This window comes from Pseudomonas sp. AC463 (genome assembly GCF_979253585.1).
The window spans coordinates 57672-111596 of sequence record NZ_CEEDDZ010000001.1 but is presented as its reverse complement, the minus strand read 5'-3'; the positions used below and the strand labels follow the sequence as shown (position 1 = coordinate 111596).

General features: G+C 62.0%; 59 protein-coding genes and 2 tRNA genes (2 of these 61 running past the window's edge). 23 read left to right on the top strand and 38 right to left on the bottom strand.

Annotated features, from left to right (window positions below; translation table 11 throughout):
- Positions 1-69, bottom strand: the beginning of a protein-coding gene (locus AC0IYH_RS00575) for a hypothetical protein (RefSeq protein ID WP_101270681.1). Its footprint begins 285 nt before the window's first position; the window shows 69 of its 354 coding nt (coding positions 1-69); the start codon lies at positions 67-69; the stop codon falls past the left edge of the window.
- A 151-nt stretch (positions 70-220) separates the two neighbouring features.
- On the opposite strand from AC0IYH_RS00575, the gene AC0IYH_RS00570 reads away from it, so the two are divergent.
- Entirely contained in the window at positions 221-436 is a 216-nt protein-coding gene (locus tag AC0IYH_RS00570; protein ID WP_116627886.1) for a hypothetical protein, read from the top strand.
- Positions 437-588: 152 nt separating this feature from the next.
- On the opposite strand, the gene AC0IYH_RS00565 is transcribed toward AC0IYH_RS00570, so the two are convergent.
- The 3 genes from AC0IYH_RS00565 to AC0IYH_RS00555 all read right to left on the bottom strand — a co-directional run bounded on the left by AC0IYH_RS00565 (position 589) and on the right by AC0IYH_RS00555 (position 1879).
- Positions 589-900 carry an AzlD domain-containing protein gene (locus AC0IYH_RS00565; protein ID WP_116627885.1) on the bottom strand — a complete coding sequence of 104 codons (312 nt, stop codon included), beginning with the start codon at positions 898-900 and terminating at the stop codon, positions 589-591.
- Positions 897-1592 (bottom strand): AzlC family ABC transporter permease, encoded by a 696-nt coding sequence (locus AC0IYH_RS00560; protein ID WP_101270687.1) that lies wholly within the window; start codon positions 1590-1592, stop codon positions 897-899. Before AC0IYH_RS00560 ends, AC0IYH_RS00565 begins: the two co-directional genes overlap by 4 nt.
- Positions 1593-1663: 71 nt before the next feature.
- The gene (locus AC0IYH_RS00555; RefSeq protein ID WP_025856028.1) at positions 1664-1879 is read right to left on the bottom strand and encodes a hypothetical protein; all 216 of its coding nucleotides are present in this window, start codon (positions 1877-1879) and stop codon (positions 1664-1666) included.
- A 138-nt stretch (positions 1880-2017) separates the two neighbouring features.
- Between AC0IYH_RS00555 and AC0IYH_RS00550 the strand changes: the two genes are divergently transcribed.
- From AC0IYH_RS00550 to AC0IYH_RS00530, 5 genes are all read left to right on the top strand, one after another.
- Entirely contained in the window at positions 2018-3301 is a 1284-nt protein-coding gene (locus AC0IYH_RS00550; RefSeq protein WP_471832673.1) for an arsenic transporter, read from the top strand.
- A 37-nt stretch (positions 3302-3338) separates the two neighbouring features.
- Positions 3339-4130, top strand: a complete 792-nt coding sequence (locus tag AC0IYH_RS00545; protein WP_471832672.1) for an AraC family transcriptional regulator — start codon at positions 3339-3341, stop codon at positions 4128-4130.
- Between the two features lie 74 nt (positions 4131-4204).
- Positions 4205-4816: a LysE family transporter gene (locus AC0IYH_RS00540; protein WP_471832671.1), complete on the top strand. Its 612-nt coding sequence runs from the start codon at positions 4205-4207 to the stop codon at positions 4814-4816.
- Positions 4817-4943: 127 nt separating this feature from the next.
- Positions 4944-5471: a DinB family protein gene (locus tag AC0IYH_RS00535; RefSeq protein WP_122772295.1), complete on the top strand. Its 528-nt coding sequence runs from the start codon at positions 4944-4946 to the stop codon at positions 5469-5471.
- Positions 5472-5596: 125 nt separating this feature from the next.
- Entirely contained in the window at positions 5597-5878 is a 282-nt protein-coding gene (locus AC0IYH_RS00530; RefSeq protein WP_122772100.1) for a hypothetical protein, read from the top strand.
- 4 nt (positions 5879-5882) lie between these two features.
- Here AC0IYH_RS00530 and AC0IYH_RS00525 read toward each other — a convergent pair whose 3' ends face one another.
- The 8 genes from AC0IYH_RS00525 to deoR form a co-directional block, all read right to left on the bottom strand.
- Positions 5883-6548, bottom strand: coding sequence for an HAD-IA family hydrolase (locus AC0IYH_RS00525; RefSeq protein WP_471832670.1), 666 nt, complete (start codon positions 6546-6548; stop codon positions 5883-5885).
- A 12-nt stretch (positions 6549-6560) separates the two neighbouring features.
- Complete coding sequence (locus AC0IYH_RS00520; RefSeq protein WP_471832669.1) at positions 6561-7589, bottom strand: ABC transporter permease; 1029 nt, start codon at positions 7587-7589, stop codon at positions 6561-6563.
- 4 nt (positions 7590-7593) lie between these two features.
- Positions 7594-9081 carry a sugar ABC transporter ATP-binding protein gene (locus tag AC0IYH_RS00515; protein WP_471832668.1) on the bottom strand — a complete coding sequence of 496 codons (1488 nt, stop codon included), beginning with the start codon at positions 9079-9081 and terminating at the stop codon, positions 7594-7596.
- On the bottom strand, positions 9074-10048 hold the full coding sequence (locus tag AC0IYH_RS00510) for a sugar-binding domain-containing protein (protein ID WP_122772097.1): 975 nt from the start codon (positions 10046-10048) through the stop codon (positions 9074-9076). The genes AC0IYH_RS00515 and AC0IYH_RS00510 overlap by 8 nt, the downstream gene beginning before the upstream one ends.
- Positions 10045-11565, bottom strand: coding sequence for an FGGY-family carbohydrate kinase (locus AC0IYH_RS00505; RefSeq protein WP_116627876.1), 1521 nt, complete (start codon positions 11563-11565; stop codon positions 10045-10047). The genes AC0IYH_RS00510 and AC0IYH_RS00505 overlap by 4 nt, the downstream gene beginning before the upstream one ends.
- Positions 11566-11665: 100 nt before the next feature.
- A complete protein-coding gene (locus tag AC0IYH_RS00500; protein WP_471832667.1) occupies positions 11666-12682 on the bottom strand; it encodes a galactitol-1-phosphate 5-dehydrogenase in 1017 nt (338 codons plus the stop codon).
- 42 nt (positions 12683-12724) lie between these two features.
- Complete coding sequence (locus AC0IYH_RS00495) at positions 12725-13699, bottom strand: substrate-binding domain-containing protein (RefSeq protein ID WP_116627874.1); 975 nt, start codon at positions 13697-13699, stop codon at positions 12725-12727.
- 154 nt (positions 13700-13853) lie between these two features.
- The gene (gene deoR / locus AC0IYH_RS00490) at positions 13854-14612 is read right to left on the bottom strand and encodes a DNA-binding transcriptional repressor DeoR (protein WP_471832666.1); all 759 of its coding nucleotides are present in this window, start codon (positions 14610-14612) and stop codon (positions 13854-13856) included.
- Positions 14613-14746: 134 nt separating this feature from the next.
- On the opposite strand from deoR, the gene deoC reads away from it, so the two are divergent.
- The gene (gene deoC, locus AC0IYH_RS00485) at positions 14747-15418 is read left to right on the top strand and encodes a deoxyribose-phosphate aldolase (protein ID WP_471832665.1); all 672 of its coding nucleotides are present in this window, start codon (positions 14747-14749) and stop codon (positions 15416-15418) included.
- 13 nt (positions 15419-15431) lie between these two features.
- Here the strand turns inward: deoC and AC0IYH_RS00480 are convergent, their stop codons facing one another.
- Together AC0IYH_RS00480 and AC0IYH_RS00475 are read right to left on the bottom strand one after the other, a co-directional pair.
- Positions 15432-15629: a hypothetical protein gene (locus AC0IYH_RS00480; protein ID WP_116627871.1), complete on the bottom strand. Its 198-nt coding sequence runs from the start codon at positions 15627-15629 to the stop codon at positions 15432-15434.
- A 192-nt stretch (positions 15630-15821) separates the two neighbouring features.
- Positions 15822-15908: transfer RNA gene (locus tag AC0IYH_RS00475), tRNA-Leu, on the bottom strand.
- A 225-nt stretch (positions 15909-16133) separates the two neighbouring features.
- Between AC0IYH_RS00475 and AC0IYH_RS00470 the strand changes: the two genes are divergently transcribed.
- Complete coding sequence (locus AC0IYH_RS00470) at positions 16134-16598, top strand: hypothetical protein (protein ID WP_471832664.1); 465 nt, start codon at positions 16134-16136, stop codon at positions 16596-16598.
- Positions 16599-16678: 80 nt separating this feature from the next.
- On the opposite strand, the gene AC0IYH_RS00465 is transcribed toward AC0IYH_RS00470, so the two are convergent.
- Complete coding sequence (locus AC0IYH_RS00465; RefSeq protein WP_471832663.1) at positions 16679-17059, bottom strand: hypothetical protein; 381 nt, start codon at positions 17057-17059, stop codon at positions 16679-16681.
- Between the two features lie 30 nt (positions 17060-17089).
- Between AC0IYH_RS00465 and AC0IYH_RS00460 the strand changes: the two genes are divergently transcribed.
- A complete protein-coding gene (locus AC0IYH_RS00460) occupies positions 17090-17569 on the top strand; it encodes a hypothetical protein (protein ID WP_241092252.1) in 480 nt (159 codons plus the stop codon).
- 25 nt (positions 17570-17594) lie between these two features.
- Here AC0IYH_RS00460 and gbdR read toward each other — a convergent pair whose 3' ends face one another.
- From gbdR to pstS, 8 genes are all read right to left on the bottom strand, one after another.
- Positions 17595-18671 carry a choline metabolism transcriptional regulator GbdR gene (gene gbdR, locus AC0IYH_RS00455; RefSeq protein ID WP_471832662.1) on the bottom strand — a complete coding sequence of 359 codons (1077 nt, stop codon included), beginning with the start codon at positions 18669-18671 and terminating at the stop codon, positions 17595-17597.
- Complete coding sequence (gene gabP / locus AC0IYH_RS00450) at positions 18668-20077, bottom strand: GABA permease (RefSeq protein ID WP_471832661.1); 1410 nt, start codon at positions 20075-20077, stop codon at positions 18668-18670. Before gabP ends, gbdR begins: the two co-directional genes overlap by 4 nt.
- Positions 20078-20254: 177 nt before the next feature.
- Positions 20255-20869, bottom strand: a complete 615-nt coding sequence (locus AC0IYH_RS00445; protein WP_471832844.1) for a hypothetical protein — start codon at positions 20867-20869, stop codon at positions 20255-20257.
- Entirely contained in the window at positions 20869-21567 is a 699-nt protein-coding gene (locus tag AC0IYH_RS00440) for a hypothetical protein (RefSeq protein ID WP_116627865.1), read from the bottom strand. Before AC0IYH_RS00440 ends, AC0IYH_RS00445 begins: the two co-directional genes overlap by 1 nt.
- A 29-nt stretch (positions 21568-21596) precedes the next feature.
- Positions 21597-22358, bottom strand: coding sequence for a phosphate ABC transporter ATP-binding protein PstB (pstB, locus tag AC0IYH_RS00435; RefSeq protein WP_010562760.1), 762 nt, complete (start codon positions 22356-22358; stop codon positions 21597-21599).
- 76 nt (positions 22359-22434) lie between these two features.
- Positions 22435-23328, bottom strand: coding sequence for a phosphate ABC transporter permease PstA (pstA, locus tag AC0IYH_RS00430; protein ID WP_116627864.1), 894 nt, complete (start codon positions 23326-23328; stop codon positions 22435-22437).
- Positions 23328-24293, bottom strand: coding sequence for a phosphate ABC transporter permease subunit PstC (gene pstC / locus AC0IYH_RS00425; protein ID WP_471832660.1), 966 nt, complete (start codon positions 24291-24293; stop codon positions 23328-23330). The genes pstA and pstC overlap by 1 nt, the downstream gene beginning before the upstream one ends.
- A 74-nt stretch (positions 24294-24367) precedes the next feature.
- Positions 24368-25399 (bottom strand): phosphate ABC transporter substrate-binding protein PstS, encoded by a 1032-nt coding sequence (gene pstS / locus AC0IYH_RS00420; protein WP_116627862.1) that lies wholly within the window; start codon positions 25397-25399, stop codon positions 24368-24370.
- A 186-nt stretch (positions 25400-25585) separates the two neighbouring features.
- Here pstS and ppk2 point away from each other — a divergent pair, with 186 nt between their 5' ends.
- Positions 25586-26503, top strand: a complete 918-nt coding sequence (gene ppk2, locus AC0IYH_RS00415) for a polyphosphate kinase 2 (RefSeq protein ID WP_471832659.1) — start codon at positions 25586-25588, stop codon at positions 26501-26503.
- A gap of 47 nt (positions 26504-26550) precedes the next feature.
- Complete coding sequence (locus tag AC0IYH_RS00410; RefSeq protein ID WP_122772088.1) at positions 26551-27156, top strand: cysteine hydrolase family protein; 606 nt, start codon at positions 26551-26553, stop codon at positions 27154-27156.
- Positions 27157-27193: 37 nt separating this feature from the next.
- On the opposite strand, the gene AC0IYH_RS00405 is transcribed toward AC0IYH_RS00410, so the two are convergent.
- The 3 genes from AC0IYH_RS00405 to AC0IYH_RS00395 form a co-directional block, all read right to left on the bottom strand.
- Complete coding sequence (locus AC0IYH_RS00405) at positions 27194-27586, bottom strand: tautomerase family protein (RefSeq protein WP_122772087.1); 393 nt, start codon at positions 27584-27586, stop codon at positions 27194-27196.
- A gap of 149 nt (positions 27587-27735) precedes the next feature.
- Positions 27736-29799 (bottom strand): maltose alpha-D-glucosyltransferase, encoded by a 2064-nt coding sequence (treS, locus tag AC0IYH_RS00400; protein WP_471832658.1) that lies wholly within the window; start codon positions 29797-29799, stop codon positions 27736-27738.
- Between the two features lie 114 nt (positions 29800-29913).
- Positions 29914-30699: a PAS domain-containing protein gene (locus AC0IYH_RS00395; protein ID WP_471832657.1), complete on the bottom strand. Its 786-nt coding sequence runs from the start codon at positions 30697-30699 to the stop codon at positions 29914-29916.
- A 187-nt stretch (positions 30700-30886) separates the two neighbouring features.
- Here AC0IYH_RS00395 and AC0IYH_RS00390 point away from each other — a divergent pair, with 187 nt between their 5' ends.
- From AC0IYH_RS00390 to AC0IYH_RS00370, 5 genes are read left to right on the top strand one after another with little or no spacing between them, the layout of a single operon-like run.
- Positions 30887-32512 carry an APC family permease gene (locus AC0IYH_RS00390; protein WP_471832656.1) on the top strand — a complete coding sequence of 542 codons (1626 nt, stop codon included), beginning with the start codon at positions 30887-30889 and terminating at the stop codon, positions 32510-32512.
- Between the two features lie 11 nt (positions 32513-32523).
- Positions 32524-33450, top strand: a complete 927-nt coding sequence (locus AC0IYH_RS00385) for a 4-hydroxyproline epimerase (RefSeq protein WP_116627854.1) — start codon at positions 32524-32526, stop codon at positions 33448-33450.
- Positions 33451-33484: 34 nt separating this feature from the next.
- Positions 33485-34432 (top strand): dihydrodipicolinate synthase family protein, encoded by a 948-nt coding sequence (locus AC0IYH_RS00380; protein WP_116627853.1) that lies wholly within the window; start codon positions 33485-33487, stop codon positions 34430-34432.
- 58 nt (positions 34433-34490) lie between these two features.
- Complete coding sequence (locus AC0IYH_RS00375) at positions 34491-36062, top strand: aldehyde dehydrogenase (NADP(+)) (RefSeq protein WP_471832655.1); 1572 nt, start codon at positions 34491-34493, stop codon at positions 36060-36062.
- A gap of 3 nt (positions 36063-36065) precedes the next feature.
- Positions 36066-37319: an NAD(P)/FAD-dependent oxidoreductase gene (locus tag AC0IYH_RS00370; protein ID WP_471832654.1), complete on the top strand. Its 1254-nt coding sequence runs from the start codon at positions 36066-36068 to the stop codon at positions 37317-37319.
- Positions 37320-37328: 9 nt separating this feature from the next.
- Here AC0IYH_RS00370 and AC0IYH_RS00365 read toward each other — a convergent pair whose 3' ends face one another.
- Together AC0IYH_RS00365 and AC0IYH_RS00360 are read right to left on the bottom strand one after the other, a co-directional pair.
- The gene (locus AC0IYH_RS00365; protein ID WP_177411960.1) at positions 37329-38309 is read right to left on the bottom strand and encodes a GlxA family transcriptional regulator; all 981 of its coding nucleotides are present in this window, start codon (positions 38307-38309) and stop codon (positions 37329-37331) included.
- A 341-nt stretch (positions 38310-38650) separates the two neighbouring features.
- A complete protein-coding gene (locus AC0IYH_RS00360) occupies positions 38651-39259 on the bottom strand; it encodes a LysE family translocator (protein WP_471832653.1) in 609 nt (202 codons plus the stop codon).
- 323 nt (positions 39260-39582) lie between these two features.
- On the opposite strand from AC0IYH_RS00360, the gene AC0IYH_RS00355 reads away from it, so the two are divergent.
- Genes AC0IYH_RS00355 through AC0IYH_RS00345 form a run of 3 tightly spaced genes read left to right on the top strand, consistent with a single transcriptional unit; the run spans position 39583 to position 42427 of the window.
- Positions 39583-40722, top strand: coding sequence for a merozoite surface protein 3b (locus AC0IYH_RS00355; RefSeq protein ID WP_471832652.1), 1140 nt, complete (start codon positions 39583-39585; stop codon positions 40720-40722).
- Positions 40722-41087 (top strand): DUF6384 family protein, encoded by a 366-nt coding sequence (locus AC0IYH_RS00350; protein ID WP_241092251.1) that lies wholly within the window; start codon positions 40722-40724, stop codon positions 41085-41087. Before AC0IYH_RS00355 ends, AC0IYH_RS00350 begins: the two co-directional genes overlap by 1 nt.
- On the top strand, positions 41084-42427 hold the full coding sequence (locus AC0IYH_RS00345) for a hypothetical protein (RefSeq protein WP_471832651.1): 1344 nt from the start codon (positions 41084-41086) through the stop codon (positions 42425-42427). Before AC0IYH_RS00350 ends, AC0IYH_RS00345 begins: the two co-directional genes overlap by 4 nt.
- A 60-nt stretch (positions 42428-42487) precedes the next feature.
- On the opposite strand, the gene AC0IYH_RS00340 is transcribed toward AC0IYH_RS00345, so the two are convergent.
- A complete protein-coding gene (locus tag AC0IYH_RS00340; RefSeq protein WP_471832650.1) occupies positions 42488-42649 on the bottom strand; it encodes a hypothetical protein in 162 nt (53 codons plus the stop codon).
- A 143-nt stretch (positions 42650-42792) separates the two neighbouring features.
- Here AC0IYH_RS00340 and AC0IYH_RS00335 point away from each other — a divergent pair, with 143 nt between their 5' ends.
- Positions 42793-43065, top strand: coding sequence for a hypothetical protein (locus AC0IYH_RS00335; protein WP_471832649.1), 273 nt, complete (start codon positions 42793-42795; stop codon positions 43063-43065).
- A gap of 171 nt (positions 43066-43236) precedes the next feature.
- Here AC0IYH_RS00335 and AC0IYH_RS00330 read toward each other — a convergent pair.
- Both AC0IYH_RS00330 and pvdQ read right to left on the bottom strand, forming a co-directional pair.
- Positions 43237-43310, bottom strand: a tRNA-Cys gene (locus AC0IYH_RS00330).
- 221 nt (positions 43311-43531) lie between these two features.
- Entirely contained in the window at positions 43532-45820 is a 2289-nt protein-coding gene (pvdQ, locus tag AC0IYH_RS00325) for a bifunctional acylase PvdQ (protein WP_471832648.1), read from the bottom strand.
- Positions 45821-46056: 236 nt separating this feature from the next.
- On the opposite strand from pvdQ, the gene AC0IYH_RS00320 reads away from it, so the two are divergent.
- Positions 46057-46437: a fe2+ zn2+ uptake regulation protein gene (locus AC0IYH_RS00320; RefSeq protein ID WP_116627842.1), complete on the top strand. Its 381-nt coding sequence runs from the start codon at positions 46057-46059 to the stop codon at positions 46435-46437.
- A gap of 2 nt (positions 46438-46439) precedes the next feature.
- Here AC0IYH_RS00320 and AC0IYH_RS00315 read toward each other — a convergent pair whose 3' ends face one another.
- The 6 genes from AC0IYH_RS00315 to AC0IYH_RS00290 form a co-directional block, all read right to left on the bottom strand.
- On the bottom strand, positions 46440-46628 hold the full coding sequence (locus AC0IYH_RS00315) for a hypothetical protein (RefSeq protein WP_016978057.1): 189 nt from the start codon (positions 46626-46628) through the stop codon (positions 46440-46442).
- A gap of 86 nt (positions 46629-46714) precedes the next feature.
- Positions 46715-47476, bottom strand: coding sequence for an ABC transporter permease (locus AC0IYH_RS00310; protein WP_471832647.1), 762 nt, complete (start codon positions 47474-47476; stop codon positions 46715-46717).
- Positions 47473-48672, bottom strand: a complete 1200-nt coding sequence (locus tag AC0IYH_RS00305; protein ID WP_116627840.1) for an ABC transporter substrate-binding protein — start codon at positions 48670-48672, stop codon at positions 47473-47475. The genes AC0IYH_RS00310 and AC0IYH_RS00305 overlap by 4 nt, the downstream gene beginning before the upstream one ends.
- The gene (locus AC0IYH_RS00300; protein WP_471832646.1) at positions 48659-49462 is read right to left on the bottom strand and encodes an ABC transporter ATP-binding protein; all 804 of its coding nucleotides are present in this window, start codon (positions 49460-49462) and stop codon (positions 48659-48661) included. Before AC0IYH_RS00300 ends, AC0IYH_RS00305 begins: the two co-directional genes overlap by 14 nt.
- Positions 49459-50520 (bottom strand): acyl-CoA dehydrogenase family protein, encoded by a 1062-nt coding sequence (locus AC0IYH_RS00295; RefSeq protein WP_471832645.1) that lies wholly within the window; start codon positions 50518-50520, stop codon positions 49459-49461. The genes AC0IYH_RS00300 and AC0IYH_RS00295 overlap by 4 nt, the downstream gene beginning before the upstream one ends.
- Before the next feature lie 40 nt (positions 50521-50560).
- Complete coding sequence (locus AC0IYH_RS00290) at positions 50561-51121, bottom strand: carboxymuconolactone decarboxylase family protein (RefSeq protein WP_471832644.1); 561 nt, start codon at positions 51119-51121, stop codon at positions 50561-50563.
- A gap of 102 nt (positions 51122-51223) precedes the next feature.
- On the opposite strand from AC0IYH_RS00290, the gene AC0IYH_RS00285 reads away from it, so the two are divergent.
- Entirely contained in the window at positions 51224-52129 is a 906-nt protein-coding gene (locus AC0IYH_RS00285) for an AraC family transcriptional regulator (protein ID WP_116627836.1), read from the top strand.
- Here the strand turns inward: AC0IYH_RS00285 and AC0IYH_RS00280 are convergent.
- Positions 52126-53037 (bottom strand): LysR family transcriptional regulator, encoded by a 912-nt coding sequence (locus tag AC0IYH_RS00280; protein WP_471832643.1) that lies wholly within the window; start codon positions 53035-53037, stop codon positions 52126-52128. The genes AC0IYH_RS00285 and AC0IYH_RS00280 overlap by 4 nt on opposite strands.
- Before the next feature lie 116 nt (positions 53038-53153).
- Between AC0IYH_RS00280 and AC0IYH_RS00275 the strand changes: the two genes are divergently transcribed.
- A protein-coding gene (locus tag AC0IYH_RS00275; RefSeq protein WP_116627834.1) for an aldo/keto reductase crosses the window boundary here: on the top strand, positions 53154-53925 show its 5' portion. It continues 224 nt past the right edge of the window; only the first 772 of its 996 coding nucleotides appear in the window; its start codon is at positions 53154-53156; the stop codon falls past the right edge of the window.

The window sequence follows — 53925 nt, the reverse complement described above, 5'->3', positions numbered from 1 at the left end:
CTTCATCTTCGAGCCCGCGCAGCCGGCCAGTGCAACCAGTACCAATGTGCCCAATACAACCTTGCGCATCTCATCGCCTCCATGGAAAAAACGCGACTCTATCATTAGCCGGCGCCTGCCAGGGTGGTTTAGCGGGTAGCGCATGCGGGATCATGGCTTTATGATGCCACCGTTGATCTCACTGAGGAGCTCAATGGGATATTCTCTACAAGGAAGCGTCATGAAAGATTTCGTCATCAGCGTAAACAACTCCGTGCTCTACATCGCCCTGGCCTTCGTCTGGCTGATTGGCCTGGTATCGATGTTCAGCGCGAGTTTTCTGTCGGGCCTGGCGGTTCTGATTGGCGGCACGTTGACCTGGTGCATCATCTCCGGCTTCTGGTTCGTCCAGTCCGCCACCTACGAAGAGCTGCGCAAGCTCAACGCCAAGGGCTGATGCAACGGCGGCCCCAATCGGGGCCGCTTTGCTATAGGGCGCATGAATTTAGTTTCACTGTGAAGGGAGCCCGCGCCGCCTATAGTCGGCAGGCTCATTTTTTAGAAGTCTCCCTTCTGCCCGCCCTCCCGCGGGCTTTTTTTGGCCTGTCGTTACAGCCACCAGCGGAACAGATAAAACAGGCCCATGCTCAACAGCACGGTGATCAGCACATTGCGCGTCCAGAACATCAACCCCACCGCACAGATGCCGGCCAGCAAGTACGGATTGGCCGGGCTCAGGTTGAGCTGGTGGTCGGCGAGAAAAATGATCGGCCCGCAAATCGCCGTGAGCATGCCCGGCACCGCAAACCCGAGGAACTCCCGCGCGCCACGGTTGAGCCGCACCGGCAGGCGCGGTTCGATAAACAGGTAACGGTTGAGAAAGACCACCAGGCCCATGGCCACAATCATCAAGTAAATCATCGCTGCCCGACTCCCAGTCGTTTGCACACAAAGCCCGCGCTCATGCCCAGCACGCCGGACACCACCACCGCCGACTCCCAATGCAGAAAGCTCAACCACACCGAAAACAACAGTGACACCGCCACGCAGACCACCGTCGGCACATCGCGTACCACGGGGGTAATCAACGCGATAAACGTCGCGGCAATCGAGAACTCCAGGCCCAGTTGATCCAGGCCGGGGATGCTTTTACCCAACACAATCCCCGCCAGTGTGAAGAGGTTCCAGGCGATATAGAACGTCAGCCCGACGCCCAGGGCATACCAACGGTTAAAGGTCTCGCGGTCGTAATGACTGACCAGGGCGAAGAATTCATCCGTCAGCAGGAAGCCCAGGCTCATGCGCCAGCGGGTCTTGAGCGGCGAAACAATCGGGCGCAAATGCATGCCATACAGCAGATGCTGCGAGGTCAGCAGCAAGGTGGTCAGCACGATGGAAATCAGGCTGGCGCCGCTTTTGACCATGCCGATGGCGACCAATTGAGCGGCGCCGGCAAACACGATGGCGGACAACCCTTGGGCCTGCAATGGCGTGAATTGCGCATCGATGGCCATCGAACCGGCCAACAGGCCCCAGGGCGCGCAGGCCAGGGACAGGGGAATGACGGCGATGGCGCCGCGAGCAAAGGCGTAATGGGGTAAGGCGGTAGGCATGGAGACGGCTCATCGACAGACAGTCGACAAGCATGCCAGCGCAACCGGGGCTTTGTCTTGAACGATCTTGCTCAGGCCAGGCGGACCGAGACCTGCTCTACCGAGTCGCGCGCTTCGCGCAGTTCGTGGGCGTCCTGGTTGAGCCGGTGAATGGTGTTGAGCAGGCGCTGGCGCAGCACTTCGTCGCCGAGTTTTTCCACGGCGCGCATCAGGTCGAACGCGGCGGTTTCGTTATTTTCCGCGACGGAATCCAGGGTCTTGCGCAGGTTGCGAGTGGCACGGGTCACGCGGTTTCTTCCTTTATCACTAATGGTCGGGCACTTTAGGACACTAGTGTTTCATTTTAATTTCAGGTACTTATCCGGGAATTAGTAGGACTTGTCGCAAGTCAATCCTTACACCGCTTTCCTTGCCTGGGGTCTCGAATGCTAGTTGCCATTGGTATCTTTCTCGTTACGATCGTTTTGGTTATCTGGCAACCCAAAGGATTGGGCGTCGGCTGGAGCGCAACACTGGGCGCGATCCTCGCACTGGCCTGCGGCGTGATCAGCCTGGCGGATATCCCGGTGGTGTGGCACATCATCTGGAACGCCACCGGCACCTTTGTCGCGCTGATCATCATCAGCCTGCTGCTGGACGAAGCCGGGTTCTTCGCCTGGACCGCGCTGCACGTGGCGCGCTGGGGCCGTGGGCGCGGCCGGCGTTTGTTTGCCTATATGGTGCTGCTCGGCGCGTTGGTCTCGGCGCTGTTTGCCAATGACGGCGCGGCGTTGATCCTCACGCCGATCGTGATGTCGATGCTGTTGGCGCTGCGTTTCTCACCGGCAGCCACCCTGGCCTTCGTGATGGGCGCCGGGTTTATCGCCGACACCGCAAGCCTGCCGCTGGTGGTGTCGAACCTGGTGAATATCGTCTCGGCGGACTATTTCAAAATCGGCTTCAACGAATACGCCGCCGTGATGGTGCCGGTGAACTTCGTCAGCGTGGCCGCCACCCTGGCCGTGCTGCTGTGGTTCTTCCGTCGCGATATCCCGCTAACCTACGACCCGGCTGACCTGGCGGACCCCGCCAGCGCCATCCACGACCGCGCCACTTTCCGCGCCGGTTGGTGGGTGCTGGGTATCCTGCTGGTCGGCTGCTTCGCCCTCGAACCGCTGGGCATTCCCATCAGTGCCATCTCCGCGGTGTGCGCCGTGCTCCTGCTGGTGATCGCCGCCAAGGGCCACAAAATCTCCACGCGCAAGGTGCTGAAGGAAGCGCCGTGGCAGATCGTGGTTTTTTCCCTCGGCATGTACCTGGTGGTCTACGGCCTGCGTAACGCCGGCCTCACCACCTACCTGGCGACCTGGCTCGATACCTTTGCGCATTACGGCGTGTGGGGCGCCGCCATGGGCACCGGGGTGCTGACCGCGTTGCTGTCGTCGGCCATGAACAACCTGCCCACCGTGCTGATCGGCGCGCTGTCCATCGAATCCAGCCATGCCGTTGGCGTGGTCAAGGACGCGATGATCTACGCCAACGTGATCGGCAGCGACCTGGGCCCCAAAATCACCCCCATCGGCAGCCTGGCCACCTTGCTGTGGCTGCATATCCTCGCGCGCAAAGGCATCACCATCACCTGGGGCTACTACTTCAAGGTCGGGATTGTACTGACCTTGCCGGTGCTGCTGATCACCCTCGCCGCCCTCGCCCTGCGCTTGAGTATTTAGTTATGCTCGGCGCTCCCCTTTATCGCGAGCCGATTCGATGAGCGCCACGCAACACGCCTGGCTGGGCCACTACGAACTCAGCAGCACCACCTGCACCGGCCTGACCTTCGCCCGCCACAGCCATGACGAATGCGTGATTGGCGTAAACCTGGTGGGCGAGGAGAACGTCTGGCTGGACCGCCGCGAATTCGTGGCCGGGCCGGGCTCCATCACCTTGTACAACCCCGGGCAGATCCAGGGCGGTGGCGCGGCGGATGGCGCGCCGTGGCAGTTTGTGAGCCTGTACATCACCGCAGAGCAACTGGCCGCCGACCTGGGGCTGACCCACCTGGAGTTCGACCGTTCGCTGTGCGTTGCGCCGGACCTGGCCTGGCGCCTGGCGGCCACCGTACGCAGCACCTTGGGCGGCGATGCGCTGGTCCAAGGCATCCACGCAGATGCTTTAGTGCTGTTGCTGGGCGAGGTCGCCAGCCTCAGCGGCGTGCGCATGCCCGGCAGCGCGGCAACCGGCAAAAGCCTGATCGGACGCGCCCAGGAACTGCTCGCCGAGCACCTGCAGCAGTCGCTGCCCCTGGAGCATCTTGGCGATGAGCTGGGGTTGTCCAAATTTCACCTGCTGCGCACTTTCCAGAAAGAAACCGGACTCAGCCCCCGGCAATGGGCCATGCAATTGCGCACCCGGCGGGCCAAGGGCCTGTTGCGCAAGGGCGTGGCAGCCAGCGACGTCGCCCACGACCTGGGGTTTGCTGATCAGAGCCATCTCAACCGGCATTTTCGCGCTGCCTATGGCATCACACCGGGGCGTTATCAGAGCGTGTTGAAACGCTGAACAGCGCAATCTGGTTCAAGACAGCCCGTCTGCGCGCCCTCACACTGCCCGCCATCTCCTGAAGGAACGCGGGCATGCTGACGATTTTTTTCTACGCGCTGATATTCGGTTTTGTATTTTGCCTCTCCCCCGGCGCCGTGCTCGCCGAGACCCTGCGCCGTGGCCTGCTCCACGGTTTCACCCCGGCCCTGCTCGTACAGGTCGGCTCGCTGGTGGGCGATGCCGTGTGGGCGGTGATCGGCCTCACCGGCATTGCCCTGTTGATCCAGCATGACGCGGTGCGCGTGCCGCTGACCATCGTCTGCGCGGTGTACCTGGCCTGGTTGGGCGTGCGCAGCCTGATCGACGCCTGGCAGTTGCCGCAAGCAGACAACGCCCCGGCCGGCTCCGGGCAGAGCGCACTGGCGGTGGGTGCGGCGATCTCCCTGGCCAACCCGAAAAACATTGTGTACTGGGGCGCGTTGGGCAGTGCGCTGTCCGGCATCGTCGGCGCCACGCCCAGCCAGGGGCAGACGCTGATGTTTTTTGCGGGCTTTATGCTGGCATCGGTGTTGTCGTGCTTTTTGATTGCGGGCCTGGTCAACCTGCTGCGCCAGAATGCGTCACCGTTGTGGCAACGCGTCAGTTATGGCGCCTGCGGTGTGGTCTTGCTCTATCTGGCTATCCTGGCCGCGCGCGGAATATAAAGCATGGTGTTTCCCTCCCGGCAGCAAGGTAGGCGTTCATCAACCATAGCCCGCCACTGCCGGAACACCATGACCGCCGGGCGGGCACGCCTTATGATGGCGCGACCACGCCAAAGAGATGAAACACGTGAACCGTATCGACCAGCTCGCCCTGATGGCGAGCTACAACCAGTGGATGAATCGCAAGGTCTATGACGCGGCCGGCAAGCTGAGTCACGCCGAACTGGTCGAAGACCGCCGCGCATTTTTCGGTTCGATCCTCGGCACGCTGAATCACCTGGCCCTGGGCGATACGGTCTGGCTCAAACGCTTCGCCCTGCACCCGGCGGGTTTTACGGCGCTGGAACCGTTAAGCGCGATCACCACGCCGCAGGATTTGAAACAGTTGGCCTTCAACAACCTGCACGAACTCGCCACCCGGCGCGCCTGGCTCGACCAACTGATTGTCGACTGGAGCCATTCCCTGCAGGAACCCGACCTGGACCATCGCCTGCCTTACCACAACATGCGCGGCATGGCCGCCGACAAAAACTTCTACAGCCTGCTCATCCATTTTTTCAACCACCAGACCCACCACCGCGGCCAAGTCACCACCCTGCTGACCCAAGCCGGGCAGGACGTGGGCGACACCGACCTGCTGGCACTGATTGACTGAGGCACCGAACGTCGCTGTCACGTTGGGGTCGTAATTTCAGGTGCCGGGCTTTTTTTGCCGCCCGCCCTCCCCGCGCGCATTGTGGGTTTACCGATGCGCGTACCCCCTAAGAAGGAGACGCTTACATGGTCATTCACTTCAAGGTCGCCGGGCATCTTGCCTGTGGCCACCACGGCACCAACCTGACGTCCAGCACCGAGCTGAACCGCGTCAAATGCCGTACCTGCCGTAATACCGATGCCTACAAGGAAGCGCGCCGCACCCAGCGCAACGCCGCGCGCCGCGCCTCCCGCAAAGCCAAGACCCACACCGGCAGCGACTGGCGCAGCGCCTGGACCCAACGCCTCACCGACCTGCCTGGCTTGCAGCGCCTGCCACGCGGGTTCAGTGGCCAGCCGTTCGTTTAAGGGATTAAGGCAAGCCCCACTGCCGGGGTTCAAACGCTTCAAGGCTGCGTAAACGGCGGTCTGCATGCAGGAACTTCTCATTCGGCATCGCCGGATCGGGAATCGCCACCGCATACATGCCCGCCGCTTTCGCCGCGGTCACGCCAAAGGGCGAGTCCTCGAACACCAGGCAGTCCGCCGGGTCGACGCCCAACCGCTGCGCAGCCACCAGGAAAATATCCGGTGCCGGCTTGGCCGCGCCCACTTGCGGATCATCCGCCGTCACAATCGCGTCAAACAGCTCGAACCACGGGTGCCGGCTGATCTTCAAGTCGAAGTAGTGCCGTGACGAACTGGTGCCTACCGCAATCGGCACGCCCTTGGCCGACAAGTCCCTTACCAGCGCCTCGGCCCCAGCCATGGCAGCGGCGTGGGGAAAACGCTCGTTCATCAGCGGCGTGCGCTGCTCCAGGAAAGCCTCCGGGCTGATCGGCAATTGCAGCGACTGCACGATGTAACTCGCCAGGTCGTAAGCCCCCAGCCCAATGGTGTTCTGCTTGAACTGCCAGTCAAACGTACGGCCACCGTAGCGGTCGGAAATCAGCTGGGTGACCTGGGTGTAGATGCCCTCGGTGTCGAGCAGCAGGCCGTCCATGTCGAAGATCACGGCTTTGATTCGGGGTGCAGTCATGGGTCGAAATCCTCAGGTACGGCCAGCGTAATGGTCGATCAGGCGGTTGAGCAGGATAGCCAGCACAATGATCACGCCGGTGATCGCCATCTGATAGAACGAACCCAAGCCCAACAAATTGAAGATATTGCGCAGCACCTGCAGCAGCATCACCGCCACCGCCGTGCCCACCACGCTGCCACGCCCGCCGAACAGGCTGGTGCCGCCCAGCACCACGGCGGCGATGGCGTCCAGCTCCAGGCCTTGGGCGGCAGTGGGTTGGCCTACATGCAGGCGTGAGGTCATCAACAAGCCGGCAAACGCCGCCAGCCCGCCGCAGATGGCAAACACCGCGATGGTCACCGCGCGTACCGGCACCCCGGACAGCCGCGCCGCTTCAAGATTGCCGCCGGTGGCGAGCACATATTCGCCAAACACCGTGTAGCGCAGCACCAGCCAGGCGATCACGGTGATCGCGATAAAGATCAGACCCAGCACCGGGAACGCAATGCCGGCGCTCGGCAGGATATCGATCATCGACGAACCAAACCCGGTAAAGCTCGCCGGCAGCCCGCCAATTGGCGCGCCGTCGGAGGCCAAAAAGGTTGCGCCGCGCAACGACACCAGGCCGGCCAAGGTGATGATAAAACTCGGCACTTTGCCGAACACCGTCAGGCTGCCCATCAAGGTGCCAATCGCCAGCCCCACCAGCAAGGTCGCCGGCACCGCCAGCCAGCCGCTGACCTGATTCTGCAGCAGCACCGCCACCAGGATGCCGCCGAACGCGCACAGGCTGCCCACGGACAAATCGATATTGGCGGTCAGAATTACAAAGGTCATGCCGATGGCCACGATCCCCACAATCGCGCCTTGCTGGAACAGGTTGGCGATGTTGCCGAAGGTCAGGAAGTCATCCGACAGAAACGTCGCCACCACCATGGCGAACAGGAAAATGAACACGAAGTTGTAGCGCATCACCCACTCCAGCACCGCGCTGCGGCGGCTCGGCGCGAGGGCCACGGGCTTGTCGAAAACGGGTGTCGGATTGCTGGCAATAGTCATGGCTTTACACTCTTCTACCAATAAGGATGGCCTGGTCGATCTCGTCGCGACTGGCGCTCAACGGGTCAAAACACAGCGCATTGCGGCCCTCATGCATGACCCAGATGCGGTCACAATTGACGTACAACTCATCCAGCTCGCTGCTGGCCACCAGTACCGCCGCGCCTTCCTGCGCCAGGCTGCGAGCCAGGGCATACAGGTCGGCCTTGGCGCCCACGTCCAGGCCACGGCTAGGCTCATCGAGCAGCAACAGGCGCGCGCCGTCGATCACCCACTTGGCCATGACCACTTTTTGCTGGTTGCCGCCGGACAGTTGCCGCACCGGCTGCTCCAGGTTGGCGAGCTTGGTTTGCAGGCGCTGCAACACCGGGCCCGCGCGCTCCTTGGCCTGGCGATGGGAAAACCAGCGCAGGTGCCGCGCGTGCACCAGGCACGCGTTACGGTAGATCGGCGCGTCCAGCAGCAGGCCTTCGGTCTTGCGGTTTTCCGGGACCAGGCCGACCCCCTGGCGAATCGCCTGGCGTGAGGTCAAGGGTCGGTAGGGTTCGCCGAACAGTTCGACGTCACTGTCATTGCGCCCCACCCCAAACAAGGCCTTGAGCAAGGTGCTGCGCCCGGCGCCGTTAAGTCCCGCAAGGCCGACGATCTCGCCCTGGCGTACCTGCAACTCACGTACGTCCAGCCCCTGCGCGCCCTGCAAGCGGCGGATATTCAGCGCCAATGCCTCACACGGCGGCTGGCGTGGGCTGCGTTCGAGCAGGTCGCGGTGTTCGCCGACCACCGCCGCAATCAGCGCCTGGTCATCGATCTGCGCCAGCTCATGGGTGTGCAGCGTGCAACCGGCACGCAGCACCGTGACGCGGTCGCCGATCTCACGGATTTCATTCAAACGATGGCTCACATACAGCACCGCCACCCCGGCGGCGGTGATCTCGCGGATCACCTGGAACACTTGCTTGAGTTCGGTTTCATTCAGCGCGGCAGACGGTTCGTCCATCACCACCACCCTGGCCTCGCAGGTCAGCGCCCGGGCAATCGCCGCCAGTTGCTGGTTGGCAATCGACAGGCTGCCCACGCGGTCGGTGCTGGCGAAATTGGCCCCCACCCGCAGCAACGCGGCCTTGGCCAACGCGCTGCGCTTGCCCCGGTCGATCATGCCGAAACGCCGTGGCGCGTAGCCAAGCATCAGGTTTTCTTCGACGGTCATCTGCGGGATCAGGTCCAGCTCCTGGTAGATCATCGCGATCCCGGCCTGGCGCGCCTGTTGCGGGTTTTTCAGCTCCACTTTCTGGTTGGCGATCAGCATTTCGCCGCCATCCGGCCGGTGGGCACCGGCGACAATCTTCAACAGCGTGCTCTTGCCCGCGCCATTTGCGCCGAGCAGGCAATGCACTTCACCGGGGCGCACTTGCAGGGAGGCGTCGGTGAGGGCGATCACATTCGGTGGAAAGCGCTTGCTGACATGACGAATTTCCAGGGCCAACTCATTCATGATCCTGCTCCAGCAGATAGCGGGCGGTCGCGGCATCGGTGGCGAGCACATTCACATAACCGGCCTTGATACTGGCGTGCACGATGCGGTGCTTGTGGGCGCCGACGCACACGGCAATCGACCAGGCTTTGTCGCGCAAGGCCGACAAGCGCAGGCCCAGGGTGCGGGCATCGAGCTCGGGCATGACCGGCTCGCCGTCCATGCCGATAAAGCGGCCCATGATGTCGCCGACGGCACCCAGGCGCTCCAGCTCCTGCAGCAACGGGCGGTCGATGTAGCCGGATTCCAGCAGCACCGAGTGGTCACTCAGTTCGCCGAGGCTGAAACACGCCACCGGCGCCTGTTCACCCAATTGCATCACTTGGGCGATCACCGGGTCTTGCTCCAGCGCCTCGCGGGTATGGGCGTGGCCGAGGATCGCCGGCACCGGCAGCAAGGTCGCCTGACCACGCGCGGCCTGGGCAAAACGTTCGGCGACGTTGTGGCTCGGTTCTCCCATGGAGCGCGTGTTGATTGCGCCATTGAGCAACACCACGTTGACCCCTTCGTTCCAGCGCGGCGTGAGCCACTGGGCCATTTTGGTCAGGGTGCGTCCCCAGGACACGCCGATCAGCGCGGGCATCGGCTGCAGGTTGCACAGGTAGCGCGCGGCGGCCTGGGTGACCACGTTCAACGCGTCCTCGTCTTCCACCTCCAGCACCAGCGCCTCGCGCAGGCCAAAGCGCTTTTGCAGGGCCACTTCCAGTGCCGGCACACGGGCGGAATGGGCGACGATGTCGATGCGCACCACCCCACAGTCACGCGCCTCGCGCAGCAGGCGGCTGACTTGCCAGCGGGTCAGGCCGGTTTCCTGGGAGATTTCGCTTTGGGTCTTTTCCAGGTCGTAGTACAGCTTGGCGACTTGCACCATCAGGTCATCGCGCGGGGAGTCCCCGCTGAGTTTGGGCGACAGCGATTCGGCGCTCATGCTGCCGGCCTTACGCCGAGCACGCGGTTGGCCGGCGGCTTGCAACTGATCGGCGCGACGCTGTCGGTGGCGGCGCGGTAGCGGCCGAGCAACTCGATGTATTGCTCGTGGGCGTAGGGGTCGGGTTCGATCAGGCGGCCGACGGTAGTGAACGCCGTGGCGGCCTGCTGCAAATCGCTGAACTCACCCAGGGCACAGGCGGCCGCAGCGGCGGTGCCGATCAGGGTCAGATTGTCGTGGGGCACCATCTCGAACGGCACGCCGGTGGCGTCGACCGTGGCTTGCAACCACAACGGGTTTTTCTGGAAGCCGCCGGCGGCGACCACGCGGGTGATCTCGATGCCTTCGCAGCGCCAGGTGTGAAAGATATTTGCCGAGCCCAGGGCAATCGCTTCCACCGAGGCGCGGTACAGGTCGTGGCGGTCATGATTGAGCGACAAGCCCATGATCGCCCCGCGCATGTCCGGCGAGCGATACGGCGTGCGGTTGCCCATCCAGTAATCCAGCACCAGCAAGCCGGTGGAGCCCGGTTGCAGCTGGGCGGCCTGGCGAATCAGTTGCTGGTGACCAGCATCGTCGAGGCCGAACATCTTCTGTGCCAGCCAATTCAGAATCGAGCCGGCCGAGACTTGCCCGCCTTCCATCAGCCACTGGCCGTCGAGCAAGGCACCGGGGTAAGGGCCCCAGATGCCGGGCACGTCGATGCGCTTGGGGGTGTGCATCAGCTGCACCACCGAGGTGCCGCCGATAAACAACAGCTCGCCGGCGCCGGTGGTGCCGGCGCTGAGCATGGCCATATGCGCGTCGATGCCGCCCTGCGCGACCAGGGTGTCGCGGCTCAAGCCCAAGTGGTTGGCCGCTTCGCCGGTCAACGGGCCGATACGCCCGCCGACCTTGATGACTTCCGGCGGCAGTTTTTGCGCCAGTTCGGGGATGCCGAGTTCGGCGTACAACTCCACCGGGAAGCGCTGTTGCAGGGTGTCGTAGTTCCACTTGCAACTGGCGTTGAGCTGGGATGCGACCCAGCGGCCGGTCAGTTGGAAGTTGATCCAGTCCACGGCTTCGCAGATACGCGCCGCACGCCGGTACACCTCGGGCTCATGCTCGGCCAGCCACATCGCCTTGGGCACCAGCCATTCCACGGCATCGCCACCCTGGTTCATCATCGGGTGGCTGACCTGCGCAGTGCGCGCGGATTCCACGGCGGCGCGGCAATCCATCCATAACAAGGCGGGCGCCAGTGGCTGGCCGTCCGCCTGGGCCGCGACCACGGTAGACGCCGTGGTGGCGACGCACACCGCTGCCACCTGCGGGTGCCCGGCCTGGGCCATCAGTTGCCGGCAGGCCTTGCCCAGCGCGGTCCACCAGTCGGCGGGCGCCTGCTCGGCCCAGCCCAATTGCGGGTATTGCGTGGTGTAAGGCGCCTCGGCCACCTGCACCAGTTTGTGGCTGTGCAAGTCGTACAAACCGGCACGCACGCCACCTGTTCCGAAATCCAGTCCCAACAACAAGGTCATCGGTCGTCCTCCTGCGTCTTAAACTGCCGACGCTTTTTGTTTTTGGCCCTGCAACAACACACGTTGCAGGGCTGGGTCCATCACAGCGCAGGCCGTTGGCTCACGGGCGGAAAATAACCTTGGCGGCCACTTCACTGCGGTCGGCGTAACGCTGGAACATCGATGGCAACTCATCCAGCGGCAAGTCGTGGGTAATCATGAACTGCCATTGCAGCTCACCCGAAGCGAGCTTGTCGATGGAGGCGGTCCACTCATCCCCAGGGAACGGCGCGGAGAACGAGTTCCAGGCGCCGTGCAGGGAAATTTCCTGACGCAAAAAGTGCGAGAACGTGGCGGTGCTGATTGGCACTTCGCCGGTGGGAATACCGATAAACACCACGTGCCCGCCGGCCTTGGTCAACTGCACGGCCTGGTTGATGGAGCTTGGGTGGCCGGCGGCTTCAACCACCAGTTGGCAACGCGGCACATCGGCATCCGAGGCACCGCTGAGCAAGGTGTGCGTGGCGCCGGCCTGGCGCGCCATGGCGAGTTTTTCTTCGGCGATATCGATGGCCACGATGTCCTTGGCGCCCATGATGCGCAGCCACTGGATTACAAACAGGCCGATTGGCCCGCATCCCACCACCGCCCCGCTCTGCCCGGCCTTGAAGTCGGCCTTCCAGATCGCGTGCAGGGCGATGGCCGCCGGGTCCACCAGGGACGCGGCAACCGGGTCCATGCCGGCCGGTACTTTGATCAGGTTGCTCAACGGCACGTTGACGAATTCGGCGTAGGCGCCGTCGCGGCGGCTGCCGAAATAGTCGTATTGCTCGGAACGCGATGGGAAGCCACGGGCGTATTGGTCGCTGGTCACGTCCGGGATCATCGGCGGCACGGTGACCAACTCGCCGATGGCGTAGCCTTCAACGCCACTGCCGATTTCTTCGATAAACCCGGCGAACTCATGGCCGCAAATCAGCGGCATCACGTGAGCGCCCTTACTCAGCATGCGCGGGATATCCGAGCCGCACACCCCGCAGGCCGCCACACGCACCAGCGCATGGCCAGCTTTGACGGCAGGTTTTGGAACATCTTCGACCCGGATATCACCCGGTTTGTACATGACGGCAGCTTTCACAGTGGTTTCCCCTATCAGGTAGGCAATTGAGCATTCAGCGTTTCAGAGGGCGCCGGGGCGGTATTCGCCGAAGGTGGCGTCGTGCTTGACCTCGGCCGCCGTGGCCTTGGTCACGACTTTGGTGCCCGCATCGACAAAGGCCGGGATGGTCTTGCCGCTGACCAGGCCGCGCGCCGCTTCAATCGCGACCTCGCCCAGGTAACGCGGGTCGTTGAGGGCGGTGGCGACGTATTGGTCGCCGTTCTGGATCGCCGTGATCGCTTCGGACAAACCATCGACACCGGCCACCAGCACGTTTTTCTTGCCGCTTTCGTTGAGTACCTGCAAGGCACCCATGGCCATGTCGTCGTTGTGCGCGATCACCGCCTTGAGGTCGGGGTGGGCCTGCAGCAGGTCCTGCATCGCCGTCACCGCGTTGGCGCGCATGTATTCGCTGTAGGGGCCTTCGATGATCTTGAAGTCGGTACCGGCCAGCGCGGTGTGGAAGCCCTTGCGCCGCTCTTGCATCACGGTGCCGCCGGCGTCGCCCTGGATCTCGATGATCTTGCCGTTAACCACGCCTTTTTGTTTGAGCGCGGCCACCAGCGCCTTGCCGGACAGCTCGCCCATCTCGGCGTTGTTGCGGCCAATGGTGGCGGCCACCGGGGCATTGATGGCGCGGTCGACGGCAATCACCGGGACTTTGGCGCGCTTGGCAGCTTCGAGGGAGGCACCCACGGCATCGGGGTTGACCGCATTGATGATGAGGATGTCGACCTTGCGGGTCAGCAGGTCCTGGATATCGTTGTTCTGCTTGCTGATGTCGCCGTTGGCGTCGAGGAAGATCAGCTCGTCACCGTCCTTGGCGGCGGCGGCCTTGGCGCCATCGCGCAGTTGCACATAGAAGGGGGATTGGAGGGTGACCTGGCTGAAACCGATCTTCAGATCCTTGGCCTGGGCATTCAGCGCCAGAACCGAGGCCGCGACAGCCAGTGCAAGGGACAGCACATGAACAGGTTTACGGGCTATCTGTAGCATGGTGATTCCTATTTTTATTGTTGTCTGGATTCGGGTACGCCCTTCAGGGAGGGCGTACTCACAAATGTGAACAGCGATCACATTTGAAAAACTATGCCTTGTGCCCGAGGGTGTCAAGACTATTTTGTTAGAATCCAAACATACGAAATAAAAATCACATCACCAGCGTTGCCCCACCCTCTTCGATCATCTGCTGCTGCGCGGGCGTCAGGCCGGCGTCGCTGATCACTCGCTGGAAATCCGCCAGGTCAGCAAAATGCGCCGCACGCACCTGTTCGAACTTGGTGTGGTCCGCTACCAGCACGCAGGTCTGCGCCCGCGCCATTACGCGACGCTTCACTTCCACTTCATTGAGGTTGTAACAGGTCACGCCATGGGCAGCGCTGACCCCGGCGGCCGAGATAAACGCCCACGCCACGCGGATGCCGTCGATGATCCCCGCCTCGGCGCGGCTTTCGAAGACCATGTTGCGCCGGTCGAGGATGCCGCCGCAGAGGATCACCGTGCAGTTGGGCTTTTGCTGAAGTTTAAGCAGCACATTCAAGGAGTTGCATAACGCAGTGAACTCCAGTTCTTCAGGCAAGGCATCAATGATAAAGGGTGTAGTGGTGCCGCAATCGATGAAGATCGTATCGCCCGGGCGCACCAGGCGTGCGGCGAGAACGCCGATCTGGCGCTTCTCGGCGATGTTGCGCTGGTCCTGCTCGGCCACCTGGTAATCCGGCTCGGGCGCGCCGCTGCGGGTCACGTGCCCGCCTAGCAAACGCAGGCCGTGGGCGTTATCGACCAGGTCGCGACGCACGGTCATTTCCGACACACCGAGTAATGCCGCCATGTCTCTGAGGTGCACTGCCGCCTCACCCTGCAAGGCTTTGTGCATGGCTTTGAAGCGCTCGCTTTTCTTTGAATCCACTGCATCTCACCCTGTTTTTCTGTGACCGGCTGACGGCCGGGGTCACAAATTCCATTTACAATGTTATTTATATAACATTTAATGCATCCAACTTAACACAAACAGGCTTTTCTTCGCATCCACAGGACATTCCCATGCCCCAAGACCTCGCCAGCTATATCGACCACACCCTGCTCGCCGCCGATGCTTCCCAGGCGAGTATTCGCCAACTCTGCAACGAGGCGCGCGAGCACGGCTTCAAGTCCGTGTGCGTCAACAGCGCCAACGTACCGCTGGCGGCCGAATGCCTGCAGGGCGCGTCGCCCTTGGTGTGCGCGGTAGTGGGCTTCCCTTTGGGTGCAGGCCTCGGCGCGGCCAAGGCCTATGAGGCGCAATTGGCGATCCAGGCCGGCGCACGGGAAATCGACATGGTGTTGAACATTGGCTGGTTGAAGGACGGCCTGCTCGACCCGGTGCGCGATGATATCGCCCAGGTGCTCAAAGCCTGCGGTGAGGTGCCGTTGAAGGTGATCCTGGAAACCGGCCTGCTCAACGATGAACAGAAAACCCAGGCATGTGTGATCTGCCGGGAGCTGAACGTCGCCTTCGTCAAGACCTCCACCGGCTTTGGCCATGGCGGCGCCACCCTGGCCGATGTGCGCCTGATGCGCGACGTGGTCGGGCCGGTGATCGGCGTGAAAGCCTCGGGCGGCGTGCGGGATGTGGCCACCGCCCAGGCGATGATCGAAGCCGGCGCCACGCGACTGGGCAGCAGCTCAGGGATTGCGATTGTCAGCGGCGCAGCGGCGCCGGTGGGCGCCTACTAGACCAATGTGGCGATCAGTTGTCGGGGTGTTCGCTCGCCACCGAATCAGCAGCGTCCACGTCCGACATATCCTCTTCAAGCGGCGCCTCGTCGTCGGGCGGCAGCGGAGTCTTGTCCTCATCACGCTTCGGGTCGTGCCCGGTCTCATTGTCGGTACCGCGCGTCACGGCCTGCTGCGAAATGTTGCCTGGGGCATTCTCGTTGATTTGCATGCTGGCTCTCCGTTCTCAGGCCCGGGATATCCGCGCTTAAGAATGGGAGTTCGCAGGCCGCAGTGAGTGCCGAGCGCTGGACGAACGGCAGCTAGCCTGCCTGCTCACTCGACCCGGCGAATCATTGCCTACCGTTTTAGCCGAGCAAAAAAAAGGGCTCGCGTGAAAAATCACGCAAGCCCTTGATATCTTTGGTGCCCGAACCCGGAATCGAACCGGGACGCCCTTACGAGCGGGGGATTTTAAGTCCCATGCGTCTACCAGTTTCGCCATTCGGGCGGTAGCGCGGTGCAGCAGGGGTGTGAATATATAGATCCGGTCGCTTCGATGCAAGGTCAAAGGGCTGCTTTGTTGCGCCGTGATGGCGACGAAAAAGCTCGGTAGATCAGTGATCTACAGAGGCATTCAGACGGATTTCAGAGGTTTCCTACCGCATGGGAACAAGATTCATAAATGACAGTCATAGCGATATGCCATCCCGGCTGTCTGGAAAGGAATCAGTTGATGTTCTCAGTTCGCAAGCGCTCCTGGATCGTAGTTGCAGGTTTTATGGGCATGTTGGCCGGCGCAGCCCACGCGGCGAGTGCTGTGCAGTGGGGCGATTTCAGCGGGTCGAGCAATGATCGGCTAACGGGCGCTTCGCTGGAGGCGGGCAACCAGTATGTGTTGAAGACGTCGCGCATTTCGGTCGGGGACGTTGAGCAGATGCAAGCCGCACAGAAGCGCACGGATGACGAACTGAAAGGTTTGAAAAGCAAGGTGGACGCGCAAACGCGCGACTTTGACGAGTTCAAGCGCAAAGACGGTTCGAGTTCCAGTTCCAGTGACAGCCAACTCTCCAGCCTCAAACGCACGCTCGATGAGCAGAAAAGCACGATCGAACGGCAGAAAAGCGACATCGAGAGCCTGAAACGTAGCCTTGATGATCTGAAGCGCAGCGTTGACACTTTGAGCAACAAGGTCAAGTAACCTGCTGCAAGCCCAGCCTGCGCGCTGGGCTTTTTTGAGGGTATTTGTGCCACGACTCATGACGCAGTGAACGCACGAAATTAAGGCCTGTCCTCTGGCTGTGAGACCAGCAAGAGGTCAAGGCAGCTGCTAATGACACGCTGGGTGAACTGCTCACTCACCGCCCTTCTCTTCTCACGGGTGCTTTCTATCGGGATAGCTTGCGCCTGAAGAATCAAGCCCGCACGCAGCTGCTTTTGTACCTCCAGCGGTGGAGAATCCGTATCACGGGGATAATCAAGCGGGTAACCCTCCTGCCTGTTGAGAATAATGACAGCCGCGTCGTTCTCAAAGATCTGGCACATCCCCACATCCCTGGCAGAAAACTTCGCCTTGCCCCCCACCATCGTCCATGACCACGCATTCGAGCAGGCAACCAGCCCAGCACCCGCGATCACAATTGATACGATCCTGCGCTTCATCATGTTCCCTCAACCGCCCGGAGATAAGTCGTGCAGCGGCATGCTAGAATGAATGATGGCATTTTGATATGGATTTATCAGTTGAAGCAGTATCGCGGATTCATCCTGTTTGTTTCGGTCATGTCCTTACTCTTTATCCTGGTGCAAGTCTGGCATGCTAAAACTGCTCAGGAAGACTTAAAACAAGAACAAGAACGCCAGCTTAAAGGGCTCGCACTCCTCATGCGTATCGGAACCCCAAAGCTGATCGATGAATCAACTCGGCTCGATTCAGTGACCTACCAAGATGGGGTGATGCGTATCGCGTTTACGCTCACAACCGTTTCGAAAAACGATTTTGATTCCGAGGTTTCCATTGACGACAGAAAATCCGCTGCCGCGTCTGTGTCCTGCGAGGACAAAGCGCTGGGGCCGTTCATCAAGTCGGGGCTGTTGATTCATTACATCGTCAACGGCTCCAACAACTCACCGATAACCGAATTTCAGCTGAGCAACTCCGACTGCCCTTAAGGCCTGCGCCCTCCCCGCCCCAGGCTCAGGACTTCAGGTTCTTCACGCTGGCAAACGTCGACTCCCCGCGCGCCTGCTCCAACGCACTCATCGGCATCGACGTCGGCGTTGCGCGAACCACCGGTTTGACCAGGATGGGTCGCTCATCCGCCGTCACCAGGCGCTCGTCGCTGGGCGGCACGCCAAAGTACTCACGGTAGCATTTGGAAAAGTGTGGCGTGGACACAAACCCACACAGCAGGGCCAGCTCGACGATGGAGATGGGCGTCTGCTTGAGCAATTGTCGCGCGCGGATCAGGCGCAACCTCAGGTAATAGCGCGACGGTGAGCAGTGCAGGTACTTCTGGAACATGCGCTCAAGCTGGCGGCGCGACAGGTCAACGTATTCCGCAAGTTGATCGAGGTTGATCGGCTCTTCCAGGTTGGCCTCCATCAACGCCACGATTTCCTGCAGCTTGGGCTGCTGGGTGCCGAGCATGTGTTTGAGGGGCACGCGCTGGTGGTCCTGCTGATTGCGCATGCGCTCATACACAAACATGTCGGAGATGGCCGCCGACAGTTCATGCCCATGATCACGACCGATCAGGTGCAGCATCATGTCCATCGGCGCAGTGCCGCCCGAGCTGGTGAGGCGGTCGCGGTCGAGGGTAAACAGGCTGGCACTCAGGCTCACCCGTGGAAAGGCTTCCTGCATGGTGGCCAACCATTCCCAGTGCACGCTGCATTCATAACCGTCGAGCAACCCCGCCCGCGCCAACACCCAGCTGCCGGTACAAATGCTGCCCAGGCGTTTCGAATAACGCGCCTGAATGCGCAGCCACTTCACCAGCTCGGTGGTGACGGTGCGCTGGATACCCGTACCGCCGCAGACAAAGACCATGTCCACCGACGGTGCACTGCCTATCGAACAGTCGGGGGTGATGGGCAGGCCATCGCTGGCCCAGACGGGGCTGCCGTCGGCACTCGCGGTGTACCAACTGTACAGCTCCTGGCCCGACAGCTGATTGGCCATGCGCAACGGCTCCACCGCCGACGCCAATGAGATCAGCGTGAACTGATCCAACAACACAAAAACCACACGGGTGACAGGCCGCGCTTTCATGGCCGCGAGGCGACTGGCATCGCTTTGTGCGCGCGATCGGGTTGCCGCGCAGTGATAACGCCGACCAGGGAAATCAGCAAGGCCAAGCCGATCGTCGAAGACACCTCGAAGCGATGCTCGGGCGTTACCAGCATCACCGTCAATGCGCCGCAAATGAACGCGATCACCACCCAGGTCAGCCACGGGAACAGCCACATCTTGAAAGTCAGCGAGATGTTGCGGCGCTGCAGGATTTTGCGCATGCGCAATTGCGAAACGGCAATCACCAGGTACACCAGCAAGGCGATAGCCCCCGAGCTCGCCAGCAGAAACTGGAACAGCCCGGCCGGCATGAAATAACTGAGCAAGGTCACCCCTGCCCCAAGCACCGTACTGGCGATGACCGCGCCCCGTGGCACGCTCGCGGCCGAAGTCTTTTTCATCATGGCCGGCGCATCCCCACGTTTGCCCAGCGAGTACAGCATGCGTGAAGCAATGTAGATCGATGAGTTCATGCAACTGGCCACGGCAATCAACACCACCACGTCAACCAACAACTTGGCATGGGGGATGTTCATCAACTCCAGGGCGCGTTGATACGAGCCCACCGATGCCAACAGCGGGTCATTCCAGGGCACCACGGAAATCACCACGAAGATCGACAGCACGTAGAACACCCCGGTGCGCCACATTACCGAACGTGTCGCGCGGGCGATATTCTGCGCCGGGTTACTCGACTCGGCCGCCGCGATGGTGACCGCTTCAGTGCCGATAAAACTGAACATGATGGTGATGAATGCGCCGACCACCGCCGACAGCCCGTTAGGCGCAAAGCCGCCGTGTTCTTCCATTAGCCGGCTCAAGCCGCTGGCCTCGCGCTCGGGAATCCAGCCCATCAACACCGCGCCGCCCAGGCCGATAAAGCCGATGATCGCGACGACCTTGGCCATGGCAAACCAGAACTCGAATTCGCCATATTTGGAGACGCTGAACAGATTGGTCACCACCAACAAAAAGATCGACAACAAGGCAAACAGCCAAGCGTCGATCTGAGGGAACCACTGGTTGAGGATATGCCCGGCGGCCAGGGCTTCGATGGGAATCACCAGCACCCAGAACCACCAGTACAACCAACCGATGGTGAAGCCGGCCCAGCGGCCGATGGCCTGGTCAGCGTAGGTCGAGAAGGACCCGGTGTCCGGGTTGGCCACCGCCATCTCCCCGAGCATGCGCATGACCAGCACCACCAGCAGGCCGGAAAACAGGTAAGCCAGCATTACCGCCGGGCCGGCCGCCGCAATCGCGTGTCCGGACCCTACAAACAACCCCGCGCCGATAATGCCTGCAATGGAGAGCATGGTGACATGGCGCGGCTTGAAACCCTGCGCCAGTTGGCCGTTCGAATCCTTGGAATCCAGGCTACTCATCGTTGTTTTTATTCTCTGTGATCGACGTTAAGAGGTGCTGACTGGAGAGTCAGGCGATCATCATTTCTTAATGACGGGTCACAGTACGCGGCATGCCCTGCGCGAAAACAGCCTCATTGCGGCATGAATAAGTCTGATATCGACATTGCCTTGTCACGCAGTTTGATACGCTGACGATCAGCAGCGGGCCGCAATACCCGCAGCCACTGGCTTATAACCGCGTGCGGGTCGCTGCACACATGCCTTGTGCCGCAGCGGCTGTTGACTGGCAAGTTGCGCCTGCACCGCAGCCACCGCATCCAGCACTCGGTGCGCCCAGTTCGCATCCTGCGGGTCCACCACAACCACGCGAAAACCGTGGTCGTCGCCCTCAATGCGCACGCCGTCGGAATCATCCACATGCAGGTCGATATCAAAGGCCGGCGGGAATTTCGAGGGAGTGTTGGATAAACCATGCGCCGTCAGGGCATGGTTGTGCAGCACGCTGTTGACCACACCGTCCACGCGGATGCCGTACAGCATCAGCCAGCGGCGGATGTAGGACGGTGTGCGACCGGACGAGGTGTAGACCCAGATGCTGCACCCCTGGCGCCGTAGCTCACGGGTCAGGGAGCGGGTCCCGCTGCGCAGCGGCTCGCCCAGCCAACGATGCACGCAGGCCGGCAGCCGGCTATGCTCGGCCGGGCTGTGGTGCAGCTGGCAGGCCAGCGTGTCGTCGATGTCGAACGAAATACGTATGCGCGGGCGCGTGAACATACGCTTGAGTGTGTCGACCACTGGATACCTTCCCATCATGGGCGCCCCTGACAGATGGGCGCGGGTGTGTCGTCGAGGAAAAACTCCTTCGGATCAGCAGCGTTATCTTCCAGGAAAGCCGCGTATTTCTTCTTGATCTTGGGCAATTCGTACAACGCCTTGACACCATGTTTTGCCGAGTTGCGGATGACCGAGGACGGGTTGAAGTAGCCCTCGGCGTTTTCCAGCGTCAGCACAAACGGCGATAAACCTTCGCGCATCAGCAAATAACTGACGATCAGCGACCCACTGCGATGATTACCTTCAATGAACAGCTGCGGCTTGCTGAGAATTCGCACGTAGACCCCGGCGGCCCGCTTCCACACCGATTCGCTGTGGTGCCGGCAGTACCAGTTGTACAAATCCTTGATGCCACCCTCGACGTTGTTGAAAAAATGCTGTTCGGTCGCCGTCAGGTGATGGGCATATTCCTGCCGGCGTAGCGGGTCTTTGCCGCAGAGCACGGTGGCGTTGATCTCCAGCATCAGGTTCAGCTGCTGCAGGTCAAACAGGTCGACGCCGCGTGCCACATAGTCGTCAATCAGGGCATAGCCATCAAGCACATTGTGTAGCACCTCGTCGGTCAAGGGGTCGCGCGGCTCGGTAAAGTCCTGGCTGAGCGCGGTGAAGCGGCGCTGTACCTTGCGCAGCGCGCGCTCAATCGCGGCCAAGTCGAGGCGACGTGCGGCAGCCATCGGCTGTCCTGAAAACGGTAGCGGCATAGTCAGCTGAACTTGCCGCTGATGTAGTCGCCGGTCATCTGTTCACGCGGGTTATCGAAAATCTGCGTGGTTGGGCCCATCTCCACCAGATAGCCGGTGCGCGTGCCCTGGGAAATGTCCACCGAGAAGAACGCCGTGGTGTCAGCCACGCGGATCGCCTGCTGCATGTTGTGGGTCACCAGGGCGATGGTGTAGTCCTTCTTCAGTTCAACCATCAATTCCTCGACCCGGCGGGTCGCGATCGGGTCAAGTGCCGAGCACGGCTCGTCCAACAGCAGCACTTCCGGCTCGGTGGCGATAGCGCGAGCGATGCACAGGCGTTGCTGCTGACCGCCGGACAGCGACAGGCCGCTGACCTTGAGCTTGTCCTTGACCTCATCCCACAACGCGGCGCCTTGCAGCGCGTGCTTGACGCGGTCACCGAGGTCGCCCTTGTAGCGGTTCAGGCGCAGGCCAAAGGCCACGTTGTCGAAAATGCTCATCGAGAACGGGTTGGGCTGCTGGAACACCATGCCGATATAACGACGCACCACCACCGGGTCGACGCCCTTGCCGTACACGTCCTGGCCGAGGAAATGCACATGACCCTCGAAGCGAAAGCCCTTTACCAGGTCGTTCATGCGATTGAGGCTACGCAGCACGGTACTTTTGCCGCAGCCGGACGGGCCGATGAAGCCGGTGATCTTGTTCTTCTCGATCGGCACATGGCTGTCACGGACGGCCATGAAGTTGCCGTAGAAAATCTTGTCGAGCTTGCAGTCCATGACCACAGGCGCCTGGGTGACCAACGGAGAGGCTACGTGTGCAGTGGATACGTTCAAAATTCAGGTGCTCCCGTTCTTAATACTTGGGCTTGCCGAAAATACGGCTCACGATATTCACGACCAACACGATCATCACCAACACCAGGGAGGCCGCCCATGCGAGCTCAAGCTGGTTGTCGAAGGGCATGCCGGAAAAGTTGTAAATCAGCACGGCAAGGGATGCCGTCGGATTCATGACAGCCAGGCTGCCGTCGTGATAGATCCAGTAGTTGCTGAACAGCGCGGTGAACAACAGCGGCGCGGTTTCGCCGGCAGCGCGGGCCACGGCCAACATCACGCCGGTGAGGATCGCGGGCATGCCGGTGGGCAGGACGATTTTCCAGATCACCTGCGAGCGCGTGCAACCCATGCCGTAGGCCGCGTCCTTCATGATCTTGGGCACCATGCGCATCGACTCTTCAGCGGTCAGCACCACGATCGGTAGCATCAGCACGGCCAATGCCACGCCGCCGGCCGGGGCCGAGTAAGTGCCGGTGGTCATCACCACCAGCGCGTAGGCAAATACCCCGGCCAGAATGGAGGGCAAGCCGGTGAGCATCTTCGCGGCAAAGCGCGAGGCGTTGGCCAACTTGCTGTCGGGGCCCAGTTCGGCGAGGAAAATCGCCGCCATGATGCCGACCGGCACCGCGATGGCTGCGGCGATGCCGACCATCACGAAGGTACCCGCCATGGCGTTGCCGAAGCCGCCGCCGGTTTCGAAGCCGGTGGGTGGCAGTTCGGTGAACACTTCCAGGCTCAGGCGTGCGCCACCGCGTGTGATCAGCATGTACAGCACGGAAATCAGCGGCACGCTGGCCAGCAGCGCGCCGAGCCACACCAGCGTGGTCAGCACCAGGCTGCGCAGAGCGCGGCCTTCAAAGCGGCGTTGCAGGCTGGGCAATGCAGCGCTGGGGAGAGTGAGATTCGTCATTATTTGTGACCCCGCTGGGCGTACATCATGATCATCGAGCCGATGACGTTGACCAGTAAGGTGATAGCCATCAACACCAGAGCGGCATACATCAACACCTCGATCTCGTTCGGCCCGGCTTCCGGGAAGTTCAGCGCCAACAAGGCCGCCAGGGTGTTGGCCGGGGCAAACAGCGACAGCGAGATGTTGTTGGCGTTGCCGACCAGCATGGCCAGGGCCATGGTTTCACCCAGTGCGCGGCCCAGGCCCAGCACCAGCGAGCCGAAAATACCGGTGGCGGCGGATGGCACCATGACCTTGAGAATCGCTTCCCAGTGCGTGGTACCCATGCCGTAGGCGGCTTGTTTGGTTTTCATCGGTACGCCGGTCAGGGCGTCCTGGGACACGGCGGCAATGGTCGGCAGAATCATGATGGCCAGTACCAGTGCGGCCGGCAGCAAGCCGGGCCCGCTGAGGGACGTGCCGAAAAAAGGAATCCAGCCCAGTTCGCTGTTCAGCCACGCCGTGAGCGGGCGGATCGCCGGGATCACCACGTAGATCCCCCACAGGCCGTAAACGACGCTGGGGATGGCCGCGAGCAACTCGACGATGGTGCGGAACACCGCTGCCAGCTTGGCCGGCAGGAAATCCTGGGTCAGGAAGATCGCCATGCTGACACCGAAAAAACCGGCAATCAGCAGGGCGATAAATGCACTGTAAAGCGTGCCCCAAATAGCCGGCAAAATGCCGTACTTGCCTTGGTTAACATCCCAGACGCTGCCGAACAGCACGTCAAACCCGTGCTTCTCCATGCCTGGCAGGGCCTTGCGGCCGACTTCGAACACCAGGGCGAAGACCAGCGCCAGAATCAGAACCACCCCAATGCGCGCGAGTGCGCGGAAGGTGCGATCAACCAGGAAATCCTTGGCAGAGGGCGGCTGGCAAGCAGAATCCGGGTTAACCGGTACGACAAAAGGTGTGTTCATTGGCTAGTTCCGGTACAGGGGGAAAACTCCCCCGGCATGGCTGACTGCCCACGCCGAGAGAGGCCTCACAAGCGTTACTGAATGTTGGCAGACGCTTTGCGAACCTGATCAACCACCGATTGTGGCAGCGGGATGTAACCCATCGAGTCGGCGATTTTCTGCCCTTCGGTCAGGCTGTACTCGACCATTTCACGCATGGCCTTGGCCTTGGCCGGGTTGCCGTTGTCCTTGCGGAAGATCATCCAGGTGTAGGAAGTGATCGGGTAGGACTTGGCACCGTCCGGGTCCGGCAGCCAGGCCACCAGGCTTTCCGGCATCTTCACCGCGGCCAGGGCTTCGGCACCGCTTTCGGCGTTAGGCACCACATAGTGGCCGGCCTTGTTCTGCAACTGGGCGAAGTCGACCTTGGCCAGTTTGGCGAAGCCGTATTCGATGTAGCCGATCGCGCCTGGGGTCTGGCGAACGGTGGCGGTCACGCCGTCGTTTTTCGGCGACTTGATGAACTTGTCGCTGGCTGGCCAGTTGACGGTGTTGCCTTCGCCCAGGTCTTTCTGGAACTGCGGGTTGATCGACGCCAGGTGCTTGGTGAACACGGCAGTGGTACCGCTGGAGTCAGCACGTACAACCACGGTGATCGGCGTGTCGGTCAGCTTCAGGTCCGGGTTGGCGGCCACGATTTGTGGGTCGTTCCACTTGGTGATCTTGCCCAGGAAGATGTTGGAGTACACCTCGCGTGGCAGCTTCAGGCCCTTCGGGTTGCCCGGCAGGTTGTAGGCCAGCACGATTTCACCAGCGGTCATTGGCAGCAGTTGCACGCCTTCGGCCACCTTGGCGATGTCTTCGTCTTTCATCGCCGAGTCACTGGCGGCGAAGTCCACGGTTTTATTCAGGAAGTCCTGTACGCCCGCACCGCTACCCTTGGATTGGTAATCGACAGTGACACCGGCGGTTTTCTTGCTGAAATCCTTGAACCAGGTGAGGTAGATCGGTGCCGGGAAACTGGCACCGGAACCGGTCAGGCGCACGCTTTCGTCGGCAAACGCCAGGGAACCGGCACACAGCGACACGGCAACGGCGAGTGCAGCAGACTTCATCAAGCTTTTCATTCAGGGAATTCCTTGTGGTATCGGGCTCCCGGGGACTTTGCAGCAGGTTTGTTACGTTTTTATGAAAAATGAAAGGCAAAGGCGTTTTTGTCCCTTCTTGCCGCCTCAAGTGACTGTTTTGCTGTAATTGGTTCGTAACAAATTGCGACTAACACTCTGCCATCCTCCCCCACGCGAGTGCTTCCCATGTCCTCAGTAGAAGACGCCTTGTTACTGCGCATCCACCGTGAGCTGTTGGATCACAGTGATGAAGAGCTGGAATTGGAATTGTCCGAAGACGGGCATGACCTGAATGCGTTGTTCGATGAACACGTCGGGGAAAGCCGCGAAAAGGCTGCGCGGCGGATTTATTTCAGCGAACTGTTCCGCCTGCAGGGCGAACTGGTGAAGCTGCAAAGCTGGGTGGTCAAGACCGGCGCCAAGGTGGTGATCCTGTTCGAAGGCCGTGACGCCGCCGGCAAAGGCGGTGTGATCAAGCGCATCACCCAACGCCTCAACCCGCGTGTGTGCCGCGTCGCCGCCCTGCCCGCCCCGAATGACCGTGAGCAGACGCAATGGTACTTCCAGCGCTACGTCTCGCACCTGCCGGCCGCCGGTGAAATCGTGTTGTTCGACCGCAGTTGGTACAACCGCGCCGGCGTCGAACAAGTGATGGGGTTTTGCAACGAAGACCAGTACGAAGAATTCTTCCGCACCGTACCGGAGTTCGAGCGCATGCTCGCGCGCTCCGGCATCCAGCTGATCAAATATTGGTTCTCGATCTCCGACCAGGAACAGCACCTGCGTTTCCTTAGCCGCATCCACGATCCGCTCAAACAGTGGAAGCTCAGCCCCATGGACCTGGAGTCGCGTCGGCGCTGGGAAGCCTATACCAAGGCCAAGGAAATCATGCTCGAGCGCACCCACATCGCCGAAGCGCCGTGGTGGGTCGTGCAGGCCGACGATAAAAAGAAGGCCCGGCTCAATTGCATCCACCACCTGCTGGGGCAGATGCCCTATGAAGAAGTGCAGCTGCCGACCATCGAGCTGCCCCAACGCGTGAGGCAGGAAGACTACTCCCGCAGCCCGACGCCACCGGAGCTGATCGTGCCCGCGGTGTACTGAATATGATCTACGATTAACGGCCTACGGCTTTCTTATCGGAGAACACCATGACCCCGCACACCACAGCGCTTGTGTTGATCGAATTCCAGAACGACTTCACCACCGAAGGCGGCGTGTTCCATGACGCCGTCAAAGGCGTCATGCACACCTCCGACATGCTGGCCAATACCGCCACCACCGTGCTGCAGGCGCGCAAGCTCGGCGTGAAGATCATCCACTTGCCGATCAGCTTCGCGGCCGGCTACCCCGAGTTGACCACGCGCGACTATGGGATTCTCAAGGGTGTGGCCGACGGCAACGCGTTCAGCGCCGGCACCTGGGGCGCCGAAATCAGTGAGGCACTGCCCCAGGAAGCCGGCGATATTGTGGTCGAGGGCAAACGCGGCCTCGATGGGTTTGCCACTACCGGGCTGGACCTGGTGCTGCGCAACAATGGCATCCAGACCCTGGTGGTGGCGGGCTTCCTCACTAACTGCTGCGTCGAAGGCACGGTGCGCTCGGGGTATGAGAAAGGTTACAACGTCGTCACCCTGACCGATTGCACGGCGACCTTCACCGACGAGCAACAACAGGCCGCCGAGAACTTCACGCTGCCGATGTTTTCGCAGACGCTGAAACACACGCAGTTCCTGGAAGCGCTGGCAGCCCAATAAAAAAACGGGCGACTCATTCGAGTCGCCCGCCTTTGCCTTACAACGTGGCTGCGTACTGCATTTCACCGTTGCCGAACGACCAGTCCTCACGCTTTACATCCACCAGGCTGATCCACACGTCCTCCTTGCGCAGGCCGGTTTTGGCGTGGATGCCGTCGGCGATGAACTTATAAAAGGCCTTTTTCACCTCAACGCTGCGACCCGCGCTCCAGGTGACCTGGATAAATACAATCTTGGGCGTGTAGGTCACGCCCAGATACCCATCGGCCGGATACACCAACTCATCCTTGGCATGGCGATTGATGATCTGGAATTTGTCATGCTCGGGCACATTGGCCACGCTGGTCATCGCCGCATAGATCACATCGCCGATGGCGGCAGCGGTTTCAACCGAGGTGTCGGCAGCGAGGTCGATTCGAACTAAAGGCATTGGAGAATCCTTGGCAGGTCGGTGGCCAGCCCAGATGGGTGGCCGGTGATGACTAAGCTAGGCCTGCCAAACACTATCATCAAGCGCATATTTAACAACAATCAAAATAATTATTACGCATAAAGTGTGGGAGGGGGCTGCGGTGTTCGTTACATTGGGGTAGCGCTGATCACGCGTAGCGCAAGCCCTTCGTAGGAATCCAGTGTGATGGTGAAGTCACCCTCGGCCGTCAGGTCGCCTTCTACCCGCTCGTTGATGATGTCCACCACCATCCCCGCCGCAATCTCGGGCAGGTTCAGCGTCTCGGTAATCGGCGTGGCGCCGAAGTTCAGCGCGGTGATTTGCGTACCCTTACCGGCCGGCAATTCGTGAACCATGATCAGCAGCGCCGGGTTCTGCACGTCTGGCACCAGAATCTGGCGGCTCGCGGCAATGTCGTAGGCCCGGCGTACCGCGAGGATCTTTTGCAGTTGCGAGGCGAACGACTCCGGGTCCTGCAACTGGCTGTTGAGGCTGCCATACAGGCTTTTCGAACGCGGCATCTGGCCAGCTGAGAGTTCGGCCTCCGGGTTCAAGTCCACCAGGTCGTAGGCACCGCGATGGATCCAGCGCGTATCGCCATCCTCCATCAGGTGCGCCACCTCATCCGCCGCCAGCGGCAGCGCGCCCACCAAGTCCCAGCCCGACAGGGCAAACACCCCTGGCTGCATGGCGTTGTACATCACCAGCAGCAAATGGATCTGGCGGATCTGTTGAATATCCGCCGCGCTGATCGCCTCCAGATCACGAATACCCAGCGCCGCCGTGATGATGCTGGCCGTGGTACACGACACACCATTGGTCACGAACTTGAGGTTATACGGCGCATGCTCGCCGGCCAGGCGCTCATACATCTGTTCGCGGATGTGCTCGCGCAGGATATTGCCGGGGAAAGTCTGGCCCTGGTAAAGAAAGCTGTCATGGGCATGCAGCGTCCAGAAATGCACCAGCTCCAGGGTCAGCTCATCGTGGTTCTGCAAGGCGTGGATCAGCGAGCCGGGGTCGATGCCCTGGCGATGCATCTCGCGCAGCATCAGGCGCAGGAACTCGGCATCGCCCATCAGCAGCGCATGTTGATACGCCGGGCGGGTGATGAAGTCATAGGACAGGTCGGCGCCGCCATGGGACATCGACGCGATGTCATCCACGGTGAGGTTCAACTCCTGGAAGCTGAAGCCGCCGGCCTTGCGGATCGCGCCGCCGAGCAGCTGGTTGCCGGTGATCGACAGCGGGTGGCTTTCCGACCAGGCGGTGCCATCGAGCTTGCGCTCTACGCCGAGAAAACCGTTGGCGTCCAGGCGCAGGATCTTCGCGCCCATCACGTCGATGGCATGCAGGGCGTCGCCGATGATCATCTGCTGCGCGGCGAAGGTCGGGTCCAGCCAGTTCAGCGACGGTTGGCCCTCCTTGAAGTAATGCAGGTACACCCAGCGACGTGGCTTGCCATCCACGCCCACTACGACGTTGGTGGCGCTCCAGTCGGTTTCCTTCACGCCGGGCTCGAAGAAGATCACGCGCTGCAACTGGCCGACGATGTAGTGCTTGTCACGCAGGGCATCCACCTGCGCCGGGCTGAGGTTCTGCGCATCGCGTCCCTCGGCCACCTCGGGCAGCAGCGGCCAGTCTTCCTCGCGGATCTCGACCATGTGGTAAAGACCGGGGTAATCCTCGTAGGCCATCTCGGCCAGGCGAAAATCCGCGCCCTTGCCGGTGTGGGACGGGATCACGTCGTCGATGATCACCGCATTGTGCGCCGCCGCCATGCGCGTCAACGCCTGCAACTGCGCCTCGGTGCCCAGTTGCGGGTCGATCTCGAAGCTGATGCGGTCGAAATTGCCGTCGATGGTCGGCGTGTGCCTGGAGCCGGTCAGGCCACCGGACTTTTTCAGCGGGCCGTTATGAATGCCCTGGATACCGATTTTCGACAGCGCATGCCACAGCGCTTCATCCCCCAACGCCTCCAACACCGTACCGCCCTCGCGGGTCACAATCGACGCGGGGTACGCGGTAAACCACACCGACGACAGGGCCGACGCATCGCGCGGCCGGGTCTGCGCATACGGCTGCTGCCACAACCGGCCCTGGCCCGAATACAGCTTGGCGCGCTGACGCGCCGCGTGCAGCATCGACTGTTCTACCAGCCAGTTGACGTGGTTGTTTTCAGCTGCGGTCATATGCCTGGTACCTGTTGTGGTGAAAAGTCGCTCGTAGACATATGAGGCGTTCAGGGCGCATTCGTTGCATCGAAATCGCTGCGCGAACCCAACCCCCCAAAGTGAGCGTTGGCGTTATGGCTCGCCAACCCCGCCGGTGGCCTGCCGATACTGCCTCGGCGTAAACCCCGTCGACGCCTTGAACTGCCGGGTAAACGCGCTGTGATCGGTGTACCCGCACTGCAACGCCACCTCGGTGATCGGCAGGTCCGTGTGTAACAGGCGATGGGCATGTTCCAGGCGCACTTTCTGGATCATCTGCCGGGGCGTGAGGTGGAACACGCGCTTGCAGTAGCGCTCCAGTTGCGCCACCGAAATCCCGGCGATGCGCGTCAGCTCGCCCAAGGTCACGCGGCGGTTGAAGTGCGTGCGGATGTGCTCGTCCACGGCGGCCAGGCGCTGATAGGCCGGATGGGTCTGGCTGGCCGATTGCAGGTCAACGGAGATGCCGGCGAGGCCAATGATCTGGTGTTCGTCGTTGTAGAGCGGCCACTTGTGGGTCAGGCACCACCCCGGTTCGCGGGTGCCGTAGAGGTGCAGTTCGAGCTGGTCTTCCAGCACAAAACCCTGCTCCAGCACACGCCGGTCCTGCTCGGTGTAGCCCGGCCCAAGCTGCGCGGGGAAGACTTCGGCGCTGGTCTTGCCCAGCAGCGGTTGCAGCTGCTTGAGGCCGCAGCGTTGCACCAGGGTGCGGTTGGCGAGGACGTAACGCGCATCCAGGTCCTTGATGAAAATCGCGGCGTTGGGAATCACATCCAGCATCGGCAACAGCTGCGCCACGCCGGCCAACAGCTGCTCGATGCTATGGGGAGGATTCGCCTCGCTCCCTTGGCAAAGGGTCGCAAACGCGCTGTGCATCATCACTGTGTATCCCCTGCTGAATGCCTCGACGCGTAGCAGATTGCCCGATGCCCGGGGCGCTGTCGAGCGACGCAGACTGTGCTGAATTCGTCATCGATGTCGGCAAAAAACATCAATCGCCAGCCTACCCGTGAGTTCAGGATAGCCCCACTGCTGCCTATCCAAAAACTCACAAGAAGGCGACGTTATGTCAGCTCAAGGCAAGTTCAAGAAACAGTTGTCCCTGATGGACCTGACCTTTATCGGCTTGGGTGCCATCTTCGGTTCCGGTTGGCTGTTTGCAGCCAGCCATGTGTCGGCTATCGCCGGCCCGGCGGGGATTATTTCCTGGCTGATCGGCGGTTTCGCGGTGCTGCTGCTGGGCATCGTGTACTGCGAACTCGGCGCCGCGTTGCCCCGCGCCGGTGGCGTGGTGCGTTACCCGGTGTACTCCCACGGCCCGTTGCTGGGTTACCTGATGGGCTTTATCACATTGATCGCGTTTTCCAGCCTGGTGGCGATTGAAGTGGTTGCCTCACGCCAATATGCGGCAGCGTGGTTTCCCGAGCTGACCAAGGCCGGCTCCAGCGATCCGACCACCCTCGGCTGGCTAGTGCAATTCGCCCTGCTGTGCCTGTTCTTCATCCTCAATTACCGCAGCGTCAAAACCTTCGCCATCGCCAACAACCTGGTCAGCGTGTTCAAGTTTATTGTGCCGCTGCTGGTGATCGGCGTGCTGTTCACCTTCTTCAAGCCGGCGAATTTCCAGGTGCAAGGCTTTGCGCCGTTCGGCCTGTCGGGAATCGAGATGGCGGTGTCGGCGGGCGGGGTGATTTTCGCCTACCTGGGCCTGACGCCGATCATCTCGGTGGCCAGCGAAGTGAAAAACCCGCAACGCACGATTCCGATTGCGCTGATCCTGTCAGTGCTGCTCTCGACCGCCATTTATGTGCTGCTGCAAACCGCATTCCTCGGCGGCGTACCCACCGAAATGCTCGCCAACGGCTGGGCCGGCATCAGCAAGGAACTGGCGCTGCCCTATCGCGATATCGCCCTGGCGCTGGGCGTGGGCTGGTTGGCCTACCTGGTGGTGGCCGATGCAGTGATCTCCCCCAGCGGCTGCGGCAATATCTACATGAACGCCACGCCCCGTGTGGTCTACGGCTGGGCGCAGACCGGTACGTTCTTCAAGATTTTTACGCGCATCGACGAGAAATCCGGCATCCCGCGCCCGGCGCTGTGGCTGACCTTTGGCCTGTCGGTGTTCTGGACCCTGCCGTTCCCGTCCTGGGAAGCGCTGATCAATGTGGTATCCGCCGCGCTGATCCTCAGCTACGCCGTGGCCCCGGTGACCGTCGCCGCCCTGCGCCGCACTGCACCGGACATGGCTCGCCCGTTCCGCGTCAAGGGCATGGCCGTGCTCGGTCCGCTCTCATTCATCATCGCCGCGTTGATTGTGTACTGGTCCGGCTGGAGCACCGTGTCGTGGCTGCTCGGCCTGCAGATCCTGATGTTTGTGGTGTACCTGCTCTGCGCGCGCTGGGTGCCCACCGCGCATATCAACCTCAAGCAGCAAGTGCGCTCGTCGGCCTGGCTGATCGGCTTTTACGCGGTGACTATCCTGCTGTCCAAGCTGGGCAGTTTTGGCGGCATCGGCGTGATAAGTCACCCGTTCGACACCCTGGTCGTGGCCGTCTGCGCCCTGGGCATCTACTACTGGGGCGCCGCCACCGGCGTGCCGGCGCACCTGGTGCAGTTGGAGCATGAAGCCGACGAAAGCGAAGCCGTCGACGAGCCCCACACCCGCGCCCCGCTGACCCCAGCCACCCACTGATGGAGCGTTTTATGAAGCAACTGCATGTGATCGACTCCCACACCGGCGGCGAACCCACGCGCCTGGTGCTCACCGGTTTCCCCGCGCTCAAGGGCGCGAGCATTGCCGAGCAGCTGGACAACCTGCGCAGCGAGCACGATCAATGGCGCCGCGCCTGCCTGCTGGAGCCGCGTGGCAACGATGTGCTGGTCGGCGCGCTGTACTGTGAGCCGGTCACGCCGGGCGCCACTTGCGGGGTGATCTTCTTCAACAACGCCGGCTACCTGGGCATGTGCGGCCACGGCACCATCGGGCTGGTCGCGTCCCTGCATCACTTGGGCCGGATTGCGCCTGGGGTGCATTTGATCGACACGCCGGTCGGCCCGGTCAGCGCCACCTTGCATGAGGACGGCGCGATCACCCTGGGCAACGTGCCCGCCTATCGCCATCGCCAGCAGGTGCCGGTAGACGTGCCGGGGCATGGCGTGGTGCACGGTGATATCGCCTGGGGCGGCAACTGGTTTTACCTGGTCTCGGAACATGGCAAGAGCCTGGACATGAGCAACGTCGACGCCCTCACCGACTACACCTGGGCGATGCTCAAGGCCCTCGAAGACCAGGGCATCCACGGTGCCGACGGCGCACTGATCGACCATATCGAACTGTTCGCCGATGACGCCCACGCCGACAGCCGCAACTTCGTCATGTGCCCCGGCAAAGCCTACGACCGCTCCCCCTGCGGCACCGGCACCAGCGCCAAGCTCGCGTGCCTGGCCGCTGACGGCAAGCTCGCGCCCGGCGCCACCTGGACCCAGGCCAGCATCACCGGCAGCCAATTCGAAGGCCGCTATGAATGGGACGGCGAACGCGTGCGCCCGTTCATCACCGGCCGCGCCTACATGACCGCCGACAGCACCTTGTTGATCGACGAACAAGACCCTTTCGCCTGGGGCATCTGAGCCCTCTCTTATTTGACTGAACGGAGCTAGAACAATGAGCGACAACATCTTCACCGGCTGCATCCCCGCCCTGATGACCCCGTGCACCGCCGCACGCAAACCGGACTTCGACGCGCTGGTCGCCAAGGGCCGCGAGCTGATCGATGCCGGCATGAGCGCCGTGGTGTATTGCGGTTCCATGGGCGACTGGCCGCTGCTGACCGAAGCCGAGCGCCAGGAAGGCGTGGCACGCCTGGTCGCGGCCGGCGTGCCGACCATCGTCGGCACCGGTGCGGTCAACAGCCGTGAAGCCATCGCCCACGCCGCCCATGCGGCCAAGGTCGGCGCCCACGGCTTGATGGTGATTCCGCGCGTGCTGTCCCGAGGCGCTTCCGCCACCGCACAAAAAGCCCACTTCTCAGCCATCCTCAAGGCCGCGCCGAACCTGCCGGCGGTGATCTACAACAGCCCGTACTACGGCTTCGCCACCCGCGCCGAGCTGTTCTTCGAACTGCGTCGCGAACACCCCAACCTGATCGGCTTCAAGGAGTTCGGCGGCGGCGCCGACCTGCGCTACGCCGCCGAACACATCACCTCCCAGGACGACAGCGTGACCCTGATGGTCGGCGTCGACACCCAAGTGGTACACGGCTTCGTCAACTGCAACGCCACCGGCGCCATCACCGGCATCGGCAACGCCCTGCCCCGCGAGGTGCTGCACCTGGTGAGCTTGAGCAAACAAGCCGCCAAGGGCGACGCCAAGGCCCGGCGCCTGGCCCGCGAGCTGGAAGCTGCGCTGGCGGTGCTGTCGTCGTTCGACGAAGGCTGTGACCTGGTGCTGTATTACAAACACCTGATGGTGCTCAACGGCGACACCGGCTACGCGCTGCACTTCAATGAAACCGACGTGCTCAGCGACGCCCAGCGCCGGTATGCCGAGGCGCAGTACGCGCTGTTCCGCCAGTGGTACGCCAACTGGTCGGCCGAGCAGAACGCCAACTGATTGCCACGCGCCGCCGTGGCTCTCACGGCGGCCAACCCGCTTTTTTAAGGACAATCCCATGACTCTGAAGGGCACGATGCTGATCGGTCAGCAATCCCTTTGCGGCACCCGCGATGCGATCCGCGCGATCAACCCCGCCACCGACTCACCCCTGGAGCCAGCCTACGCCGGTGGCAGCGGTGAGCATGTCGAACAGGCTTGCGCTTTGGCCTGGGCGGCATTCGACAGCTACCGCGAAACCGCCCTGGAGGACCGCGCGCGGTTTCTTGAATGCATTGCCGACAACATTGAAGCCTTGGGCGACGCGTTGATCGAACGCGCCGTCGCCGAAACCGGCCTGCCGGTCGCGCGTATCCAGGGCGAACGCGGGCGCACCTGCGGGCAACTGCGCACCTTTGCGCGTACCGTGCGCGCGGGCGAATGGCTGGATGTACGCGTCGATAGCGCGCAGCCCGAGCGCCAGCCACTGCCGCGCGCCGACCTGCGCCAACGCCATATCGCGCTGGGCCCGGTGGCGGTGTTTGGCGCGAGCAACTTCCCGCTGGCGTTCTCGGTGGCCGGCGGCGATACCGCGTCCGCGCTGGCTGCCGGTTGCCCGGTGGTGGTCAAGGCGCACAGCGCGCACCCCGGCACCAGCGAGCTGGTCGGCCGTGCCGTGGCCCAAGCGGTCAAGGACTGTGGTTTGCCCGAAGGCGTGTTCTCGCTGCTGTACGGTTCGGGCCGTGAAGTGGGGATCGCACTGGTCAGTGACCCACGCATCAAGGCCGTGGGCTTTACCGGTTCGCGCAGTGGCGGGGTTGCGCTGTGCCACGCGGCGCAGGCGCGGCCGGAGCCGATTCCGGTGTATGCGGAAATGAGTTCGATCAACCCGGTGTACCTGTTTCCGGCGGCGCTTGAAGCGCGCAGCGCGGCACTGGCCCAGGGCTTTGTGGCGTCGTTGACCCAAGGCGCCGGGCAGTTTTGCACCAACCCGGGTTTGGTGATTGCCGTTAAAGGGCCGACCCTCGATCACTTTATTCAAGTGGCTGGCGAGCGGCTGTCGCAGAGCGCGGCGCAGACCATGCTCACCCCCGGCATTTTCAGTGCGTACGCATCCGGTGTCGGCGCCTTGACCGAGCATGCCCACGTCGCCGCCCAAGGTTTGCCGGCCCAAGGGCCCAATCAGGGCCAGGCACATCTGTTCGTGACCGAGGCCAGCGCGTTCCTGGCCAACGAGCATCTGCAAGCCGAGGTTTTCGGTGCCGCGTCGTTGATTGTGGTCTGCGCCGACGCGGATGAAGTGCGCCAGGTTTCGGAGCATTTGGAAGGCCAACTCACTGCAACACTGCATCTGGATGAGGCTGACATCACACGCGCCAAGGCCCTGCTGCCGGTGCTGGAGCGCAAGGCCGGGCGCCTGCTGGTCAATGGCTGGCCGACCGGTGTGGAAGTGTGCGATGCCATGGTGCATGGCGGGCCCTTCCCGGCCACCTCCGATGCGCGCAGCACCTCGGTGGGCACGGCGGCGATCCACAGGTTTCTGCGGCCGGTGTGCTACCAGGACTTCCCCGACGCCCTGCTGCCGCAGGCGCTGCAAGCGGGCAACCCCCTCTTGTTGCGGCGTCTGCTTGACGGCCAGCGGGAGGCATAGACCATGGTTGACCGTGCAGATATCGCCGTGGTCGGCGCCGGCATCATCGGCGTCACCTGCGCCCTGCAGCTGGCGCGCCAGGGCCGGCAAGTGGTGGTGATCGACCAACAGGCGCCCGGCATGGGCGCCTCCTACGGCAACGCCGGCCACCTGGCGACCGAACAGGTGTTTCCGATCGCCGACGTGTCGATCCTCAAGCGCTTGCCCGCCATGCTGATGGACCCCATGGGTCCGCTGCGCCTGGATTGGCGCTACCTGCCCCGCGCCCTGCCCTGGTTTATCCGCCTGCTGCTGAACCTGCGCCCAACCCGCTACCGGCAAACGGTGGCAGGCATCCGCGCCTTGAACGAAGCCAGCCTCGGCGCCTGGCAGCGTTTGTTGCAGAGCATCCAGCAGCCTGAATTGTTGCGCGAAGACGGCTCGCTGCTGGTGTTCGAACGGGCAGATTCCCGCGCGGCCATCGAGGCCTTGCAGCAACGCATGCAGCAGCAGCATGTGCCGGTGGATTTCTGGAGCCCCGAGGCCATACGCAAGGCCGCGCCGCAGTTGAGCGAGCAGATCCAGGGCGGGCTGTTTTTCCCGGGCACCGGGCATTTTCTCGACCCGTACCAGGTACTGTGCGAAGTGGTGGCGGCGGCCAAGGCCAGTGGCGTGCAATTTCTGCAGCGCCAGGTGCTGGATGCACGGGTGGGTGACCAGGGCGTGACGCTTGTGACCGATCAGGGGTTGTTCGCCGCCAATCAGGTATTGATCGCCTGCGGCGCGCACTCGGCCAAACTCACTGCCGCGCTGACCGGCAACAAAGTCCCGCTGGACACGGAGCGCGGCTACCACCTGATGCTGCCCCATGAACCGCAGCGCCTGCCGTTCGCGGTGACGTCCCTGGAGCGCAAATTCATCATGACCCCCATGGCCGGCGGCCTGCGCCTGGCCGGCACGGTGGAATTCGCCGGCCTCGACCGCCCGGCGAACATGGACCGCGCCTGGCAGTTGCATCGCTTGAGCCTGGGCTTGTTCCGTGATGACCTGAGCGCGCAGGACGCAACGCCCTGGATGGGGTTTCGGCCGTCGTTGCCGGACTCGCTGCCGATTATCGACCGGGTGTGCGAGGGCAAGGTGTTGCTGGCGTTCGGGCACCAGCATTTGGGGCTGACCCAGGCGGCGGTGACGGCGGAGATGGTCGGGCACCTGGCTGCAACCGGCACTGGCGACCCGGCGTTGCCGAGTCTGCACCCCTACCGATTGCAGCGTTTTTAACCCTCGCGGCTATTTGACCAGCCGCTTCTCTTTCGAAGGCCGGTAGCCGAAATACGAGCTGTAACACTTGCTGAAATGGCTCGGCGACACAAACCCGCAGGCCACCAGTACCTCCACCTGTGACAGCTCGGTGTGTTGCAACAACCGCCGAGCTTCGGTCACGCGCAACTCCATGTAATAGCGTTGCGGCGTGGTGCCCAGTTGCTCCTTGAACAGGCGCTCCAACTGGCGCCGCGAGCGGCCGGCGTAGACCGCCAGTTGGTCGAGTTCCAGCGGTTCTTCGAGGTTGGCGTCCATCAGCTTCACCACTTCCCGCAGCGGCGCGCTGACGCTGATGTTTTCGGTGGGCTTGATGCGCCGGTAGCGCGATTCTTCAAAGGCGAGGATGTCTTCGATGCCTTCGACCAGGGCTTTGTCGTGCAGGTTTTTGATCCAGTCCAGGGCCATATGGAAGGCGCCGGAGGGGCTCGAAGCGGTGAGGCGGTCGCGGTCGATCACGTAGGGCTCGCTGGTGACGTGGGTGGCCTTGGACACTTCGGCCAGCGCCGGACGATGCTCCGGGTGGATGGCGCAGCGATAGTCCTGCAACAGCCCGGCACGCCCGAGAAACCAGGCGCCATTCCACAACCCGGCCAGGCTTACGCCCTGCTCGGCGGCGCTGCGCAGCAACTGAATAAAGGCTTCACCGGCCTTGAGTTCGGTGCGGAACCCGCCGCAGATCACCAGCAGTTCCAGCTCGTGCAGAGCGGCCATGTCGAGGCGCGCGTCGGGGCGGATCACCAGGCCCAGGTCACTGATGACTTCGCCGTCGCCGCAGCCGAAGGTGCGCGCGGCGAACAGATCAGGGCGCAACAGGTTGGCGGTGACGAAGGTGTCGAGGGTCTGGGTGAAGGCCGGCAGGGAGAAATGCTCGAGCAGCAGGAAGCCGACGCGGGTGACCGACGCCGGCTGGGCGGTTTCGTTGAGGTAGCGCAGGTTCTTGCCTTTCATGCCACCGCTGAATTGACGTCTTTCCATCGAGGGTTGGCCCACTTTTTTTATAGATGCAATGGGCGCCATCTTAGGGGGAAATGTAGCGGCTGTCTCAAGCACTGATCTGGATAAAACCGCTCCCGGCAAAAGCCCGCAGCAGATCGGCGGCGGGCCCATCTGATACGGTTTTTTCTTTGTTATCTGAATCTGTACCGAAATACCGCCAGGGCGGACAATGGCGCCAATTCCATTCCCTTCCCTTCGGAGGCCTCATGACCAAGATGGCACTTTTCCTGTTCGGTTTTCTGGTACTGACCATCGGCATCGGCCTGCTGGCGACCATCTCACCGGTCTAATCCTCAGCTGGCAAACAACATCGGGTACAGCGACAGCACCAGCAGCCCGGCCATTGACCAGTTGAACAGCCGCAGCCAGCGCGGCTCGCGCAATACCGTGCGCAAGCCGCTGCCACAGCCGACCCACACGCACACGCTGGGCAGGTTGACCACGGCGAACACCAGCGCAATCACCAGCACGTTGGTGACATAACCCTCGGCGGGCGTATAGGTGGTGATGGCGCCCAACGCCATGATCCAGGCCTTGGGGTTGACCCACTGGAACGCGACTGCGCCGAGGAAGGTCATGGGCTTGGCGTGTTCGTCGTTGCTATCGGACAGGCCGCCCGCGTTCGCGATCTTCCACGCCAGGTACAGCAGGTACGCCGCGCCTACATAGCGCAACAGCGTGTAGGCCCATGGGAAGACCTTGAACACCTCGCCCAGCCCCAGCCCAACGCAAATCACCAACAGCATGAAACCGATGCTGATCCCTAGCGCATGGGGCATCGAACGACGAAAGCCGAAGTTCACCCCCGAGGCCAGGAGCATGGTGTTATTGGGGCCTGGTGTAATCGAGGAGACAAAGGCGAACAGCACAAAAGCGGAAAGCAAGCTGGTAGACATGACCATGGTGCGGCATCCAAGCGGGGTGGCAGGCCTGGGACAGTAAAGGGATATGCGCCGCAACGTCCCGTACAGCTAGGCGCGGATCGAGGAATACACTTTGTTATTTGAGCCCGCGCTGAAAACCTTAAGAAAACCCCTACATCCTTTTCACAAGCCTTTCACAGTCACAGGCCTATGTTGAATCCAGCTCCTAATGAACATCCCTTTAGCCCGCGCTCCCCACGCGGGCTTTTCTTTGCCTGCAGCAAAGTGCCATTGGTTTGCCTTCTGTGATCGGTATACTTGCCCTCCCCGCTTGTACCGCACACATCACGAAAGGACACACGATGAGCAACTACCTGGAACGGGCCATGACCGGTCTGCGCACCCTCGGCATCAACCTGCTGCAACCTGTCCAGGACGCTCCCGTGTTGGTCTTGCTCGACCGCGTGGCCCAGTACGACCTGCAAAAAGTCACCGCGATCGCCGCCGTGTTGCAGCAATCCACCGCATTCAACAGCATGGTGCGCGAGCAGATTGAAGGCATGGATATTTCTGCGCGCTTCATGGACATCACCCAGAGCTTTACCTCGATCCGCGAAGACGCCGCCGCCATGGCCGGCTGGATGGACGATGGGCGCCTGGACACTGTGGAGAAGCTCAAACTGAGCTGGATGAACCTGCGCCGCGGCTCGATCCCCAGCCGCTTCAACGATATTCGCGAGAATTACCTGCAGGTATGCAAGTCGGCCAATGACCAGATCTCCCGGGAAAACGTGATCCTGGAAGCCTACATGGACTTTCGCATGGCCATGAAAGCCGCCGAAGTCGACGCCCAGCACGTGCTGGCCCTGGCCGGCGACGCACTGGCGCAGCGCACCCAAGCCGTCAGCGATGCCAGCGCCCAGGCCGCGGCGGCCGAAGGCCTGGAGCCGGCCCGGCGTTCAGCCCTGGAACTGCAACGTGACGAGACCGTGCGCGCCCTGCAAAACGAAGACAAGCGCTACCAGATCGCCAAGGACATCGCCGACGACCTCAAGGTCGGCTACAACACCGCCGAGATGGTGTTCGCACGCATCAACCAGGTGCACGTGATCAAGGAGCGCCAGTACCAGCGCATGGTGTCGTTCTTCTCCACCAATGAAGTGGTGCTCACCGGCCTCGCCGTGTCCTTCACCAGCAACAGCGGCCTGGCCGAAGCGACCAACACACTCAACGCCACCACCGACGGTATCAGCCAAGGCCTCGAAGCGCTGGGCACCACCGGTAACCAACAGTTGGAAGCGGCGGTCAAGGCCAGCTATGGCTCGACCATCAATGTTGATTCGGTGCGTGCACTGGCCGATGCCACCCTGAGCTTCCAGACCGATATGCACAGCCTGACCGAAACCTACCGCGCCGAATCGAGCAACGCCTCGCGGGATATCGCAGACGCTGTCGAGGAGTCCAAGCGCACATTCGCCGCCCTGCTGAGCAAGGCGGCCTGATGAGCGACGTACGGCTTTCCGAGCAACTCGGGGCGATGGCGCGGGTGGACCAATTGCGCCACCAGCAGCAGGAAGTGGATGAGCACTTGAGCCTGCCGCAACGCCGCGCTGAAGTGGCGGCGCGCATTCGCGAGTATTACCAGAGCAACGGCATTCAGTTCAGCGATGCACTGATCGACCAGGGCGTGCGCGAGTTCTTTGCCAGCCGCCTGGTGTTTGAAGCGCCGCCGCTGGGGCCTTTCGAGCGGTTGTGGAGCAAGGTGCTGCTCAAACGCAGCTGGGTGATTCGCGCCGTGCAATTGTTGGCCGTCGCTGCACTGATGGTGCAATGCGCACGGGTGATTATCCAGGGCGCGCAGCCATGACCCCCGATACCCTGAACAGCATCGCCGAGCGCAATTCACGCAATGTCGAGTTGAGCAAGCGTACGACCGAACAGGAACTGTCCGACCTGTCCTGGCAACAGCTGGCCCTGGAGCAAGACATATTCGCCCGCCTGGGCAGCATCGCCGCCCTGCACTTGCAACACGGGGCCGCCCAGGACGCCGAAGTAGTCCGCACCCTGCAAGACCGCCAACACGCCCAGGAACTGCTGCGCCAGCAACTGCAAAGCGCAGAGCAGGCTGTGGCCCACACACTGGCCGACAAGCAAAACCTGCACGCACGCATCGATGGCATCGACCAACAAGCCCGCGAAACCCTCGAGCAAGACCCCGACTACGCCCAGCGCGTCGAGCAGCTCGACCAGGCCCAGGCGGCCCATCGCGAGCACGTCAGCGGCTATGAAGAACTGCGCCAGGAATGCGCGCAAAAGCGCCCCACGTTCGACGTCAACCCGCTTTACTGCTACCTGCGCAGCCATGCCTTCGGTACCGGGCAGTATCGTCGCAATCATTTCAACCGAGCGATGGACAGCTGGCTGGCGCGAAAGGTGAACTACACCGCCAACCGCAAAAACGAACTCAGCCTGATCGCTATGGGTGAGCGCAACGAGGCCATGCAGCTGGCTCGTGGGACGCTGATTGAAACACTGAGCGCCAGTATCGATACCCAGCTTGAACAGGCCCGCGAGCAATTGGGCCTCAGCGCCTTGCTGGGCGAGGTCGGCGCCCGCGAAACCCAGGTCAACGACGCCAAGGGGCGCGCCAATGCGGTCCAGCAACAACTGGCCGCCTTCGCGCTCAACCAGGACCCGCACTACCTGCGCGCGCGCGAACTGCTCACCGAACAACTGAAGACGCAGAGCATCGGCCAGCTCATCGACCTGGCCAGCCAAACCCCGGACGACGCCGATGATCGCATCGTCGAGCAACTGCAAGGCCTGCACGCGCGCCTGCGCAAAATGGACGCCGACAAGGCCGGCCTGCAGCACGACCTGGAGGAACTGCACACCCGCTACGCGCGCGCCAAGGAGCTGCAACGCAAACTGCGCAACGGCGGGTTCAGCGGCAGCGATATCTACTTTGACCTGTCCACCGACTTTGAGCGTTTGCTCGCCAGCTACATGGACGGCGACACCACACTCGGTCTGGTGATCGATGCACTGAATCAGGCACGCACGATTGTGCGGCGCAGCCAGTCGGCAGCCAGGCAAACGTTTGTGAGTGCCAGCACAACGTCATTCAGTTTCACCACCACGTCGGTGAACAACAGCAGCCAGACGACCGCGAGCTTTTCCTCTACGCGCTCAACAGATAATTTCTAAGTCTGGCGGGCAAAAAAAGAGGCAAACCCTGCCGTAGGGTTTGCCTCCATCGCCGATCTGTCAGCGCGGGCCGCCACCGCCGCCAGGACCACCGCCCTGACCGTGGCCACCACCATGCCCACCGCCACCGCCGCCGCCCGGTGGCATAAACATCCAGCAGCCGGACAAGGTCGACAACAGCGCGACAACCACAGCTACCTTGGTTAGGTAATTCAACTTCATGACTACACTCTCTTACTTGACGAGATTAACTTCTCGTCAGTTATGACAGCGCAAAATGAAGGGCGTCACGGCTATCGTGTAACCTGTTGGTAGGGTTTGTAAGGTTAACGGTACAACCTCAGCGGATCTCGGGAAACGCGCAGTTGTTCAAGGATATTGGGGTGAATGCATTGATCCATGATTTGGATGGGCCCAGAACCGCTCAGCAGGAGCTGTTTTATGATCTGGAAGATGCGGCGGCGATGATTGGGTGGTCGGTAGTTGAGCTGACGGCCATGGCCGCGAGCGGGAAGACGCCTGATGAAGTGGCGACGCTGGTGAAGGTGTGTGCGCTGCTGACGGCTCAGCAACAGAAGCTTGAGGCGTACTCCGACGAAGTAAAGCAGCAACGCATCATCCGGCATGAAGCGGTGTAGACATCGCTGCGAAGAGTCTTAAAAACGAAAACAGTCGGGAAACCGACAGTTCAGAGCGCTGAGACAAATAGCAGAGGCATGTTTAGCCACACGGACGTAGCTCAGCCCTGCAGTTCATAAACAGCAGACAATAAAAAACCCCGTAGACGTTAATCTACGGGGCTTTAAGAGTGGAGGCCGAGGTCGGAATCGAACCGGCGTAGGCGGATTTGCAATCCGCTGCATAACCATTTTGCTACTCGGCCTCAAACGATCAATGTCTAAACTGCTGACACTCACCGCATAAAAACTTGAGTGGGCTATAGAACCCTGCCTCTACTCTAACTCATTGAATACATTGAATACATTGAAGTTTTTAATGCTTCGTTGCGTTCGATGGGCGCCATTATGTACTCATTTGCTTTTACCTGCAACCCCTTGATTTCAAAAATATTTCGCATTGGCATCAAGGGGTTGCGTGCGTGCCCTACTCCTTGATGCGCTGTTGCTGGTAGTGCGGGTCAGCCTTGATCTGGGCTTCGGTAAACGGCAGTGGGCGCAGTTTTTTCTCGGAGAAGGCTTGGGTTTGGTCCTTGGCGTATGGGGAGGTGGGGTTGCTGGACTCGGAGAACGCGAGCACGCCCAGGGCCAGGGGGCCCTTGTCGTCGAAGCTGACGATTTGCAGGTAGCTGGTGCCGCTGACCACTTCGCGCTTGCCGTCGGCGCGGGGCACGGTTTGCATGGCGTTGTAGATCCCCAGTGCCTGCGGGCCGCCGTGGATCGGGGTTTGGCCGGAGACTTGAACGGCGCCCCATTGGCTGTCCGGGTTCAGACCCAGCTTGGAGACGTCAGCCGTGGAGGCCAGCATGGCTTCGCGCAAGGCTTTGGCCACGGGTGCGCGGTCGATGGCCAGGCCGCGTGGCGTGGTCAGCGGCTGGGTCGGGTCGAAGGCGACGCGCCAGGCGTCGGGGATTTGCTGCAGGTGTTCGACCAGGTTGATGAAGTGCACCAGGCCCACACCGCTGTTCAGGTTGGCGTGCCGGTCCCAGTTTTTCAGGCTGGTGCACAGCGGCTGCAGGGCGCTGGCGTCGGTGCCGAGGTGGTTGGCGCAGAAGTCCAGCAGGTCGGGCATGACCAGGCCGGCGAGGTACACCTCGTTGTCCATCACCATGTTTTGCAGGTCGGCGACGCTGATCGGTTGTTTTTCCAGGGATTGCAGGCGCTGCACGGCGAAGCGCGCGCGGGGGCCGAGGCCGATGTGGTCCTGGCTGATCACTGGCGAGAAGCCCACCAGCGGCGCCTTGGGGTTGGCCAGCCAGGCCGAGTCGTTGGAGTGCTGCACGTAGTCGCTGCGCTGCAGTTGCGGCAACTGGTCGGCCGCGAAGATGCCGGGCTGGGCCGCACGCGGGTCGATGTCCCAGGCGCAGGCGCTGTGGGCGCCGTCGAGCATGATCATTTGCAGGCCGGCGCGCGGGTCACTGCATTGCGCCAGTTTGGCCGCGCTCACGTTGGGCACCACCGACAGGTTCATGTACAGGCTCTGGCCCTGGTCGCCGGCGGCCAGGGTGTTGACCCACGGGATGCCTTGCAGGGTGTGCACCGAGGTTTGCAGCTCCTTGAGGCTGCCGGCGCGGTTCATTGCATACCATTGTTGCAACACGCGGTCGTTGCCGAGGTTGGCGTCGCGCAGGCTGAAGGCGTAGTGGCTGTCCCAATCCAGCTTGCCGGGCCATTGCACCACGGGGCCGAATTGCGAGCTGTACACCGGATGGGTCACGGGCTGGGTGCTGCCGTCAGCTTGCTTGACCTGCACGGTCACCGAGGTTTTATCCATGGCAATGGACTTGCCGTCGAGCATGTAGCGCGTGGAATCCTTGGGGTCCAGCGTCAGGCGGTACAGGGTGAAGTGCTTGGACGTGTCGACCGTATGGGTCCAGGCCACATGCTGGTTGAAGCCGATATTGACCACCGGCAGGCCCGGTAACGCGGCGCCCATCACGTCCAGCTGGCCGGGGATGGTCAGGTGCATCTCATAAAAACGCATGCCGCCCACCCACGGGAAATGCGGGTTGGCCAACAGCATGCCACGCCCGTTGAACGAGCGATCACGCCCCACCGCCACCGCGTTGCTGCCGCGATCCAGGCTGAAGCGCTGTTGGTTGGCGGCGGCCAGGGCAAAGGCCCTGGCGTTGGGCTGCACACTCGCGGTGGCCTGTGGCGGCGTTGCACCCACCAGGGCTTCGGCGAACTGGCCGACACCGCCTTCCACCAACAGCCTGCGGGTGAGTTTGACCAGGTCTTCTTTCACCAGCGGCCTTACCCATGTGGCCTGGCACTGGGCCGGAGCGCCCTGCTCTTTCAGGTAGCGGTTGTAGCCGGCCACATAGCCTTCGATGCGCTGCTGGATCTCGGGGCTTTGGGTTTTCCAGAATGCGGCCACGGCGTCGGGGGTATTCAGCCAGGTGAAGAAAATGTCACTGGCCAGGTTGTTGCGTTCTTCCAGGGTCGACTGGTCGGGGCCAAAAAATCTGGCGCGCTCGCCATTCACCGTCACCACTTCATTGGCCAGCAGGCACAGGTTGTCCTGGGCGTACGCGTAACCGATGCCCAAACCCAGGCCGCGCTCATCATTGGCGCGAATATGCGGCACGCCAAAACTGGTCCGACGGATATCCGCCGACGCCTGCGTCACCTGCTCCCGCGCCGAAGCGGCCAGGCTCAACCCCAGCAACAATCCCGCCACGCATACCCTGGACAACCCGTTGGAAATAATCACGCAGACTCCACAGTCAAATTGAACACCCTCACCTGGGGCAGCTACCCCACCGTAAAGACGCAAAAAACCGGGAAAAATTTAGCCTGGGTAAATGTTTATTCAGGGCAGCACAGATGTGACAAAACCGATACTGACGAAATTTCTACATCGAAAACTTCATGATTTTGCTCGCTCGTTCGTCTTATTAACTAAGAGCGCTCATTTTCCTGATCAGGCTCTGATAAGGAGTTTTTTGCATGTACAACCCGCAAGTGCCCACGGATGGACATTCACCGGCCGCCGATGCCAGTTTCGGCAGCGGCGCACAAACGTTCGGCAAGGCGCCGGAACAGCAAGGCAACCAGCGTATTCGGCATTTGCTCAAGTGTTTTGGCTTGCGCACCAGCCTGATTCGGCTGAAGGTCATCGACGCCCTGCTCACGGCCGCCGACAACCAGCGCACCCTCGGGGTTCGCGGCGTGCACAGCCATTTGCTCGAGCTGGGCATACCGCTGTCGTTCCTGAGTGTGCGCGAGGTGCTCAAGCGCCTGTGCAGCGAGGGCGTCATCACCCTCAACGCGGATAAAAGCTACAGCCTCCATGAAGAGGCTGCGAAGGTACTCGAAGGCAAGGCCTGAGCTTAGAGCTTGACCTTGCGACGCATGATGCCGTTGATCACCACCACAACCACTGCGACGGCAATGGCGATGGTCTGGAACGTCTTCTCACTGATAGCCCCGATGTTCTGCAGGTAGGACAGGCCAAACATCGTCGCCAGAACGGCCAGGGCGATCAGAATCGAGTATTTCAAACGTTGCTTTTGGGTCATGACGGGTTCCTGAAGCTGAAAAATGTAGCCACTGCGTGGTCGACAGGCGCACATATTACAGGCGCCGGCCCACTTTGGCAGGTCAATCAGCCGGCATGCACCCAGCGCTGATGCAACCAGCGCGCAAACGCATCCAGGGCAAAGCCCAGCAAGCCGATCAGCACCACCATCGCCATCAGCTCCGAATAGGCCAGCCGGTCACGGGTGTCGAGGATGTAATACCCAAGCCCGGCACTGACCCCGAGCATCTCGCACGGCACCAGCACGATCCACAAAATGCCGATGGCCAGGCGCACGCCGGTCAACACGTGGCCGACCACCCCGGGGATGATCACCCGCCGCAACGTCTCCCAGCGCGTAGCACTCAGGCTCTGACTCAACTGCAGCCAGCGCGGGTCGAGCTGACGCACGCCGGCTGCGGTGTTGAGCATGATCGGCCACACCGCCGCAAACGCCAGCAGGAAGTAGATCGGCTGGTCCCCTACCCCCATCAGCATCACCACGATGGGCATCCAGGACAGCGGCGAGATCATCCGCAAAAACTGGAACGCCGGCGTGGTCGCCGCCTCCAGGTTGCGCGAACTGCCCACCAGCAGCCCCAGCGGCACACCCACCAACAACGCCAGGAACAGCCCGACGAAGATGCGCTTGAGGCTCACGGCGATATGCACATACAGCTCACCGCGCCCAAGCAATTCCCACAGGCTGGCGAAGGTAGCCTCAAGCGAAAACCGCGCCGACAAACCGCCCGCCACGCCAAACACTTTCACCCCCAGCCACCAGAGCAACAGCAAGCCGGCCAAGCCACTCAACCCAAGCAACCAGCCCGGGAGTCTGCGGTTATTCAAACGCCAATCTCCTCGGTCCGCTCAAAGCCGTCGGGCAAGCCGAAGGTTTTCATCCCGCCCACGGCCTCGATGGCGTTGCGCACAAAGCGGTCGTCCACCAGGTCCTTGGCCACGAAGGCTGGGTCGAGGTCGGCGAGGAATTTCTTGTCGCCCTCGATCAGCGTGTCTTTGAGGCGGCGCACCAGTTCCTCGGTGTAGCTGGGGAATGGGTACGGCTGGAAGTCGATGCGGTGCTCGTCCCAATTGGCATGCTGGATCGCGCCATCGGCCAGGTAGGCGGCGCGGTCGCCCGCGGCAGGCGCAAGGACTTTGCTCAACACCGGTTCGGCATGCGGGGTGTAGCGGTTGGGGCCGTCCTTGGACAGCAGCTTCACCGCCTCTTCGCGGTTGTCGCGGGTCCAGACCTGGGCCTTGACGATGGCGTTCACTACCTTCTGCGACCACTCCGGGCGGTTGGTGAGGTCGTGTTCGTGCATGAACACCACGCAGCACGCATGGTTGCGCCACACGTCGCCGGTAAAGCGCTGCACACGGCCGACCTTGAGGTTCTCCGCCAGGGCATTGAACGGCTCGGCGACGATATAGCCGTCGATGCGCTGGCTGGCCAGGGCCGGCGGCATGTCCGAGGGCGGCAACACGATCAGGTTGACCTCATTGGCCGCAATCGCACTGCCCGCCGCACGCGCCACCGGCGTCAGGCCGTTGTCGCGGAACAGCTGCTGCACCACCACGTTATGGATCGAATACCAGAACGGAATCGCCACCGACTTGCCGCCCAGTTGCTTCACATCGGTAATCCCCGGGGCCACGGTCAGGCCAGAGCCGCCGACGTGGTTCCACGCCACCACCTTGGCCGGCACCTGGCTGCCATAACGCGCCCACACCGTCATCGGCGACAGCAGGTGAATCACGTTGACCTGACCCGAGATAAACGCCTCGATCACCTGAGCCCAGCTGCGCAGCAGCACCGGGCGTTCGGCCTTGATGCCTTCGGCTTCGAACAGGCCATTGTTATGCGCCACCAGCAACGGCGTGGCGTCGGTGATCGGCAAGTAGCCGATGCGTACCGGCGCGTCCGGTTCGCTGGCGGCCCGCGCCTGCAGGCTGCTCAGCAGCGGCAACGCGCCGGCGGCGCTGAGTACGGCGGACAGTTTGAGAAAATCACGGCGCGAGTGGGTCAGGTCATCCATGCACATGGCTGGGCTCCGGCAGGTCTAAAGGGTTGGGTTGAGGGCGGCTCGCCTGCCGTAAGGTTTTAAGAATCTCGATGCGCAGCGCGCCGATGGCTTCCACCTGTTCTTCGCGCGGTTGCGGCAGGTCGATGTGCCATTCGCCCAAGGTCCGCGCCGGGCGGTTGCCCAACAGCAGGATGCGATCGGACAGCAGCAGCGCTTCGTCGATGTCATGGGTGATCAACACCGCCGCCGAGCCCTGCTCGCGGTTGACCTTGAGCAACAGGTGCTGCATGTCGGCGCGGGTCACTTCGTCCAGCGCACCAAAGGGTTCATCCAGCAACAACACCTGAGGCTGGCGCGCCAGGCAGCGGGCCAACGCGGTGCGCTGGGCCATGCCGCCAGACAACTGCGCCGGAAACTGCACACGCGCATGTTCCAGGCCGACCGCAGCAATGGCGTGGTCGACGCGCTGGCGGCGCTCATCGCCACTCAAGTTCGGCTGACGGGCGAAATCCAGGCCGAAGGCGACGTTTTTTTCCAGGCTCAGCCAGGGCAACAGGCTCGGGTCTTGAAACGCCACGGCCACCCGTGGGTGCGGGCCATTCAACGGTTCGCCCAATACCTGCACACTGCCGCCCTGAGGTGCCTGCAACCCGGCGAGCACACGCAACAGGCTGGACTTGCCGACGCCACTGGGGCCGAGGATCGACACCACTTCACCGGGCTGCAACTGCAGGTCAAAACCCTGTAACACCGGGCCACTCGCATACCCCAGGCAAATCCCCTGGGCGCTTAATACGGCCTGAGTCATAGGTTGGCCTGGCGCTGTAACTCGGTGCGCAGTTGCACCAGGCTGGGGGTCACGATCGGCACAAACGCCGACTCCCGCCAGCGCCGCGCAAACCCGCTGCCGTGGGCGGTGAGATAAGCCTTGCCGCCACTGGCCTGCAACTCCAGCTGCACGGCGCTGGCGGCGGTTTCGGCGAGGGCGATGCGCAGTTTGAACAACGGCACCGGCTCGGCAGCGAAACGACCGGCCAGCAGGCCGTTCTTCAGTTCGGTGACCAGATGATCGAGGGTCACGCGCAACGCTTCCAATTCGTCGCGCAACACGGTGCGGCTGGCGCCCAAATGGTGGGCGACTTCCGCCAGCGAGCGACGGGCCAAACCAATCGACATACCGCACTGCAACCCCAGGAACGCCGGGCGTACCGCCGGCAGAAACTTGCGCGCATCCTCATGCAGCAACCAGTCGCGGCTCAACTCCACGCCTTCCAGGCCCAACGCGGCGGTGTTGCTCGATTGCAGCCCCAGCAACTCCAGGTCCCGCGAACGTTGCAGGCCGGCCACCGAATCCGGAATCGCCAGGATAAACGGCGCGCCACCACCCGCATGCTCGATGGCGGCGGCGGCGACAAAGCCGTTCTTGCGCAGGTTGGTGACCCAATGCAGCTTGCCGTTGAGGGTCCAGCCGTGGTCGTTGGGCTCGGCGCTGATCTGCAGCGTCTCGATGCCCGACAAAAACTTCATCGCATTCGACAACCCGGTCGCCCCGGCCAGCTTGCCGCTGAGCAGGTCCGGCAACAGTTGCTCGCGCAGCCGCTCATTCGGGCTTTGCAGCAAATACTCGATAAACGAACGCTGGCCCCAGCACACAAACGCTGCTGCCAGAGAATGGCTGGCGACGTTGGCGATGGCTTCCACCGCACCGCCGACATCACCGCCCAGACCACCCAAGTGTTTGGGTACACCGATACGCAATACATTGGCTTCTGCCAGCCGTGGCAGCACTTCCTGTGGATCGCAACTGCCCACGTCCAGGGCCTGCGCTTGAACATCGAGCCAACGGCTCAAGAGTGGGTCAAGCATTCATGTTTCTCCTTGTTACAGCAGAGGGACCAACGCCGATTCAGCTTGCCGGTTTTTCCCAACGGTATTGCGCCAGTTCCGGGTTCAGCGGAGTACGGGCAAACACGTTAGCGAAGTTACACAGGGTGGCCAGGCTGACGCCCAATATAACTTCCAACGCGTGGCCTTCGGAGTAACCGGCGGCGCGGAACGCGTCGTAGCCTGCGCCGCTGACATCACCGCGAGTGGCGATCACTTCACGGGTGAACGCGGCGAGTGTCTCATAGCGGGCGTTGGGCAATTCGCCACGCTGGCGCAGTGCGTCGATGACGTCTTCGGGCAACTTGGCCTTGTTACGCGCCACGGCGGTGTGGCCAGCGACACAGAAATCGCAACCGTGGGTGGTGGCGGCAATCAGCTGTACCACTTCGCGGTCGGCCAGGCTCAGCTCGGCCTTGGCATTCAGGCCGGACACGGTGATGTAGGTTTCCAGCGCGGCAGGCGCATTGGCCAGCACGGCGAGTAGGTTAGGGATGAAACCCGAGGCTTTCAGCGCGTTTTCCAGCAAGGGTTTGGCGGCATCCGGCGCGGTTTCGGGGGTGAGCAGCGGTACACGGGACATGTCAGGATTTCCTCATGAGTTCGTGTACTCAGTCTGTTGGTTATAAAAAAACCCCTCAATAGTCTAAAGTAGCGATTACTTGCTCTTGAGTCTTTCCATTAGATGAATTCGTCCAGTGCACTTGTCGATTGGTTATTAGACAGCCTCGAACTCAACACCAGCCTGTTTCATGTCGGCCGCTACTGCGGTGACTGGCACGCAAGCACCCACGGCCTGGCCCGCGCAAGTTTCCACCTGATTGTGCAAGGCCAGTGCTGGCTGCATATCGACGGCGAACCGACGCCCGTGCAGCTGAATGAAGGCGACGCGGTGTTCCTGTTGCGTGACCTTGAATATCGCCTGTCCGGCGCAGCCACGGCAGCCGGCGCGCAGGAATGCCCGCGTCGCCCAATGCTGCCCCTCGACAGCAGCGCCAATGACGGCGTGGGGCTGGTCTGCGGGTTCTTTCACTTCCAGTCCGGCCTGTCGGCGATGATTGTCGATACCCTGCCCGCGTGGATCATCCTGCGCGCAGGCGACCCGTCGCTGATCGCCGCGCGCAATCTGTTCGAGCTGATCCTGCAGGAATGCGAGCGCACGCCGGCGCCCTCTTCGGCCCTGCTGGAACGACTGTGCCACCTGCTGTTTCTGTATGTATTGCGCCAGCAGGTGCTGGATAACACCGAGCTCGGCGGCCTGGCCGCGCTGGGTCGGCAACCGGCGTTTGCCAATCTGCTGGAACAATTGATCGCCCACCCGGCCGAGGCCTGGACCTTGGAAAGCATGGCGGCCTGCACCGGGCTGTCGCGCTCGGCGTTTTTCAAGCGCTTCAATGAACTGTGCGGGCAGTCGCCAGGGCAAGTGTTGTTGATGATGCGTATGCGCCACGCCTGCCAGTTGTTCAAGGAAGACCAAACCGTGGCGGACGTGGCGCTGGCGGTGGGCTATCAATCGGTGGCGGCGTTTACCCGCGCGTTTCACAAGGTGACCGGGCAGCAACCGGGGGCGTATCGCAAGGCGCAGGGCTAGCGTTGCAGCCCGGTGCCGGGTTGGGCGCACAGCTCGACCAGCCAATCCACAAACACCCGCACCCTTTGCGACAACTGGCGATGCGGCGGATACAGCGCGGTCAGGGCCATTTTCGGTACGGCCATTTGGGGCAGCACTTCCACCAGCGTGCCCTGAGCCAATCTGGCCATCGCGTGATAGTACGGCGCCTGGATCAGCCCGTAGCCGGCCTCGCAGGCACAGAAGTAGCCGTCGGCACTGTTGACCGCTACCACTTTGGGCAGGTTGATCGTGCGCAGCTCGTTGCTCAGTTCAAATTCCAGGCCGAAGCGTTTACCGCTGGTGCTCGACACATACTCGACCATCTGGTGGCTGGCCAAGTCCTCCAGCGTTTGGGGTACGCCCATGCGTTCGAGGTAGCCCGGGCTGGCCAGGGTGATTTGGTCCATCATCACCAGCGGCCGCGCCACCAGTGATTCGTCGAGCGCCAGGCCGCCGCGCAGCACGCAATCCACACCTTCGCGAATGAGGTCGACCGGGCGGTCGTTGAGGCCGATTTCCAGCTGGATGTGCGGGTAACGCGCGGTGAACGCCGGCAAGGATGGAATCACCAGGTAACGCCCGATGCCCGCCGGCATATCAATACTCAACGTGCCGCGCGGGTTCTGGCGCTGGGTCGAAAATACTGCCTCGGTTTCCTCCAGGTCCGTGAGCAACTGCACGCAGCGCTGGTAGTACGCGGCGCCATCCAGGGTAGGACTGACCTGGCGCGTGGTGCGCTGCAACAACTGCACACCCAGGTGTGCTTCCAGTTGTTTGATCACTACAGTCACCGACGCGCGTGGCAGTTGCAGGCTGTCGGCCGCCTTGGAAAACCCGCCCAACTCGACGATCCGGGTAAACACACGCATGGCGTTGAAACGGTCCAAGGGCCGGCTCCTCATGGATTATTTAGATATTACGAATAGTGAAAGCACTTTTAGCCGGTTTATCGCGCTTTTGTCGAGGGTAAAAATGGCGCCTTCATCCAACAGGAGCTGACCCCATGCACACTCGTCAATTGGGCAAAAACGGCCCGCAGGTTTCCGCCATCGGCCTCGGCTGCATGGGCATGACCGATTTCTACACCCCGGGCACCGACACCACCGAGGCCGTGGCTACCCTGCACCGCGCCCTGGAGCTGGGCGTGAACTTTCTCGACACTGCCGACATGTACGGCCCCCACACCAATGAGCAACTGATCGGCAAGGCCATCGCCGGCAAGCGTGACCAGGTGTTCCTGGCGAGTAAATTCGGCATCGTGCGCGACCCGGCCAACCCGGCCCTGCGCGGCGTGAACGGGCGCCCGGAGTACATTCGCAACGCCATCGACGGCACCCTCCAGCGCCTTGGAATCGACACCCTGGATTTGTACTACCAGCACCGCATTGACCCGAACGTGGCCATCGAAGAAACCGTCGGCGCCATGGCCGAGCTGGTCAAGCAAGGCAAGGTGCGTTACCTGGGCCTCAGCGAAGCCTCCGCCGCCACCCTGGAACGGGCGCACAAGGTGCATCCCATCAGCGCCCTGCAAAGCGAATATTCGCTGTGGAGCCGCGACCAGGAAAGCAACGGCTGCCTCGCCACCTGCCAACGGCTGGGCATCGCGTTTGTGCCCTACAGCCCGTTGGGGCGCGGCTTCCTCACCGGTGCGCTGCAAAGTCCTGAGGATTTCGGCGCCGATGACTACCGCCGTTTCAGCCCACGCTTCCAGGGCGAAAACTTCGCGAAAAACCTGCAACTGGTGGAGCAAGTGCAGCGCCTCGCTGCCGACAAGG

What these genes read in the sequence shown, in the direction of transcription:
- AC0IYH_RS00395 (WP_471832657.1), bottom strand. Translation starts at nt 30,699, where the DNA reads ATGATGCACAGCGCGTTTGCGACCCTTTGCCAAGGGAGCGAGGCGAAT.
- AC0IYH_RS00355 (WP_471832652.1), top strand. Translation starts at nt 39,583, where the DNA reads ATGAGCAACTACCTGGAACGGGCCATGACCGGTCTGCGCACCCTCGGC.
- gbdR (WP_471832662.1), bottom strand. Translation starts at nt 18,671, where the DNA reads ATGAAAGCGCGGCCTGTCACCCGTGTGGTTTTTGTGTTGTTGGATCAG.
- AC0IYH_RS00410 (WP_122772088.1), top strand. Translation starts at nt 26,551, where the DNA reads ATGACCCCGCACACCACAGCGCTTGTGTTGATCGAATTCCAGAACGAC.
- AC0IYH_RS00360 (WP_471832653.1), bottom strand. Translation starts at nt 39,259, where the DNA reads ATGGTCATGTCTACCAGCTTGCTTTCCGCTTTTGTGCTGTTCGCCTTT.
- pstS (WP_116627862.1), bottom strand. Translation starts at nt 25,399, where the DNA reads ATGAAAAGCTTGATGAAGTCTGCTGCACTCGCCGTTGCCGTGTCGCTG.
- AC0IYH_RS00300 (WP_471832646.1), bottom strand. Translation starts at nt 49,462, where the DNA reads ATGACTCAGGCCGTATTAAGCGCCCAGGGGATTTGCCTGGGGTATGCG.
- AC0IYH_RS00340 (WP_471832650.1), bottom strand. Translation starts at nt 42,649, where the DNA reads ATGAAGTTGAATTACCTAACCAAGGTAGCTGTGGTTGTCGCGCTGTTG.
- treS (WP_471832658.1), bottom strand. Translation starts at nt 29,799, where the DNA reads ATGACCGCAGCTGAAAACAACCACGTCAACTGGCTGGTAGAACAGTCG.
- AC0IYH_RS00520 (WP_471832669.1), bottom strand. Translation starts at nt 7,589, where the DNA reads ATGACTATTGCCAGCAATCCGACACCCGTTTTCGACAAGCCCGTGGCC.
- pstC (WP_471832660.1), bottom strand. Translation starts at nt 24,293, where the DNA reads ATGAACACACCTTTTGTCGTACCGGTTAACCCGGATTCTGCTTGCCAG.
- AC0IYH_RS00480 (WP_116627871.1), bottom strand. Translation starts at nt 15,629, where the DNA reads ATGCAAATCAACGAGAATGCCCCAGGCAACATTTCGCAGCAGGCCGTG.
- AC0IYH_RS00540 (WP_471832671.1), top strand. Translation starts at nt 4,205, where the DNA reads ATGCTGACGATTTTTTTCTACGCGCTGATATTCGGTTTTGTATTTTGC.
- AC0IYH_RS00285 (WP_116627836.1), top strand. Translation starts at nt 51,224, where the DNA reads ATGAATTCGTCCAGTGCACTTGTCGATTGGTTATTAGACAGCCTCGAA.
- AC0IYH_RS00315 (WP_016978057.1), bottom strand. Translation starts at nt 46,628, where the DNA reads ATGACCCAAAAGCAACGTTTGAAATACTCGATTCTGATCGCCCTGGCC.
- AC0IYH_RS00515 (WP_471832668.1), bottom strand. Translation starts at nt 9,081, where the DNA reads ATGAATGAGTTGGCCCTGGAAATTCGTCATGTCAGCAAGCGCTTTCCA.
- gabP (WP_471832661.1), bottom strand. Translation starts at nt 20,077, where the DNA reads ATGAGTAGCCTGGATTCCAAGGATTCGAACGGCCAACTGGCGCAGGGT.
- AC0IYH_RS00350 (WP_241092251.1), top strand. Translation starts at nt 40,722, where the DNA reads ATGAGCGACGTACGGCTTTCCGAGCAACTCGGGGCGATGGCGCGGGTG.
- AC0IYH_RS00345 (WP_471832651.1), top strand. Translation starts at nt 41,084, where the DNA reads ATGACCCCCGATACCCTGAACAGCATCGCCGAGCGCAATTCACGCAAT.
- AC0IYH_RS00380 (WP_116627853.1), top strand. Translation starts at nt 33,485, where the DNA reads ATGAGCGACAACATCTTCACCGGCTGCATCCCCGCCCTGATGACCCCG.
- AC0IYH_RS00560 (WP_101270687.1), bottom strand. Translation starts at nt 1,592, where the DNA reads ATGCCTACCGCCTTACCCCATTACGCCTTTGCTCGCGGCGCCATCGCC.
- AC0IYH_RS00290 (WP_471832644.1), bottom strand. Translation starts at nt 51,121, where the DNA reads ATGTCCCGTGTACCGCTGCTCACCCCCGAAACCGCGCCGGATGCCGCC.
- AC0IYH_RS00565 (WP_116627885.1), bottom strand. Translation starts at nt 900, where the DNA reads ATGATTTACTTGATGATTGTGGCCATGGGCCTGGTGGTCTTTCTCAAC.
- AC0IYH_RS00365 (WP_177411960.1), bottom strand. Translation starts at nt 38,309, where the DNA reads ATGAAAGGCAAGAACCTGCGCTACCTCAACGAAACCGCCCAGCCGGCG.
- AC0IYH_RS00375 (WP_471832655.1), top strand. Translation starts at nt 34,491, where the DNA reads ATGACTCTGAAGGGCACGATGCTGATCGGTCAGCAATCCCTTTGCGGC.
- AC0IYH_RS00295 (WP_471832645.1), bottom strand. Translation starts at nt 50,520, where the DNA reads ATGCTTGACCCACTCTTGAGCCGTTGGCTCGATGTTCAAGCGCAGGCC.
- ppk2 (WP_471832659.1), top strand. Translation starts at nt 25,586, where the DNA reads ATGTCCTCAGTAGAAGACGCCTTGTTACTGCGCATCCACCGTGAGCTG.
- AC0IYH_RS00545 (WP_471832672.1), top strand. Translation starts at nt 3,339, where the DNA reads ATGAGCGCCACGCAACACGCCTGGCTGGGCCACTACGAACTCAGCAGC.
- AC0IYH_RS00385 (WP_116627854.1), top strand. Translation starts at nt 32,524, where the DNA reads ATGAAGCAACTGCATGTGATCGACTCCCACACCGGCGGCGAACCCACG.
- AC0IYH_RS00550 (WP_471832673.1), top strand. Translation starts at nt 2,018, where the DNA reads ATGCTAGTTGCCATTGGTATCTTTCTCGTTACGATCGTTTTGGTTATC.
- AC0IYH_RS00525 (WP_471832670.1), bottom strand. Translation starts at nt 6,548, where the DNA reads ATGACTGCACCCCGAATCAAAGCCGTGATCTTCGACATGGACGGCCTG.
- AC0IYH_RS00305 (WP_116627840.1), bottom strand. Translation starts at nt 48,672, where the DNA reads ATGTGCATGGATGACCTGACCCACTCGCGCCGTGATTTTCTCAAACTG.
- AC0IYH_RS00530 (WP_122772100.1), top strand. Translation starts at nt 5,597, where the DNA reads ATGGTCATTCACTTCAAGGTCGCCGGGCATCTTGCCTGTGGCCACCAC.
- deoC (WP_471832665.1), top strand. Translation starts at nt 14,747, where the DNA reads ATGCCCCAAGACCTCGCCAGCTATATCGACCACACCCTGCTCGCCGCC.
- pstB (WP_010562760.1), bottom strand. Translation starts at nt 22,358, where the DNA reads ATGGACTGCAAGCTCGACAAGATTTTCTACGGCAACTTCATGGCCGTC.
- AC0IYH_RS00570 (WP_116627886.1), top strand. Translation starts at nt 221, where the DNA reads ATGAAAGATTTCGTCATCAGCGTAAACAACTCCGTGCTCTACATCGCC.
- pstA (WP_116627864.1), bottom strand. Translation starts at nt 23,328, where the DNA reads ATGACGAATCTCACTCTCCCCAGCGCTGCATTGCCCAGCCTGCAACGC.
- AC0IYH_RS00495 (WP_116627874.1), bottom strand. Translation starts at nt 13,699, where the DNA reads ATGCTACAGATAGCCCGTAAACCTGTTCATGTGCTGTCCCTTGCACTG.
- AC0IYH_RS00370 (WP_471832654.1), top strand. Translation starts at nt 36,066, where the DNA reads ATGGTTGACCGTGCAGATATCGCCGTGGTCGGCGCCGGCATCATCGGC.
- AC0IYH_RS00405 (WP_122772087.1), bottom strand. Translation starts at nt 27,586, where the DNA reads ATGCCTTTAGTTCGAATCGACCTCGCTGCCGACACCTCGGTTGAAACC.
- AC0IYH_RS00440 (WP_116627865.1), bottom strand. Translation starts at nt 21,567, where the DNA reads ATGGCTGCCGCACGTCGCCTCGACTTGGCCGCGATTGAGCGCGCGCTG.
- AC0IYH_RS00470 (WP_471832664.1), top strand. Translation starts at nt 16,134, where the DNA reads ATGTTCTCAGTTCGCAAGCGCTCCTGGATCGTAGTTGCAGGTTTTATG.
- AC0IYH_RS00445 (WP_471832844.1), bottom strand. Translation starts at nt 20,869, where the DNA reads ATGGGAAGGTATCCAGTGGTCGACACACTCAAGCGTATGTTCACGCGC.
- AC0IYH_RS00390 (WP_471832656.1), top strand. Translation starts at nt 30,887, where the DNA reads ATGTCAGCTCAAGGCAAGTTCAAGAAACAGTTGTCCCTGATGGACCTG.
- AC0IYH_RS00465 (WP_471832663.1), bottom strand. Translation starts at nt 17,059, where the DNA reads ATGAAGCGCAGGATCGTATCAATTGTGATCGCGGGTGCTGGGCTGGTT.
- AC0IYH_RS00320 (WP_116627842.1), top strand. Translation starts at nt 46,057, where the DNA reads ATGTACAACCCGCAAGTGCCCACGGATGGACATTCACCGGCCGCCGAT.
- AC0IYH_RS00510 (WP_122772097.1), bottom strand. Translation starts at nt 10,048, where the DNA reads ATGAGCGCCGAATCGCTGTCGCCCAAACTCAGCGGGGACTCCCCGCGC.
- AC0IYH_RS00505 (WP_116627876.1), bottom strand. Translation starts at nt 11,565, where the DNA reads ATGACCTTGTTGTTGGGACTGGATTTCGGAACAGGTGGCGTGCGTGCC.